The following is a 57671-nucleotide window of genomic DNA, read 5'->3' as shown; positions in this document are numbered from 1 at the left end:
CGGCGAAGTCTTCACCGGGATTGGTTTCGCCATAGTCTGAAACTTCTTCTGGTGCCTGGTTGAAATAGGATTGGGTGGCCGGTGCCATTGTAAATTGATCGGGGCCTTTTTGATCTGCTTTGCCAGAAATGGCGGCCCAATCCCGTTCCAGGTTGATCTGGGGGTGATCCTGTTTGAAGATCTCCATCAGGTTATGCCCCACTTCGTGGGTGACCAGATCCGAAATGACATTGCCTTCGCCTTCTGAATCGACAATCGAGAGCCAGCTATTGACCAAATCTTTGCTGGTCTGCTGGTTGAATTTGCCATCCATGCGCTCAATCAGATTGCCCATCACCTCATGCAGGGTTTTTTGAGGGCTTTCCTGAACAATGCGGTTGGGTATTTCCTGGAGCAAGGCTTTCATCTTGGTTTGGGTTTGCGCCAAACTGGCCTCATCGAGGGTGGGGGCCGTGAGGCTGTTAAAAATATCCTGCACCTTGTGGTTTTGCTGCGGGCTCAAGGGTTGGGGCAAATTCTTTTTCAGGGTATTCAGGGCCAGGATGCCCTCCATGCGTTTGATCGCATTTTGGGTGCGGGGGCCAATATTGCCATCTTTGAGTAGATCTCTCGCCATATCGGGTTTGATCGTGTTGAGAAAATCCTGGAGCCCTTGGGTTTGATTCATTTGCTCCATTTTAAAGACCGCATTGGCGACGGTTTGGTTGCTGGCCTGGCCCAGACAATTTTGAACCGCAGTTTGAATTTTGGCGATTTCGGCTTGATTGCCCTGGGGAAAAAAGACATTCCAGAGTTTGTTCATGTCCAGCCCCGCAGAATTGGGCTTGAGGTAGTCTTTTAAAACGGGGTCATTTTTAAGCAGTTTGGGTTGAAAGACCCCGGCAGAATTGCCCAGGGAATTGAGCAAGCGCCAGGTTTGATCTTTGGAACTGCCTGCTTTGTTCAGATCGCCCAAGAGCTTCAAGCTTTTTTCACGATCCAAGGCGGGGGGATTGCCTGAAACCATGCCCCGATCTTGCATTTCATCGAGTTTATACCATTGGTTGCTGCCGTCGGGGAAACCTTGAATTTTGTTCAGGGTTGCAGGGGTGCCCCGGCTGAAAAGGGTCAGTTTATTCAGGATTTTTTCATTCAGAATTGCGTCAGAAGAGCCTTTGACGGCCCCTTCGCGAATGCTGATGGAATGGTCTTTGCCACAATTGCAGGATGTATGTGCGATTTTCATTGAGTCGGTGATCAGTTTGAGGGGATCTTGGGCTGCAATATTGGTATCTTCACTTGAAAGGGTGGGGTCGGCTTCAAACTTAAAGGTAAAGGGTTTGTCAGTGCTTTGAATGCGGCTAAAATCGGCGGGCGAATTTTCTTTGATATTTTGCAGGCTGTTGTGAATGCCCAAGAGCGCAGCGGGGCTCCAGTTGGAATCCTTGGATTCTAGCGGGGGATCAAAATTGGGTGCCCCCTGGCCTTCAAACAGCCCTTTGATTTCGGATTGCAAGACCTCATTTAAGGGCCCTTTCAAATTTTCTACCAGATTTTCACGGGTGTTTTCAAAGGCCTGCGCAGGATTGAGCGGATTGCTGAGCAGATTTCGGGTAAAATCTGAAGCGACGGATTTCCAGCTTTCAGGGCGGGTCAGGGTTTGCACAAAGGCCTCCTGTTTTTCAGGGGGCAGTTTGGAGATCAGTTGGTACATGGCGTCAAAATCTTTAAAGCCCAAGCCCTGAGAGAGCTTGTTCAAACTGGCTGGGCTATAGGCCTGGGGGGGAATTACGCTTTTGAGGCCATTTTCAAGTGCATTGCGGGTAGAAAGCGCGTCGGCTTTCAGAATCCGCTCAGCACCCGTGGGGGTGGTGCCATTGCCCTTGTCGATGCTGAATTTGATGATGCTGGGGTCATATTGAGAGCTGTCGTATTGTTGAACTTCGTGTTCAGAAACGGGTTTGAGTGTGAAATAGGTTTGGCCGTTTTTATCTGTATTTTGAACGACGGCTTCAGAGCCGGGAAGCGTGGCCGCCATTTTCAAAGCATCATCCACCCGTGAAAAGCGCTGCTGGGTGGGCGCGATTCCGGGCGGCAGATTGAATCCGATTGCTTTGTCCATAAGTCCCTTGACCGATCTGTTCTGGTCTTTATTATACCCTTTGCGCTGCGTTTTTATGCAAAGGCAGGGTTTTTCTTTGAAAGGGTTTTCAAAAGGGCTTGTTCAGCTTTTATGCGTGCGTTCCCGTAAAATCGTCAGGATTCTTTCAAAATCTTGTGGCAAAGGCGCTTCAAACTCCAAAAACTCACCGCTGACAGGGTGAAAAAAGCGTAAAAAGCGGGCATGTAAAAGCGGTCTTGAAACCTTGAAGGCATGTTTGCGGCTGCTGCCGTAAACCGGATCTCCGACCAAGGGGTGGTGAATATGTTTGAGATGTACACGGATCTGGTGGGTGCGGCCGGTATCTAAACTGAGTTCAAGCAGGGTATAGCCTGTAAAATGCTCAAGCACGGTCCAATGGGTACGGGCAAAGCGCCCGTCTTCGACGATCGCCATTTTTTGGCGCTCAACCGGATGCCGATCGATCGGGGCTTCAATTTCACCACTTTGCTCTGCAAAAGCGAGTTCGGCCAGGGCCCAGTAAATGCGTTTCATATCCCGGCGTTGAAGTTGTTCGGATAAATGTCGGTGGGCCTGGTCATGCTTGGCCACAACCAGCAGGCCGCTGGTCTCTTTGTCGAGGCGGTGCACAATGCCAGGGCGCTCGACCCCGCCAATGCCAGAGAGATCGGTGCAATGGTGGAGCAAGGCGTTAACCAGGGTACCTGAAGGGTTCCCGGCGCCAGGGTGTACCACCAGCCCCACGGGTTTGTTGATCACCAGCAGATGCGGGTCTTCATAGACAATATCCAGATCCATGGCTTCGGCCTGAATTTCAAGGGGCTGCAATTCGGGCAACTCCCATTGCAGCAGATCCCCTTCACGTAAAATTTGCCCTGCCTTGCTGACGACTTGTGCATTGAGTTGAATCTGGCCCTGTTGAACCAATTTTTTGCAATAGGCACGTGAGAGCTCGGGCAAGAGCTGAATCAGAACCTGATCGAGACGGGTTTTGTGCCATTCGGCTGGGATTGTGAATTGGGGCATGTTTTTCTTTCAAACGCAAACAAAGGTGGAGCCATTCTAGCACAGCTTGGCTGTCTGGCGTGGCTCCAAACCTTTCAGAGGCAGGCTGCTTACTGCCTATTTTTTTTGCGTGTACTGGTATCTGACCAATAAGCCCAGTACCCCTTGGGCATTGACGAAGAGGGTAAAATGATCTCCCGAGGGATGAATTGGATCTGTTACCAGGGCTTCTTTAAAGGTCTCTACGGGCAGATCCCAATTCATAGAAAGGGGAGTGACCGTAGAGCCTGTGCGCGAATCGGGAATCAGCCAATGGGTGGAGGTTCCGTCGATATTCCAACCCACTGAGATATTTGGGCCAAAATCTCCAGGCAGCCGATCATTGCTCAGTACTTTGATACTGGCACTGAAGGGAATGATCTGATCTTCGCTGATTTCCTGAGGAGGGGTGGTCCAGCGCATCTGCCCTTTTTGTGAGGCGATTCCTGTTTCACGCATTTCATAGGCATTCAAAACAACATCGCCCTCTTGCCAGGTCAGTTCAAAATCAACAGAACCGCCTCCTTTGACGCGATAGACAGGGGTGTTTTCGCTGCTGATGGCGACTTCTCCTACACTGGAACCGCCCCAGAGGACCATCTCTTTTTTGGCTAGGGTATAGACCTTTTTCGGAACGGGAGTGGGCGAGGGTTCAACGGTTTTGATCGGTTCTGGCGTTGAGAATGCTGTGGGCTGAGGTGTGGCGGGTGCCACAGAAGCAATGGGTTTTAAGGAGGGCGAAACCAGCGGTGTGCTGCTTGCTTTTGGGCTTGAGGAGGGCGAGAGAACGCCCTCAGGAACTTGAATAATACAGGCACTCATCATCAGGGCGAGTGAGAGTGAGGCCAGCTGTTTGGCATGCTGAAATTGCATAAGATGCTCCTTTCAAGAGAATCCCTTCTGCTTTCATTTTAGATTTGCAGGGGGGGGCGTAAAATTGATACATATCAAGCACCTGTTTGATATGCGCCAAATAAAATAAGTGTTTCATCAGGATTGTAGGGGCTATTTAGGGGGCTAAACTGGGCCAGTTCGGCGCCTCAGAGCGCTTATCGGGGCTTTGCTCCAACCAGTTCAGCCAGGCTTCAATCTGTTTCAGCAAAGCGGCTTGATTCCCAGACGGCAAAGGCCCTGTGCTGAGGTTTTGGGCTGCTTTTTTAAACAAGCTGCGGGCCCCCCGCTCATTCTGCCTGTGTAAATGCACACAGGCCACGGCGACCTGAATCAAGCCCTGAAGGCTGGTTTTCTGCGGGGGCGGAAGTGAACGCCAAAGTTCTTCAAAAATTTCATGGGCTTCAAAATAAGCGCCTTGGTTAAAACAGTAAAGACCCTGCTGCCAAAGAACCGTCTGGTGTGGCTTAAGTGGCTGCATGTTGATCTTCCAGATAGGTTTTGATCAGGGGCTCGAGCCAGGCAATAAAGACCTTCAGACGTCGCGTCTGGCGACGGCGATAGGGGTATACCAGTTTGAGCGGCAGGGGCTGGGCTTTAAATTCTGGGAGAATTTCAATCAGGCGACCGCTTGCCAAATGCGCCTGAATACCCGCAGAAGGGCATTGGATGATGCCTAAGCCTGCCAGGCAGGCTGTTTCATAGGCTATGGTATTGTTCACCGTCAGCAGCCCTTTCATTTTTATTTCATGGTATTTTTCACCCTCGAAATACTCAAAGCCTTCGGGGGGGCTGCCGAGTTGCATGGCATAAAAAATCAGTTGATGGGTTTTGAGATCTTCAAGGGTCTGCGGCATTCCATTTTTGCGCAGATATTCAGGGCTGGCACAATTGATCAGATGCATTTCGCCCAAGGGCTTGCTCAGCAAGCCGGGTTCCTGGCCTCTGCCGACACGGATCACGCAATCGAGACCTTCTCGGATGAGATCGAGATAGCGATCGGTGCTGCTCAATTCGATTTCAATTTCGGGATGCATTTTACAAAACTCGGGCAAAAGGGGGATAACCAGATTGCGCGCCAAGGCAACTGTCATGTCGATTCGGATTTTGCCTTTAATTTGCCGGGCCTCAGCCTCAAACATCGCTTCGATATCTTCGAGATCTGCCAAAACATCCTGAGCGCGCTCATAAAAAAGCAGACCTTCGGGGGTGAGTTGTACCTGGCGGGTGGTGCGTTCCAGCAGGCGTATTTTCAAGTGTCTTTCGAGTTTTTGAATCGAGGTGGAGACAGTGGCTTTGGGCAAATGCAAGCTTTCGGCCGCCTGGCTGAAACTTTGCAATTCGCTCACGCGCAGAAAGATTTTCATGGCTTCGATGCGATCCATCGGCTTTTTCCTATTGTTCAAAAATAATGAATAGTCTTTTAATAAATTGATTATTTATCAAATTATTAAAATAATATAGGCTTAAACAAGATCACGTCAATCAGTCGGTTTTGAAACCGAAGCGAAAGGATAGAATGAGATGAAAATTGCAGTTATTACAGGTGGCAGCCGGGGTTTGGGCAAAAGTGCAGCCCTGGCACTTGCGAAAAAAGGCGTGGGGGTGGTCTTGACCTATCAGAGCCAGTCTCAGGCCGCTGAGGCAGTGGTCAGCGAAATCGAAGCTTTGGGCGGTCAGGCTGTGGCCCTGCGCCTGGATATTTCTGAGAGTGATTCGTTCAAGGGCTTTGCAGCTGAATTAAAGGGGGCTTTAAAGGCCCAATGGCAACGTGAGCAGTTTGATTATCTTGTCAACAATGCAGGCATTGGGCTGCATGCTTCTTTTCAAGAAACCACAGAAGCACAATTTGATCAGCTTATGAAAATTCATCTGAAAGGTCCGTTTTTTCTGACCCAGACCCTTTTGCCTCTTTTGGCAGATCAAGGGCGGATTCTCAACCTTTCAAGCGGTCTGACGCGTTTCAGTTTTCCGGGCTATGCGGCCTATGCTGCCATGAAAGGGGGGGTGGAGGTCTTGACCCGCTATTGGGCCAAAGAACTGGGCAGCCGTGGTATCGCAGTGAACACGCTTGCACCAGGGGCGATTGAAACAGATTTTGGCGGCGGCGCGGTGCGGGACAATGCAGGTCTGAACCAGATGCTGGCTGCGCAGACCAGTTTGGGTCGGGTGGGGGTGCCTGAAGATATTGGCCCCTTGGTGGCTTCGCTGCTGTCTGAAGAGAGCCGTTGGGTCAATGCCCAGCGGGTTGAAGCCTCTGGGGGAATGATGATCTAGACCTAGACGAAAATCCTGCGGGTTCAAACCCGCAGGATTTTGTCTTTGTTTCAATTCTAAAAAGATTGAAACAAGGGGCTTTTAGTAAAAGTAATTGATTTCAATTTCGTCATCATTGAGCTCAATTTCATTGATGTCATCTTCAATCTCTGGGTATTCGTCAGTCTCTTTCGTGTTGTAGTTCGGGTTCATTTTGTCAGTATATTTTGTATTGTAGTTTGGCTTCGTATCGTTTGTGGTATAGCCTTCTGTCAACCGATATTCTGTTTTGACCACCGGTTTGCGATCCTCGATCAGGTTTTCATAGGCCATGATCAGGAGTGGGTGTTTTTCCGTTGGAATTTTGGGATTGGCTTGCAAATGCTTAAGAATTTGCTTTTCCTGATACTCGCGTTGATTTTCTGAAACCTTGCCTGAGGTGCCCACGCCATGTAAAAACATCAGACGCTCATAAATAATGGCTGCCTTTTCGAATTTATTCTCGCTGAGGTATTTTCCGAGCAATTGATTGAGGTTGTTTTTTTGTTTTTCGTAATTTTCAGATTTTTGTCCGAATTTTGACAATAACTCCTGTTGAACATTCATTTTACGTGCGTGTTGGGCGCGCAACTGAACTTCGCCATTGGGAACTTCTTTGCTTGAAATCACCGTGGAGCTGGGCACCATCAGTTCTCCTTCTAATACTGAGGAACCACCGATTTTATCGCCCAGTTCCACATTTACCCGGCTGATATCGACACCCTTTTCTTGCAATTCTTCAAGGGTCTGAGCGGTCATTTCCAGATTGGGGCGGTAGTGTCCGCTGCGATCTGAGATCACTTCAATTTGACCCGGTTGGTGATTTTTGAGTATTTTGCCCAATTCAAGATCCACCATCTGTGCAATCATCTTTTGCATGACTTCGGGTTTGAGATCCTGTTCATGCTCAAATTGTTTTTGCACGCGCTTCAGGACGACTGTTTGCAGATGGTTGAATTCTTCGGGAGTCAGCCCTGAACTGACCTGAATTTCACCCGCACCTGCGACCTCCTGCCCGTTGAGCAGACTGGAGTGGTGAATACGCACATCCAAAACCGTTGCGCCTTTGTGGCTGATCGGTTTGTTGGGATCAATGGCATGAATCTGACCATTGGGCTCCATCACAAAGAGCATGCGGTTTGCTTTTGAACCCGCCCACAGGCCTGTGGTTGGGGTTTGTGTGGTTAAAAGTTCTTGATCGCTGCCCCGTGTCACTCCTTTTTCACTGAAATGCAGCTTGTTTTCATTTTGGGCCTCGTCTGACTCAAACATTGCTGTGTATTTGCTATTGCCTAAATCAAATTCATATCCTTTGCGAATTCCGTCGACATTGCTTTTGACACGGTACTCTACCTTATGGTGATTGGAGGAGGTTTCAGAGTATTTGGCCTCTGAGGTGTTTTTGACTTCAGGTTGCGTGTAATCTTTAACTTCGATCTCGTCGTACTCATCAAAATCGTCACTGTCATCAAAATCGTCACTGTCATTAGAATCATTGGATAACTGGGTGGTATAGGTTTTGTAATTTTCATTATTTGAAACGGTTTCGTAGAGATGGCCGTCGATCATGACTTGGTTTGGCTTGAGTTGAGGTGTTTCGTAGCCTCTCTTGATCTGTGAAAGATCAGGGATTGAATCGTTGTCTTCTGATTCTTGTTCACGTGAGGAGATTTCATGGAAATTCAGACCGAGTTCATTGAGTTCTTGAGCGGTTTGAGAGAGATTTTCTGAGGGGGCCGTTTGAATTTTGGATTGAATTTGGCTTTCTGTTTCAAGTGCTTTTTCTGTTGTCGGTGCGTGCATTCCTTTTTCGAACAGGGCTTTGCGCTGTTCAAAATCTGTTTTGCTCAGTCCTGTTTCAACCGGCTTTTTTTCAAGCTGAGAAGGGCTTGAAGACTCTTGCAAAGCTTGAATTCGCTTTTGAATGGAATTGCCTGAAGTATTGATGTTCATTTGCTTAACCTTCCGAAATTTGTATTTGAAAACCAGATCACAACGCTTTATGTTTATGATGTTAACATTCTAGCTTTTTGAGAGATCACTGTCAATTTCTAATTTGAACAAAATGTGAAAATTAATAGAAAATAAGCCAGATATGGCTTATTTGGTGAAGCAATGATTTTGCGTCGGGGATTAGCTTGCTGCAGAAGAACTTAAGCCCCAAGTGCTGAAGCTGGGGATCAGGGGTGTGCTTGCATCCAGAGTTTCAACTTTTCACGCACCTGCTGGCGCAGGGCATTTTGCAAAAAGGAAGTATTGCCGAATAAAAAACCGGGCAGGCCCAGGGCCTGGCTGCTCCAGCGGTGCAAGCTGAAATGATCCTGGTGGCGGTAGATCAAGCCCTCACGAATTTCAAATTCAGCGTCGATAGAATTGTGAACGGGCAAACCTGTGGCTGAAAAGGTATAATCGGCATCCCAGTGAGCTTTGCCCATGCCCAGATGGGCGTCGGCGTCACGAAAATGAATTTTTAAGCCCCCTTGGCTGATTTCCAGCAGCATTTTCCACATTGCACCAATTTCGGCTCCGCGCAGGGTGCCAAAGACGGGATCTGTAAATTTGGCGTCTCGGTGATAACAGGCTGCCATGGTGGCTCCATCACCCTTTTGAAAGGCCGTATAAAATTTTTCGATCAGGGCCTTGTCGGCGTAGTCCTGTCGAATTTCCTGCCAACGCGGAGGTAAATCACTGGTTTGGGCGAAAGCGGGGCCGAGCAGCCCAGGCAGAAGCAGAACAGAGAGTAGAACAGCGCGCATGACAGGATCCTTTTCTGTGATTTGGCTGCTTCAGCTTAGCACAGGCTTTTCAAATCCCCAAAAATTGCAAAATCTGCTTGAGACGATTGAGCGCAGAGGGGATTTGAAACTCAAATCTCCAGGAAGACTGTGGGGGGAGCTGAGTACGCTGGAAAGAGGCAGTTGGGGTATGAGACACTTAAATATAATTGAGCAGAGAAAGCCCCGAGAGACGCTGGGTCATATTGTAGGCGGCCTGCAGAGCTGTTTCGTGCAGGGTCATTTGCGAGATGGCTTTTGTCACATCGGTTTCCCGCTGATCGGCGAGCTGTTGGCTGAGCACTTCTTGGGTTTGGGCCACGCGATTGCCCACCAGTTCGGCTCTCTGCCCACGTACGCCCAATTCAACCCGGTTGCCGGTTAAGGCCGTAAAGGCATCATCTACCTCACGCAGGCTCTGCACTGAAATGGTTTGCACGGCATCGCGGTTGAATTTGCTGTTGAGGGCCTGGTTGCGGAAACGTACAAGGGCATCGAAGGCATCAATTTTCTGACGAACCACCGTCCCTGGCTGCAGGCCAATCGTATTGAAGACGGCATTGGCGACGGGATTATTGGTATCCACGCGGATATCCTGGCCGGTGGCCGTGAGCAGAACCCGTGTGCCGCCTGTGCTGGCGGTGATGCGCTCGGCTTTGACGCCGGTGGTGGCGGCCTGGTTATTGATAGCATTGACCAAGGCGTCTGCCAGGTCGATGATATTCTGGGGGGGATTGCCAGGGTTAGCGGGTACCGCCGCAATCGGGCCAATATCCACGCCATTGATCAAAATATCTCCAGCATTGATAGGGTTGAGATAGGTCGTACCCGCTGCTGTCGCCGGGATTTGGGCTTTGCTGCCATTGCCCGTGGTTTGAAGATTAAAGGCTGCACCCGTCAGAGAATTCAGACGAATTCCTGCCACACCTGAAGCGAGGGCCGAAACCCCTGTGGTGCCACTTTGGGCGTTGATTGCCGCGATCAGTGTGGCGGCATCGGCAGCGGCTCCGCCCGTAAAGGGGCCGGCTAAAATATTGGTTCCATTGATCACGAAATTGCCTGCCACCAGGGTATCGCCCGCTGCGAAACTGACATTGGCAGTTGACACTGCACTGCCGAGGCCTGCGGCTAAAATATCGCGGCCACTGAGCAGGCGGGTTTGCGCGCGCTGCCCAGCAAAAGCCTGATCGCCACTCATATTCAGAGGCAATAATTCCTGGCTGCCAATCTGGGCCAAATTTTCACCGCTGTCGCCCTGATAACTTACGCTGGTAATATGCTGATCGCCATTGCTGAAATAGAGACGGCCTGTGGCATCGCTGAAGGCCCGGATGCCCGTGTCTGTGGCGCGGTTGTTAATGGCCGTCACGATCTGTTGGGCCCGTTGTGGGGCTGTCAGGGTGGCATCCAGCGTTAGCGGGGTGTTAAAAATATCGATTCCGTTTAAAACCAGGCTGCCCTTGGAGAGAATCATGGCACTGCCGGCGCCCACGGCTCCACTCACGGCGCTTGCATTGCGACTCTGTTCATAGACCTGATTGGGCAGATTGAGCTGGGCCGGTGCCCCTGCAATTTGAAAGGGGGTTTGTGATTGCAGTTGCACGAAACCATTGCCATCGGTTTTGGCATAGACTTCAGTTTGTGCTGTTAAGCTATTGAGGGCTGTGGCAATGGCTTGGGCGTTTTGCTCTGCGCTATTGCCTGCTGCAAAATTAATCGCGCTATTGAGCGTGACACCATTGATACTGAGGGTCCCGGCCGGGACATTGCCAATCGCGCCCGCACCAATCCGCAGCGAGGTAAAGCGCGTATCGCTGAGCAGCAGCCGTTCATTTCTAAAGACATTCAGGCCTCCCACCCCTGGAATGCCCTGGCCTGAAACTTCGATCGGTTTGTTGGAAGGGCTGCCATTTTTATCCAGATTGACAAGGGCGATGCCCGTCAGCGGGGCAGCACCTGGGGCGGCATAGCTGCCAGTGGGAAAATTGATGGCCTGGGCACTGACGCCGGTTTCGGCGGTTTTGGCATTGATCCGCTCGACCAGGGCCTGGGCATTGTCGGCTGCTGTGCGGGCCGGGTCGACCACATGAAAAGAGCCAATATCCACGCCATTGATCACCAGATCACCGCCATTGAGAGAAAATGAACCGGCTGCTACGGTGGTCAGGGAATGGGTTTCGAGTTGGGTTTTAAACGTCCCTTTATTTAGGCTCAGTTCGGTCATGGCCGTGCCTTCAATCACCAGGTTTTTTTCGGCACGGAAAGGCGGCTTGCTGGATTGGTAGCCGCCAAAGATATAATTGCCTTCGTGGGTGGCATTGCCAATATCGGTGAGCTGGGTCAGCAGGCCTTCCAGCTCAGAGGAAATACCATCGAGCTGTTGCTGGTTGAGGGCCTCATCGGCAGAGCGAATCGCCAGTTCACGGGCGCGCTGAAAGATATCGCCAGCAGTAGACAGTTCATGGTCGGCCTGAAGATTGAAATCCTGGGCGGTACTGGCGTTTTTGCCAATGCGTTCCTGAAACGAGATCGCCTTGCGTAAATCGAGTGAGATGGCGGTTGCCGAAGGATCTTCCGAGGGCTTGTCAAAACGGTAACCACTTGAAATTTGTTTCTGGGCTGTAAACAGATCATTCTGGCGGGCCTGAATCTGATTGAGTGAATTGCGTTGGAGCATTTGTTGGGTAATGCGCAGCATGGCTTATCTCCCTGCCCCCAGACCGTTGACGATTTGGTTCAGCATTTCATCCATGGTATTCATGACACGGGCCGCCGCTGAAAAGGAGCGCTGAAACTGAAGCATATTCGAGAGTTCTTCATCCATATTGACCCCAGCAATCGATTGGCGCTGGTTGTCAATGCCCTCTTTGACTGTTTTGAGGGTCTCGGCGCGTTCCTGAGCCTGGGCAATGGTGGTGCCCATATCCGTGACCAGTGCGTTATAGGCGGTTTCTAAACTTTTGCCCCCCACACTGACCTCAAAGCGGGCCTGGTAGACCGCACGGGCCTGGCTGCCATCTCCGGGGGGAAATGAGGCGTCAGCGGCCAGGGCCAGCAGGGAAGCATCGGCCTGCAAGGTTCCGCTGACCTGAATCGTGGCGGGGTTGGTGCCTGTAAAGAAGGGGCGGTTGTTTTGCCCATTGAGATCATAGGCATTCTGATGAATGGTATTTACCCGCCGGATCAGGGCTGCACTCAATTGGTGCACACGATCGAGGGTTTGGGGCAGAATTTGGGTTTTGGTATTGAGCAGGCTTTCAATTTTACCGCCGGGTTGGTTGAGATAAATGCCACCCGGCAGCATCAGGCTGCTGGAATTGGTCAGGGTATAGTCCCCGCTGGCAATCCCGGTCAGGCTCAGCCCCACGCCTGTTTCCTGGATATTGATAAAACTGCTGGCCTCTGAGGTGCTCCTCATCAGCAAATGTCCAGCGGCATCAAGTGACGCCACCACCCCGGTCTGGCCTGTATGCAGGTTGATTTGGTTCACAAGCAGTCCTGCATCGGCGGCTGTGGCAATATTGAGCGGGGCATCTGAACCGAGAATATCCACGCCATTGATAACCAGATCGCCCCGGTTCAGGGTAAACGGAAACCCGACTGCACTTTGGCCCCTGATCTGATCGGGCTCTGTTCTCAATTGCAGGGCATGCCATTCATTTTTAACGACCAGGGCCTTGCCATTGCTTTGAACCTGAACAGCTCCATTGCTGTCGAGATCGGTGCGAATCTGAATCAGGCCACTGAGTTCATCCAAAAGACGATCCCGTTGGTCGAGCAGATCGGCGGGGGTTTCTCCCAAATTGGTACGCAGGGAAATCTGTTGGTTGAGATGGGCCAAGGATTCTGAGATTTTATTGACCCGTTCAACCGATTGGCTGAGATCGCGATCGGTATCCAGTTGCAGACGGGTAACATCGGCGACAAAACTGCGCAGGCTGTAGCTCAAATCATTGCCTGCGGCCACTACGGTCTGGCGCAGAGAGAGGTCGTCGGGGCGCAGACTGACCTCTTGCCAGCTATTAAAAAATTTGTCGAGGGTCAGCCCCAAACCGCTGCTGCCCATTTCTCCCAGCGAGCTTTCCATTTGGCTGGCATAGTTGAAACGGGTTTGGTAATAGCTTTGTTCCTGGCTTTTGAGCCGGTATTCCTTGTCTAAAAAGGCGTCGCGCAGGCGTTGCAGTTGATCGGCCTGAACCCCTTGACCCACACTGCCAGGATAGGCCTTGCCCAATCCGTAGATATCTGGGGAAGCCTGCAGATGCAAGCGCTGCCGACTATAGCCCTCTACCCCAGAATTGGCGATATTGTGCCCGGTCAGATCGAGTTGCTGTTGGGCCGTAAACAGCGCACTGCGTGCGATATTGAATCCGAGAAAAGCAGGTCTGACCATAATCAGGCGTCAAACTCGCAGAAACTGCGGGCGGGTTCTGCGGGGGCTTCAAGTTGGCCATAGGGCGAATAAACGGCTGGGGAACTGGCACGGGCCAGGCTGCGATAGAGTTCAGTGGTGTGTTGAATATAGGCCTGTCCTTGTTCGAGCAGGGCTTGATTCAAATGACTGAGGTGGCGCAGGCGGGTGATATGCGCGTTGATCTTCTCCTGCAGGCTTTTGAGTTGGGTGCGTTCGCGCAAATCGCTCAGTTTTTCAAGGATACTCTCCAGATTGCTGCCCAAGGGTTGCATCAGCTGCACCCGTTCTTTTTCCTGGGCCTGCATCAGATTCAGGCATTGCTCATGTTGTTGAATGACTTTATCCAATTCAGCCTGGCGGTTTTGCACCAGACAGTTCTGCATGTCTTCCTGCAGTTGTACCAGGCATTGGTAATACTGTTCCTCTTTGTTGAGATGGCTTAAAAGCGCCTGCATTCGCATTTTCCTCCCTGAAAACCTAAAAACCGTGAAAAACTGGCAGTTCTACGCATGGCAGAACTGCCAGACCTGAAAACAAAAAACCTGCATTTGCTCAGCCCTGATCCAGTTCAGCCAGTCGAAACATGGCTTCTGCCAGATCAGGGGTCGGCACTTGCCAGGTTCCGTCCTGGAGGCGTGCCCGCGCGGCCTGAACCTTGTCTTCCCTGACTTCAGGCAATTCACGCACTGCTTGTGTCAGGCGCTGAATTTCCTGGCCCTGGCTTGAAAGACTGGCTTGATCGGTTCCCTGCGCAGGTGAAACACCATAGGCAGCAAACAGGTCAAAGGCCGATCCTGACCGTTGGACAGACTGAGGGCCGGTAACCCGGGCCAATTCAAAGGCATTGTTATCATCGATTTTCACGGTTCGTATACCCGTTCCATCTGTTGGGTCTGCATTGCGTGCAAACCTTTCAGAAGTATTCTGATTTTATTATCGGCCTTCTGGCTTCAGACTTAAACCCATCAAAGATCAAATTGAGAGAAAAACGCAAGAGATTTTGCCTGAGCTGCCACTTTTGGCTTGGACGGTCAGCTTGAACGGTATGCTATGCTTGAAAAAATCTCTGCAGAATTCTGAAGGAGCGCTTTTCATGTCAGAGGAATCATCTGCTCAGCCCCCTGAGGCCTCTTCCCCTTCGCTGGAAGTCACAGAAACAGCGGCTCCGGTTTCGGGAGATTCTGATCCATTGAAAGAACAGATCGAGAAAGACGAACGTCTGTTGAACCGCTCTGTCTCACTTGTTTTTCGCCAGTTTCGTCATTATGTTGTGGATATTGTGCATTTGCGCGAAGAATCTGACGAAACTACCACGGTCAGCGATATCCGTAAAAATATTGAGTTTCGCGGCGCCAATTTTTGGACCCTGATTTGCGCGATTTTTATTGCTTCGATAGGCTTAAATACCAATTCTACGGCTGTGATTATTGGCGCGATGCTGATTTCTCCGCTGATGGGCCCGATCATGGGGGCCGGCCTGGCCCTGGGCACCAACGATATCGACCTGCTCAAACGCTCGCTGCGCAATCTCTCGATTGCGGTTTTGGCGGCAGTGATTACCTCGGCGCTTTATTTTTTAATTACCCCGCTCGATCAGGCCCAGTCCGAGCTTTTGGCGCGTACCCGTCCGACGATCTTTGACGTTTTGATCGCGATTTTTGGCGGAGCAGCGGGGATTGTTGCCAGTTCCCGCCGCGAAAAAAGCAATGCCATTCCAGGGGTGGCGATTGCCACGGCCCTGATGCCCCCTCTGTGTACTGCTGGCTTTGGTCTGGCCACCTGGAATATGGGCTTTTTTCTGGGGGCCTTTTATCTCTTTTTTATCAATTCGGTTTTTATCTGTCTTTCGACCTTTGTGGTGGTGCGCTATCTCAAGTTCAAACGGGTCAGTTTTATCGATGCCGCACGCGAACAACGGGTCAAAATCTGGATTGCAGCCTTTGCCCTGCTGACCGTTCTGCCCAGTCTTTACGCGGCCTGGGGAGTGGTGCAAGAAACCCTTTTTCAGCGGCAGGCCCACCAGTTTATCAGTGAAAATTTTCAGTTCCCCGACAGTGAAGTGATCCGGACTACCTTGAAATATCAGGGCAATAACTCGCTGATCGAACTGACCTTGATTGGCGAGCCCTTGGCGGCTTTGGTGGTGAAAAAACTACAAAGCAAACTGGATAGCCTGGCGGGCCTCAAGGGTACGCGTTTGGTTTTGCACCAACCCCGCAAAGGCTCGCTTGAGCTGGAACAGCAATTCACGCGCCTCAACCAGGAGCTGAAAGTGGGCATTGTGGAAGATCTGTACCGTAAAAATGAAGAGGTGCTCAAGCAAAAGGATTTGCAATTGCAAAAACAGAACCAGCAGATTCAGAGCCTGGAACAGGAGCTTTTACATTATCGCAGCAAAGTGCAGTCTCAGGATCTTTTGCTGGCTGAACTCAAGGTGCAGTACCCCGAATTGAAGCAGTTTGGCTATATCTTGTTGAATCGTACCGATTTGAAGACGATGAAATCGGTGCCCGTACCCACTGTGATTTTACATTGGCAGAAAACACCCGAGCCTGAGGTTTTGACCAAATTACGCAATTGGCTCAAGGTGCGCCTGCAGGTGCGGGACATTCAAGTGATCAACCGCTAGCTCAGCTTGCGATTTTTGCCTTTGGGCATTCAGCACCGTATAATGAAGCGCAAAATACAAGCTCACTGGAAGAGGTTTCTTTATGAACTATGGTCTGCGTCCTTTACTTGCTTTTACCCTGGTTCTGGGGGGACTGGCGGGTGGAATCTTCTCGGCGCCTGCCCCCACCCGTGCGGCTGAACTTGAAGAGTATCAGCGTAAATATATTTCTTTTTACCAACTTCGCCCTGTTCCCTATGATAAATATGTGATTCAGGGGTTTCAGAAAGAACTTCCCCGTTTTGATTATAGGCTCTTGGGCACGGGCGGCCGGGGCAATCTGCTGGAGTTTTTAAACCTTGTTAAGAAATACCAGCTTGAAAATGCCGGACAAATGGCTGCCAATCAAGAAAATGACAATGTCAAAATTGGCGACAAGGTGGTCTCTTGGAGCGATACCAAGCGAATCATGGAATCGGCCTATGTCTTTGCAACCGACTGGAGTTGGGGTGAAGTCGATTTGGGGCATTTGCGCCGCAAAAGCAAGAACAGCAATACCTGGCTGATTGATCTTGAAGCTGATCTGCAGATGAAACTGGATATTTATAAATTGAGTGGTTCTCAGCCTGAACTCTATTCTCAGCAGGCCACCAGCTGGAAGATCAGCAAAACCTATGAACTGAGCAATTTCAATGAAATTCTCAGAATCGTAAAAGAAGCGACGGGCGATGCCGTCGACCCCGATAATGTGCTGGTTCAGCCCTTGATCGTGGAAGTGATTAAAAAAATTCCTTTTTACGCGCAATTGCTGAATATGAATCCTGAAGCCAGCCTGCGTGCTGAAGCCGAGAAGAAACTGGCAGACGATGGCTCTACCGGTTTGACCACGGAGATCAAGCGTCTGAATGATTTCATTCTGAAAAACCAGATTGACAGTGCAGATATGGCCCAGGATCAGGTTACGGTCAAACTTTCAGGCACTGAAACAGTCGATACGCTGGGGATTGGTTTGGATCAGGGCTTTAAGGTGATTGAATACCGCATGCAGAATGGCCAGGAAGTGCCTGTGGATGTGGGCTTTACCAAGGTGCGCGAATTGGCAAATTCTCAATTCCGGCTGCAGCCGATTATCGTGGGTCGGGATTATGAAGCTGGTGATCAGATGATTGAATACCCCAAAACCGGAGCGGGAATTGGCTTCAGTTTGGGAACTGTCCCCTTGGGCTTTGAAGGGCAGGAGCAAAACATGTTTGTGCCCCAGGCCTCTTTGGATATTGAATACAGTCTGGCCCAGGCCAGTGGGGTTTCAGAACTTTACTTTACCTTCTTGGGCGGCATGGCCATGCCCCAACAGGCCAATCTGAGCCAGGCCACGGTGCCGACCGGCCGCTCTGTAGATGCCGGTGCGAGCGTTTTGCCCTTTGACCTGGAAATTGGTCTGATGAAGCGCTGGTATATGCGTCAGCTGATTTTTAGTTTGGGCCTGCGCGGCGGTGCCCTGGCCGGTACGCTGCTGGGCAGTGGTTTGGATCCCACCCCCACCGCCTTGGGTTTGGGGGGAACGCTTTTGGCGGGCCTTCACTACCAGGCCACAGCGGATATGATTCTCGGCCTGAACCTGGGCTGGCGTTATTTCAGCAATGCTGAATTCAGTATTGCTGCTTCCAGCGGTTCTTCTACTTCACCCGTGGCCTATCCTGCCATGAACAGCAATGGCCCTGTGATTCAAGCCTTTTTGAATTACGCCTTTTAATTTGATGCGCTTTCAGTAGCGCGAGACAGCCCCTTCAGGGGGGCTGTTTTTTTTGTTGAATTTTGTAAATTCTGAGCAGAGTGCCTTGGCCTGATTTTTGAACCCAGCGCAGCTTTTTACGCATTCTTTCGACCTGATTCTGAGCCTTTGTGCTGGGTTCCGGGTTGCAAAAAAAACATGGTAGGATACGGTATTACTTTGCGGCAAGGATCACACTCCCGTGCACGAAACACCCCAGCTTGAAATTTGCTATGGCCCCATGAAAAGTGGAAAATCCCGCTATCTGGTTCAAAAAGCCGAAGAACTTTATGCCGCCGGAATTCCTTTTCTGGCTTTTAAACCCCGTCAGGATACGCGGGATGGTTGTTTTATTAAATCGCGGGATGCGGCCTGCCGTGATATCGAGGCCTTGGGCGTTGACAGTGCCCAGGAAATTTTGCAGCTGATCCGTGAGGGCACACAGGCTGCTGCCCCTTGCCCAGAAACACAGGCCCTGACCTTGCAGGCTTGTCTGCCGGAAGGCCGTCAACCCCAAGCCTGCCTGATTGATGAGGTTTTTTTACTCGATTCAGCTTTGCTGGAAGTTTGTCAGATTTTGCGGCAAGCCGGTCTCTCTGTTTTTCTTTCGGGTTTGGACCGTGATTTTCGCCGTGAATTTTTTCCCTTAAAAGACTATGCCAGTTCAGGCAAGACCATGCAGGATCTGATTGAAAGCTGTGATTCGCGGATTGCCCTGCACGCTCTGTGTGAAAGCTGTGGCGCAGAGGCCCCCTTTTCTCAGCGTTTGCTCAATGGGCAGCCCGCCCACTATAACAGCCCCACCGTTTTGATTGGGGATGAAGAGTACCAGCCCCGCTGCAAGGCGCACCATGTGGTGATTGGGCACCCCCAACTCAGCCTGGCCTCTTAAACCCGCAAGACCCGTGAAACGGTCAGGTTCATCAGCAGGGCCAGCATCAAAAGAATCAAAGCAGGCACGCCAAACCAGACCATCTGTTCCAGATACAGGGTGGTGTGCTTGACCTCGTATTCAGCTTTTTCCATTTCGGCGATGCGTTTGTAGATATCCTTGAGTTTCTCGGCATTATCGGCCTGAAAATAGAGCCCCCCGGTGAGCTGTGCGATTTCAGTCAGCTCTTTGGCGTTGATACGGCTGAGGTACAGGTTGCCACTGCGGTCGCGAACATAGTAGCGCTGACCGGTGCGGGGATCGGTGACCGGAATGGGAACCCCTTCGGCCTTGCCCATGCCAATCGTGTAAATGCGGACATTTTTCTGGCGGGCGACCTGGGCCGCCACCAAAGGTTTAATATTCCCCGCCGTGTTTTCACCATCGGTGAGCAGAATCAAGACCCGGCTTTTGAGATTGTCTTCGCGAAAGCGGTAAATCGCATTGGAAATGCCGTCGCCAATCGCTGTGCCGTCGATTTTGACGATATGGGGGTGAATATCTTTGATGGCTTCAATAATCAGGCTGTAGTCGGTGGTCATGGGCAAAAGCGTAAACGAACGCCCGGCAAAAACCACCATGCCGACCCGGTTGCTTTTTTGGTTGCGCACGAATTCAGCAATGACTTTTTTGGCGGCTTCCAGGCGGTTGGGCAGAAAGTCTTCTGCCAGCATGCTGCCGGAAGTATCCAGTGCCAGGATAATATCCACGCCTTTTTCTTTGGTGCTGGTCACTTCCCGTCCGGCCTGGGGGCGGGCCATCGCGCTGATCAGGCAAATCAGACCGAGCAGGGTCAGCAGGCGGGGAAGCCAGAGTTTCCAGGGCCAGGGCTGACGGATATCCTTTAAAAATTGGTAGGCAGGCAGGGGCATGGCCTGGCTGGGTTCCTGGCGGTTTCTGCGCAGAAACCAGAACAGGGGCAGCACAAGCAGCAGTAAAAAAGCTTCAGGATTGGCGAAGCGCATGACTGTATTTTGACTGAAGATTCATGTTTTTCAGTATAGGTCATTCCCCTCAGGCTGGGGCAGGACTTTGCTGAAAAGCGAGGCTTTAGCTTGCTTTCTTTGGGGGCTCCTGGCTAAAATTCAAAACATGAGTATACGAATCTGTAAGCCTTTTCCACGTCTGGCCCTGCTCTGTCTCTTGGGTTTTTTTGCGGCCTGTGCTGCGCTTCAGAAGCCTGAACAGGCCGATTCCTTTACCGAAAGCACACATCCACTGCGGATTCTGCCCTTGCCAGGAAGCCTGGATAGCATGCCGGTTTTGCACAGCAACAGTCCAGAACGGATCGAACAATCCGGGATTCTGGTTTCTACGCTGCCAGCCGGTGATTTGAACCAGGGCCGCAAGCTGGGCATTCCTCTGCAGGGGCGCTTCGAGCTGTTTATGCACCATGTGGCGCGGACGGCTGTTTTATCAAGTGCCCGTGTCTATCTGGCGGTGGTTGCAAGCAATCCTTCGCAGGAGAGCTTGCGCCTGACCCTGAAAAAAGGCGCATTTTTCAGAACCTGGCCTGAGGCCCCCTTTAAGCCTGTGGCGGGGATTCATAACAATCCACGGGGCGAGCTGTTTTCGGGCCCTGGAGATCGCCTGGCTTTGGCGGTGCTGCGCGACGAAAGCACCTTGAATCCGCAGCAGATTTTGCTGGCTCCGGGCGAGCAAGCGGTGATCTTTCTGGAGGCGATTCCCACCAATCCTCTTTGGGTTTTACAGCAGGACAATGCCCTCTCTGCGCTGTTAAGCTTTGAAAGTTTGGAGCCTGTGCATCTCTCTGTTTTGTCGTGGGTTTCAGACAGTGGTTCTCCGCCCCGGCCTCAGGATTTATTGACTTTGCTGGCTTCCGGTCAGGTGGCGGGCCCACCTGAAATTCCTGTCACGGAATATGACCCCGCGAAGCCGCCTCCGGCAGGGGGATTCCGCTATGGACGCGTCGCAGGCATGGTCAGTGGGGCCAGTTGGCGAGGCAAATTGGAAGACTTGCCCCAAGCACCCGGTGAGCGTGTGGGCTTTCCACTTTCCAGCGTCTATCTCAAGCGCATGGGCACGGGCCAGAATCAGAGTGCCCCTTTGCGGGTGCGGGTGCCGGGGACGGCGGTTCAATCACACGGCAATTATGGGGTGCATTATCTGCTGGAGGCGGATTTGCAGAATCCTGATCCCCAGGCCCGCAGCTATGCGGTTTATTTACACCAACCCCTGAAAGTAATCGAGCGCTCACCGGGCGAAGCGCTGGCTGTTTTTCGTTCGCCGCCTGCGGAAGCTGTTTTTTTTCGGGGCTCTTTGCGCTTGAGTTGGGGGCCAGAACAAAAGCCCGAGGATTTCTGGCTGCATCAGGTTTTACGCGCAGGAGAAGAGGCCCCGGCCCTGAAGGTTTTGGTTCTGCCTGCGGGTGAAACACGGCGCTTGAAATTGGAGCTGGTCTATCCCCCCGATGCGACCCCGCCGCAATTGCTTGAAATTCACCGTTTGTCTTAAACTCTTGGCCTAAAAGGGCGGGTTGAAGCGATTGTCGCTGTGCGGATCCGCAAATTCGATGGTGCCAGGCCCTTGATGTTCCGCGATGAGGACTGAATTTTTCTTGAGCCTTACGTCAGCAGCTGCTCTTTTTCTGCTATAATATAGCCATATAGATAGCCATCTGGAGGCCTGAAATGAGCAGTTCCTATTCGATTGCCGAAGCGAAAAATGCTTTGCCCAGCCTCGTGCATGCGGCGGAGACAGGCACCTGCGTTCAAATTACCCGGCGCGGGAAACCCGTCGCGGTCTTGCTCTCGATGGATGATTATTCACGCCTGACCCACCCGCAACCCTCTTTCGGCACCGCCCTTCAAGCCTTTCTCTCACACCCCCCTGAACCCCTTCCCCCTGATGATACCTTCGACAATCTCCGCGATTCCTCCCCTGGCCGCTCCTTTCACTGGTAAACCCTGTGACCCTTACCTATCTGCTCGATACCAATATTCTCTCTGAACCCCTGCGCCCCCAGCCGAACCCCCGCATTCTTTCGCAATTGCAAACGCAGGCAGATCGCTGCGCGACTGCCAGTATCGTGATTCATGAACTCTTTTATGGCTGTTACCGTTTGCCCAAAGGGCGAAAGCGCAGCACGATTGAAAATTATCTGCACGAGGTGGTGCTGGCCACCCTGCCCATTTTGACCTATTCACCCCCTGCTGCTGAATGGCATGCCCGTGAACGCGCCCGTCTGGAGGGGCAAGGCCTGACGCCCCCCTTTGCCGATGGACAGATTGCTGCCGTGGCACGGGTACATGGCCTGACCCTGGTGACACGCAACCTGGCAGATTATGCCCATTTTGAACTTGAAAGCATCGATTGGTCACTTTAGAGGGTATAATCAGAGCATGTACAAACCTATTCTTGGTTTCTTGCTTTTACCCCTGCTGCTTTTCAGCTGTGGCAAACGAGTGCCCCAGGATGATACCACGGCCACTGTTCAGGCCTTGATTCTCTCTCCGACCCAAAACCGGGTGCTGGTCTTTAATACCTTGGTGCACCGTGTGGAGCGCTGGATTGATACCGGTCAGGTTCCTCGCGATCTGGTGATGGGGCCCGATGGCCTGTTTTTTATTGCCAATCAGATGGAAAGTTCGATTTCCGTTTTTCAGCGCAATGACGCGCGCACCTATTACCGGATTGGCAAAGTGGGCACTGTGGATCACCCCCATCGACTGGCGTATAACCCGGTGCACCGTGAGCTTTGGGCCGCTTCTGAAAGCTCGCCCCGTCTGGCGGTTTACCGCTTGAATGGCCTGCGTCAGCCTCCGCTCAAGCAATATGTGAATTTACCGATCGGGGCCCAGACATCGGCTTTTGCGCTGAACAGCGAGGGCACAAAACTGTGGGTGGCTGATCAAGCCCAACCCCGTCTGCTGGAGGTTTTGCGCGACAGTGACAGTTACCGGGTGAGTGAAATACTGAGCTTGCCTGAAGGCAGCCGGATTTCAGATCTGAAAGTGGTGGGTGGCACGCTCTTTGCCCTGGATGAATTTCAAGACAAACTCTATCTGATCAATCCCGCCAGTTCCAAGCTTGAAACGACGATTGAGCTGCAAAGCTCCCCCACAGAAAAACGCCCGCTTTTGGCGGAGCGAATCGCGGTTAACCATGCGGGCAGCCGCCTGTATCTCAGTGCCAGCGGAACGGCCTCGGTGCTGGTGATCGACGTTCAAACTAAAAAACTGATTCAAACCCTTGCCCTCGATGGCAGCGAGGTGAAGTTTCCGGCCTATGCTCCCCTGGGGCTGGCGGTCAGCCAGGACGATACCCGTTTGTATGTCACGGCTCAGCAGGGTCGCAATCTGGCACTTCTGCAGATTTCGGCCACAGAAACAGGAAAAGATAAGGTCCTGAGCACGATGGGTACGGCGGTTTCTGAGGCGCTTCTGCCCCCGCTGGGTGTGATTCAAATGCTCGAATCGATTCCATGATTTAGATTGCCACTGCTGGCGAAGATCCGTATCATGGAACAGGTATCCTGCTCTTTTAGAAAGGACGATTATGGGCATTAAATCAGATACCTGGATCCGCAAAATGGCATTGGAAGAAGGCATGATCCAGCCTTTCGTGGAACGTCAGGTCTCTCAGGGGATTATCTCCTACGGCCTTTCCTCCTATGGCTATGACCTGCGGGTGAGTAACCATTTTAAAATTTTTACGAATATCAACAACACGGTGGTCGACCCCAAGGCCTTTGATGAAAATTCCTTCATCGATTTCATTGGCGATGTCTGCACCATTCCCCCCAATTCGTTTGCTTTGGCCAGTTCGATTGAATACTTTAAAATTCCCGATGATGTGCTGACCATCTGCTTGGGCAAGAGCACCTATGCCCGCTGTGGCATTATCGTGAACGTCACCCCTTTTGAGCCCGGTTGGGAAGGCTTCGTGACGCTTGAAATTTCCAATACCACGCCGCTGCCCTGTCGGATTTATGCCAATGAGGGCCTGTGTCAGGTGCTCTTTTTTCAGGGCGATGAGGTGTGTGAAACCAATTACCGCAGCCGTGAGGGCAAATACCAGTCTCAGACAGGGATTGTCTTGCCCAAGATTCGTTAATGCATCCGGCGATTCGAGAGGCTCTGCAAGAGCAACGCTTTTTTAAGCTGATCTGTGGCGCAAGTTACCGCAATACCGAGTTTATTGCGACGCTGGCCCGGATTTTTGCGGAAGCAGGGGCACACGTGATTGATGTGGGGGCACGGCCTGAACTGGTGCATGCGGCCCGAGCCGGGATTGCGGCGGCAAAGGTGCCTGTACCCGGTTTGCCCTTGATCATGGTCAGTGTGGGGATTAACCAGGATTTGCATTTTCTGCGGGTGGAAAAAGATTTTCAGCGCTGTGACAGCCGGGGACTTTGCGTCAATGCCTGCCCGCATGAGGTTTTTGTGGAGTCTGAAATTCGGCTCGAAAACTGCCTGGGCTGTGACCATTGCGTGATTGCCTGCCCCAGCGATGCGCTGAGTCTGGTGCCCCGAGAGCCGCTGGCGGAGGTAGGGGCTTTGCTGGCTCAATGCCTGGAAGCAGGGGCCACGGCCCTGGAAGTGCATACCGGAGATGGGGGCCGTGCTGAACTGCAAACCCTCTTAGACAGTCTGGCTCCCTTTCGCGCGGCCTTTGAACTGCTGGCTTTCAGCATGGGGGCGCATGGGCAAAGCGCTGCTGAAATTGCCCAATTGGCCCAGGATATTGAAAAGGCAGTGGGTTCAGAGATGCTTATTCAAGCCGATGGCAAACCGATCAGTGGCCGCAAGGGCGAGAAATCGACCCTGCCCTGTCTGGAACTGGCTGAATATCTCCGTGCTGCGGGCCTGAAGAGTTTTATTCAGGTTTCGGGGGGAACCAACGATTTGACCGGACGCATGGCCCGTGAGCGTCAAAGCGCGATTCAGGGCATTGGTATGGGCAGCTTTGCGCGCAAATACCTCGATCTGAGCCCCTCTGAGCCCCTTTCTGAAGCGCTCTATCACGAGAAACTGGAACGTGCCAAAGCGCTTGTGCGTTCTGTGGTAGCAAGCTGAGCCCGCAAAAGAGTATACTAAAGATCGTGCGCTTCAACGCGGAGGATAACCAGACGGAATGCATGTATTGAAAAAGAGAACCACCCCTGGAACACCAGAGGGAACTCTTTCGTCATTGTCTACAATGACCTGTGCTGAGCCTTCAGCCTCCTGTTTTTTTTCCTGGCCCCTGACCATATTTCCCCAAAATTCGTCCCACGGAAAGGAATCCCATGGAACTATTTGAAAAACTGATAACCGACAACCTGGATGAACTCCTGGTGCATCTCCCCCCCTGGGTTACCGAGACTCTGCGAAAAGAAGCCAACCTTTCAGAGCTGATTGAGGTGGTGCTGGATTTGGGGCGTGAGCCCGAGGCCCGCTACCCCGGTTCGATTAAATATCTCAGCGAGCGCCTGATTTCTCAGGAAGACCTGGATCATGTCACCCAGCATATTGGCGATTTTGGCGATGATAACCGTGCCGGGATTGAACGTACCCTGCACCGGATTTCCTGTATTCGCAACCGCAAGGGCAAGATTGTCGGCCTGACCTGCCGTGTGGGCCGTGCCATTCAAGGCACCATCGATATTGTGCGCGATTTGGTTGAATCGGGCCGCAGTATTCTGTTTATGGGCCGTCCTGGGGTGGGTAAAACCACCAAACTGCGTGAAATGGCCCGTATTTTGTCGGATGATTTGCACAAGCGCGTGGTCGTGATCGATACCTCCAACGAAATTGCCGGTGATGGCGATATTCCCCATCCTGCGATTGGAAAATCGCGCCGCATGCAGGTGCGCACCCCAGCCGAACAGCATGCCGTGATGATTGAGGCGGTTGAAAACCATATGCCTGAAGTGATCATCATTGATGAAATCAGTACCGAGGCCGAAGCCGATGCCGCCCGTACCATTGCGGAGCGGGGGGTGCAGTTGATTGGCACCGCCCACGGCAACAGCATTGAAAACCTGATTCTCAATCCCTCACTGAATGATTTAGTGGGCGGCATTGACAGCGTGACCCTGGGGGATGAAGAGGCCAAACGGCGCGGCACCCAAAAAACGGTGCTGGAGCGCAAATCGCCCCCCACCTTTGATATCGCGATTGAAATTCAGGATCGCTACCAATTGGCGATTCATATCGACGTGGCCGATGTGGTCGATCAGTATCTGCGTGGCAAGATGCCTGCGCCTGAAATCCGTATGGTGGATGAACACGGCAAGGTCAAGAAGATCAAGCAGCAGAGCGTGGACATGAAGCAGCAGATGGTCAATGTGACCGGCGAACGCGAGAGCGAGCTGCATGTCTATCCCTATGCGGTCAGCCGCAGCCAGGTGGAGCGCGTGATCAAGACCATGCGTCTGCCCGTGCGCATTACCAAAAACCTGGACGAAGCCGATGTGTTGATGCTGCTGTCTTCGTATAAGAAGCACCGCAAAATCATCGACGCAGCAGAAGCTCGCCAGATTCCTGTGCATATGGTGCGTTCGAATACGATTTACCAGATTCAGAAATCGCTGCGTCAGATCATGCAGCTCGATGCGCCCAGTGAAGAAGAAGAAGAAATGTTCCGCGAAATGGATGATCCGGATTATTCTTTGAAAATGATGCATCCGGATTTTTAAGGCGTGACCCCAGGTCTCTTCTTTAGCTTTGAAGGCGGCGAAGGTGCAGGCAAATCCACCCAGATTGAACGTCTGGCCGCGTGGTTGCGTGGCCAGGGGCGTACGGTGCTGATGACCCGTCAGCCCGGTGGCAGTGATTATGGCCGCCGGATTCGCAGCCTGATTCTTGAACACCACCCCCACGAAGTGCTGGCACCGCGTGCTGAGCTTTTTCTCTATCTGGCGGATCGGGCCCACCACGTGGACTCGGTGATTCGTCCTGCGCTGGAACGGGGCGAGGTGGTGCTCTGTGACCGCTATGCCGATTCAACTCTGGCCTACCAGGGCTATGCCCGTGGGCTGGATTTGGCTGAACTCACAACCCTGAACCGGATTGCCACTGGGGGGCTGCAACCTGTGCAGACCTTCTGGTTGGATCTGGATCCTGTGCTGGGCCATGAGCGGATTGGGGTGCGCGCAAGCAAGGATCGGCTTGAAAGCGAAGCGCTGGAGTTTCATCAACGGGTCAGGGCTGGTTATGCCGCCCTGGCAGAGGCAGAACCCCAGCGCTGGTGCCGGATTGATGCCAGCGGGACGCTGGATACGGTTTATGACAGCCTGCAGAGCCAGCTCGAAAACTGGCTCAAGGCTGTGGTTTAAACGCTGAAACGCGCTTTGTTGGCGGCCTGCAGAATGGGGTCCCAAACTGGGGCAAAGGGCGGCGCGTAGCTCAAATCCAAATCTGAAAGTTCAATCACGCTCATGCCTGCGCTCAAGGCTGTGGCCACGATGTCTGAACGTTTGCCCAGGCTTTCATCTGTGCCTGCCATTAAAGCCCCCAAAAGCCGCAGGGTTTCGGCATGGTAGATCAACTGCACCCAAACTTCGCCGTGGCCTTTATAATAATGGGCTTTGGCAGGTGCTTTGGCTTCAGCGGTTTTATAGGGAATGCCTTCGCGTTCGGCCGTGGCGGTATCAATCCCGGTACGGGCAATCACATAGTCAAAGACCTTGGTGACGGCACTGCCCAGCACGCCGGGGAAGCTGTCCTGGTCGCCGCAGATATTGGCTCCAGCTACCCGGCCCTGGCGGTTGGCGGTCAGCGCCAGGGGAATAAAGACAGGCTTTTCGATAATGCGGTGAAAGGATTCCGCACAGTCGCCGGCTGCGTAGATATCTGCTTTGCCTGTTTCCTGTTGGGCATTGACAGCCAGGGCACCGGTTGCGCCGAGGGGAATGCCAGAGTCTTTGAGAAAATCAAGGTTGGGACGCACGCCGAGGCTGATCACGACCAGATCGGCATCAAAGGCTCCTTGATCGGTCAGTACCTGGGTGACGGAGCCATTCTGGCCTTCAAAGCCCTGTACCGTGACATTGAGGTGAAGATTGACTTCATGGGCGGCGAGTTCGGCCGCTACCTTTTCGGTAATGCCGGGGTGAAGATTGCCCATTACACCGGGCAGTTTTTCTAAAACCGTGACCTCAAGCCCCCGTTTTTTGAGACCTTCTGCCATTTCAAGGCCGATATAACCGGCCCCGACAATCACGGCTTTCTTGCGGCCTGTTTGCAGCAGGGCCTCTAATTTGCGTGAGTCGGCCAGGGTTTTGACTGTGAGTACGCCTTCGAGCTCCAGGCCGGGCCAGACACTGGGCACAATCGCTTTGGCCCCGGTGGCGATTAAGAGTTTGTCATAGCTTTGCGTGATGTCTGTGCCTTCAGGTGTGCGCACGCTGACTTGTTTTTGGTCTGGGTCGATGGCGATGACTTCGTGGCCGGTCTGCACATCGACGCCTTTTTTGCGGAAGCCTTCGGGGGAAATGACCACCAGTTTATCGAGGCTTTCTACATCGCCACTGAAATAATAGGGAATGCCGCAGGCTCCATAGGAAGTGTTCTCGCCCTTTTCAAAGACCGTAATTTTCCATTCGGGCTGACGACGGCGAATTTGCATGGCGGCGCTCATGCCGGCTGCGTCGCCTCCGATAATGACAATCTGCATGGTTTGGCTCCTTTGTCTGGATGATACAACAGTATACCATAGGGGATATATTATTCAAAAGTAAAATAAGCTCTGTTGATGGGGGCTTTGAGCGGGGTTTAGGCGCTCTCTGCGTGAGCGTGAAGGGTGTGTTTGAATTGCCCATCGGCTCAGCGACCAGAGGGTCTTTTAGCAAAACATACAGAAGAGATCGAATATGACATATTGGAATGATTTTGTTTTGAATTTTAATAAATGACATAATATTGTCTTTTTTATCGCGTAGTTGATTGAAAATACAATTGCAGATATTATAAAAGATAGAAAATATAATGGTGTTATTCGAGAACTGAATAAGTCTCCAAAAAGTGGAGTTTTATCGCAAGGCTGAAAAGCTGTTGAGAAGGGATGCCGGGGGGGGGGATGGAGTTATCCAGGGGCTGGATAATCTGTAGTTGCAAGAACAAGCAGGGGTAAAACCAAATTATGATGCGCATTTTAGGCTGGAAAAACAATACGGGAGAGGAGAAACATCTAGATTTAAAACCCTACACCACGCAACTCATTCACTCACTTGACTGCACGAGTGGTATCTATATGAGTAAAAATTTAATTGTATTTAATTATGCAAAAATTATTTAAATATTTTATTGTAACAGCTATATTTGCAAATATTTGTATTTTACCTTCATTCTCAATGAGTTGTTCTCTAAATTCAGAATTAGAAACCAAACAATATTTAGAAACTGTTTTAAATCCTACCTGGCCAAAATCTTTAAATTCAGTGAAAGTTAAAACGATTGCTGGATTACAAGTATATATTTATACACCCTGTGCTTCTTATTCTATTAAAGAATATAGCTTTGATCCTATTTATACATATATTATTTTTAAAAATGTAAGTACACATAGATATTTTGATATCCCTAATAGATTATTTCTTAACAATGATGAAAATGATGATATTTATTTGTTATTTTCCACAAAAAAAAATAATCAAGGGTTTAAAAAAATGCTATCAAGATTTTATATAAAAAAACCACATGCGGAAAAACAACAGAAAAATCATATGGTTCAAAGTAAAAGAATCAATGAAAAAGATCCCAGAATAGATAATCCAAAAATCGGAGATTGGTTTCGAACTCTATTACGACCAGGTGAATCCAAAATTTTTGTTATCGATCTTCGTCATTGGTATACGTTATTTCAAGATAGATTCCCAGCGACATATACAATTAAAGCAAAATTTCATGTTTCAGACATTTCTCCCAATAGTTATGGTACAGAATTTTTTAATGGTGAATTAGAGTCAAATGAAATAAAATTTAACACAATCTTAATAAAGAATAGAAAGAATCCAGAAAATCTAAAAATTGTTAAAGCATTAAAATATAAATTATTAGACTTTACCTTATTACTGCAACCTTTATATTAAAATTTATTGAATGAACAAAAGAAATAAGACTGACAAATTACTAGTAAGATCAAGTATTTATGTGATACTTAGTATCCTGCTTGTTTCTTGTAATTCTAATCAAGATAATCAAGTCGCTCATACCGATTCTAATGTCGCGGGGATAGAACAAGACAATATTCCTACACAATCTACAAGTTATAGTTCCCCGCGCCCTCCTATCCCATTCAAAAACACAAAGCAAAAGTCCAGGGATTTTTCAATTAAATCTAATATTAGACCGAAGGTTATAAAAAAGGGAGTTGTTTATAGATCTAGTGATATAGATTCTTCACCCTATCAAAAACAAATTCAAGATATTCACTCGGGTTGCATTGTCAAAAATGACTCTTCGATTAAAGACAGCATGCGCAAGACAATTCTAAAAGCGATGGAATCTGATTTTTACGATGATTCTCTTGCTTTTAACTGGACTAAGTATCAATCAGAGATACAGTTTAAAGAGGAGCAAAAAAGTCAATCTTTGAACGGTTTGAAGTTTACAATTCTTCCACTTTGTAACACTTACTGTTTGTCTTCACCTAAAAATGCATCAACAGACAATTGTTCCTTAAATATTTTATTGATGTTTAAAAATACAAGTCACAAAAAAATTTATTTTAAACCCCCAAATACATTTGATCATTTAAAGGATTCAGTCTTTGATAACTATTTAATTATGTGGGGTTCAAACGGTTCGGACTCTCTGAAAAAGCTTCAAATTATGATGGGTTGTATCAAATGCATGAGAGGTTATCAATCCAAAAATTCTAATACACAAGAATTTTTTGAGTTAAATCACAATGAAGGGATTTTTAAAGTTATTGATTTAAGAGAAATACAATTCTGTTCATTTTCTTACTTCTTTTCTTATAGAACTCCTCAAAAACACCAAATTCAAATGGAATATTTTTTTAAGGGAAATATATCCGAAGATAAAATTAGAAAGGATGTGTGGAGAGGAAAATTAAAATCAAATCAAACAACATTCAATTCAAAATAAAAAAAACTTATTGCTGGCCTGATAAAATGAAAATGCGTACTAAAAAGAGTAAAAGATATAAGAATTTAGGGTCTTCTTTTGATCGCGCAACAATGCCCTTCAACCTGTCTTGCTCCGCTGCGCAGGTTAAGGGCGGGCCGTTTCCTTGTCGTATGCGGCGCAATCACTGACTGTAAGCAAATTAGACCGTATTCGGAGTAGATAGGACGGACCCGGCAGGCGCAGAGGTAACAGCTTCACGATCTTGACGGAGCAAGATGTGTTGATAGAATTAATATCCAGAGGTAAAGCAAGTGAAACCAATACGAACCAGGATAGCAGTTTTACTCTGTTTCTCTGTTTATTCTTTTGGTCTGAACTGCTTTGCTAATGAAAAACATTATCCACCAAGACTTGGTAGTCCTGAGAGAGTTGAGTCTGTTTTTCTAACTCATATTGCAAGTACAAACCAGAGGACAACTAAAGACATGATGATTGAAAAAAACAATCTTTTTAAGCTCATCAAGTCAGAGGATGCGGATAAGCTTTTAAGAGCTGTAAAGATTGAGGAACGTTATCCCGGTATTATTAGGTCAATAATTGAGGATGCTGACCAATTTGAACTTGAGTACAGGGATTATCGAAAGCTTGTATTTGCTTTAAGTAAAGCAGCAAACTCAGAAGAAGAACTATTTTTAATCGCATCAAATAAAAAGCTTAATTGGTACACAAGGCAATCAGCAATACATGCAATAAATATAGCCCATGATTTGAAGCATATTTACGGGCTAATTGGCGTTTTGAAAGACAATGAAGATGTGGGTGAAGTTCGAAAAGCTGTTTTAGACGCAATTACAGATAATGATTTAAAGGATCTTTTACCAGTAGTGCAGGAACTCTTTAACAGCATGAAACAAGGCGAGTGGGTTCTCGGACACTGGAATTTTGCTGATAGAGAATTGCTGGATGCAAGAGGCCTGTTAGGTGATAGAACTGCGGTAAAAGAAATAATTGAGAGATACTACATAACTTTTTCTGATGTAGTAGATTACGAGTTCAAACCACTTACTGCTGATGACTCAAATTACGAGTTTAAACCGCTAATATTGTTAATGAAAAGTCTGGGTGGATTAAAGGGCATGCTGGATGAAATAGATAACTTTCAAACAGGAAGCTTGGAAGATCGATTGAAGTCAGTTGCAATATCTGAATCAAATGAGTACGTCCGTAGATGGGCACTTGAAAGAATGTCTGAAATAAATCCTGAATTTTCCAGCCCAGTATTAGTTCAGTTACTGGGTGATAAAAGTTGGACTGTACCCTACGGTGCCTACAAAAAATTGTTAAAACTCAAGCCAATAGGGCTTCTTGAAGCAGCTGTGACTAATTCTCACTTAAAACCAGAACAAAGATTGTTTGCCGCCTATACTCTCCTAAATCTTGATGAAAAACTACCTATACCTATTAACTCAATTCCAACTTATCCTAAGGAGATTGTTCCTCCAATACCTGAGCATATCAGAAGTGCGATTATTCGATACTGGGTCCCAAAATCTCTAAGGGGAACTGATATACGTTGGCTAATTGAAGAAAAACTATTAGAGCCTAAATCAGAGTACAAACCAATTTTGATAAAAAAATTCTTGAATGAAATTGAAAAGCAAGGTTTAGGCTCCTTTAGCTGTAAGGATTCTGGAGAGGTGATGGGGTCCTCTGGAGCAAGTACATACTGCATCGTGAAAATTGATGAAGCAGATGTATGTTTAAGTTATATTGGCCCTTACTTCTCATTCGGGAATACTGTTTACCAGGAGGATAAATCTATTCTGGAAAAGATAGAGAAAATTGCAAATCGAATTGGACTTTATACTCTTGGAGATGAAGGCAGAATAATTTTTCCTGGTATGAATATTTACTTTTTTGGAGACAGGGAACCCTTGCCAATTGCTGATTTAATTTTCTATTGGCAGGATTAAGACTTGAAATGTATTCTTCACCCGTAAACTCACCAGGTCACTGTATCATACCTAAAATAGAGTGACCCAAGGATGACGCAAAAATTTGAAGTGCTTATTTAAAACAAAGGCAGGCAATCATGTTAATTACAGAATTAGAAGCAAAAATAGCAAAAGAAAATTGGATAGATTTCAAACTTCAATTTCAAAAAATATTTGAACATGTTCCAAGTGAAATCATCCAAACTCTGCTTTTACAGAACCCGAATAATTCAGAGTCATGGAAGATTGTGACCATTTGGAAAAGTAAAGAAGATTTTCTGAAAAAAAGAAAAGAGATGGAGAATCAAATTCCGCCGGGGTATCTTTTGGTCAGGGAATTTGGCGTGGAGGGGATGGCGACGATGTATGATGTTGTGGAAAGATCGAACAAAAATGATTAAAAATGGGTGAAGTATCTTGAGCTTGTTATTTTCTCATTATTTTGTTGTTGATTACGTCCAGGAGGATTATTTTTTAGAAAATAACTTTGATGCTTCTGAAGTATCATTATCAGACTTTGGTGATTATGTTCGAATAATTCCTCATAACAAACTCATTTTTGAGATAGTAGTAGTTAAGAATGAGCAAATAAAATTAAAATATCTTCAGAATTTTAAGCTGGATCCTAGATTTTCTCAGCACATTCTTATTGAAGATGAGCTTCAAGATCGTCTCGAAAAAGAAGTTTTTAAAATAATAAATCTTTACGATAATATAAATTTTGGAGAGTTTAAAGATTTTGAAATAAATACAAAATCTGAATTTGCAACGAAATATGCCTTACCGGGCAATTGGTTAAAAAGAGGAATATTAAATTCCAATTATGAAATAGACTTTGACTATTTTAGTTGTTTATTTTACAGAAGAGAAAATATTCCAGGTGTGTATTTTATTTCTCACCCTTATGTTGATGGCTTTCAACGAAATGGTGTGAATATGGATTTTTTTGATTACTTTAAAGAGCACAATTATGAAATTTTTTTAAATAAATACAGTTCGATTGAAAATTTACGCCAGTATATATTGGATGATTATAAGGCGTCATTTTATATTGATTTTATAGAATCTTTTGTAGTGGGACGGAGCTTGATTTATATTTGCTAGGGCTGTCGTCAAAAAAGACACATAGATGTATTCGGACTGTAGTTTCGGAGAATAAAGTAGCTGAACATCGCATGAAATCTTCCAATGAAGTATTTTTGTTGAGGAGACCGTTTTGAAGTACCCCCTGAAAAATTCGTTGAGCTTGAAAATCTTGGGATAGAATCTGTTGAACTCTGGCAGGAGAAGCCAAGCCCTTGGGGGTGTACCAATCTGTCGTTTGAGGGAGAATCTCGCATTGAATCACCAGGTATTTGAACAGCGCATAAGCCAGAAAGGCAATCTGTAAATACTTGCTGAAGCCAAGTTGGACGTTCTCCAAAGGTTTGAGCACTTTACAGAGTACGCCCTCTTCTTTGGAATTTCAAAATCTCTGAAACTACAGGATATTGAGCAGGGATGTTGCTTTACCTGTTCTATTGGGTGGCCAGTCCTGACTGAATTGAACAACCCTTAATCCAATATACACATAACCTGGTTGGCTTGTTCTCCAAGAATAGCACACGGTATTGGTTTTCTTCTAAATGTTCAGAAATGAAGGCAAAGAAATATTGAGAAGAAAGGATCGTCAGACGGGTATGATTCTAACGGTTTAAATTGATTCATTGTGGGAATAATAAAAACCAGAAGATAACGAAGCTGTGTATAGGTGATTTTTATGAGAAAAATTCTCCTTTATGGAGCCTTATTTATTGTTTTGATTCTCTTTGCATTCTCTATTCTTACACCTAATTTTATTGGTGCTCAAGATCGTGCTTCGACAAGATATTCGCATAGATCAAGAGAACATTTTGAAATGCTTTCGAATCCAGATTCTGTTCAAAATGGTTTAAATCACTTACATAAGGATGCAATAGAAACCCGTTATATCGACTTGAATACAGAAAATTATGCCTATATCCATGAAAACGAGTTTCAAGATCCTCTAAAATCTCCATTAAGTACCTTTTCCATTGATGTTGACACGGCCTCTTATAGCAATACCCGTCGTTTTATTGATGAAAATCAGCTTCCTCCTAAAGATGCTGTTCGAATTGAAGAATTGATCAATTATTTTCCCTATCACTATTCTGAACCTCAATCTGGGCAACCTTTTTCAATTACAACAAACCTGACATATTCTCCATGGAATCCAAATAACTACTTGCTACGGATTGGAATAAAAGGGAAGTCTCTGAACTTGTCTCAAACCCCACCAGCAAATTTGGTTTTTCTAATTGATGTCTCAGGTTCAATGGATATGCCGAACAAGCTTCCTCTTCTCAAACGCTCCCTTAAACTTTTGGTCGATCATTTAAAAGCATCAGATCATGTGTCCATTGTGGTTTATGCCGGATCTGCCGGGCTAGTTTTGCCGCCAACACCAGGGGATCAAAAATCTGTGATTCTCAATGCATTGGAACAACTTCATGCGGGGGGAAGCACAGCAGGCGGCGCAGGGTTAGAACTGGCTTATAAGGTGGCTAAAGCGTATTTTATTAAGGGGGGCAATAACCGCATTATTTTGGCCACAGATGGTGATTTTAATGTAGGGGTTTCTTCTGATGCTGAAATGGAACGAATGATTGAAGAGAAGCGCAAAGAAGGTGTTTTTTTAACTGTGGTGGGATTTGGAACAGGCAATCTCAAAGACAGCAAAATGGAAAAAATTGCTGATAGAGGAAATGGTCAATATGCTTATATTGACAGTATCCTTGAAGCGCATAAGATTTTTGTTGAGGAAATGGGTGGCACCTTGGTTACTATCGCAAAAGACGTTAAACTCCAACTTGAGTTTAATCCGGTGAAAGTAAAATCTTACCGTTTAATTGGCTACGAAAACCGTCGTTTAGCTTCGGAAGATTTTGAGGATGATCAAAAGGATGCCGGTGAATTAGGAGCAGGTTCTACTGTCACTGCTCTCTATGAGCTTGAACCTGCAGGTGGCGGTAAAATGGGGCAAAACTTGAGATACCAGGATACCCAGGTGAAAGCTTTCGCCAAAACGACCGATGAACTTGTCAGTTTGAAACTGCGTTACAAAAGCCCCCAGTCAGAAAAGAGCAACCTTGTATCTGTGACCATTAAGGAGCAGATCCAGCCCTGGGAGCAGACCTCTCAAGATTTGAAGTTTACAATCTCGGTGGCGGCTTTTGGGATGCTCTTAAGACAATCAAAATATATTGGCACATGGGGGTTTGGAGAAGTGCTAAAATTAGCTGAGAAGAACAAGGGGTTGGATAAAAATGGCTACAGAGAGGATTTTATTCTTTTGGTAAAAAAAGCAGCACTTATTCAGCAATAGTTTTTGAATTTGAAGGCACGGCAGATTTGTATTTAGTAAGAGTCTAAGGAGTACCTGTTCATGTCTGAGCGCAACTATTGGATTGGGGTTGTTTCACGTGCTCATGTCCAGATTGGTGTTCAAGGGGGATTTATTCAACTCAATCACGGCAAAAAATATCCTTTGCAAAAGTTTCGTGCGGGTGATGCATTGCTCATTTATTCTCCACGTACCGCATATCCAGACGGAGAACCCCTTCAAGCTTTTACTGCTCTTGGTGAAATTGTCTCAGGTGAGATTTATCAAGTGGAGATGAACCCTGATTTCAAGCCTTACCGAGTAGATGTGCAGTATGTTTCCTGTGAGGAGGCGGCGATCAAACCCTTGATTGAAAATCTCTCCTTTATTCAGAACAAGACGCATTGGGGGGCCGGTTTTAGGTTCGGTCAACTCAAAATTCCTGCCCATGATTTTGCCTTTATTGCTGAAGCAATGGGCTGTAAGAAGTTTGCATGAGCTATGAATGGATGCATGAATGAAAATACTGTAGAAATTGGGGCTGCGCACTATTGACCCGCCGTTTTGGAGATTGTAAGGAGAGATGATGAAACAATTTGGAACGCTGACCTTCTTCTGTGGAAAGATGGGAGCCGGAAAATCTACCCTGGCGAAGGTTCTTGCAGCGGATAAAAATGCTGTACTTATATCTGAAGACGAGTGGCTTTCAGCACATTATTCTGGACAAATTCACACCTTTGATGACTATCTGAAGTTTTCAGCGGGTATCAAGCCTTTTATCAAATCACATGTTCAGAACATCCTACAAACGGGTACCTCTGTTGTGATGGATTTTCCTGCCAATACGGTAGGTCAACGAAAGTGGTTTAAGCAGTTGTGTGCTGAAATTGGCTGCGAACATGAATTGATTTTTCTCGACTTAAGCGATCGGCAATGTTTATCGCAGATCGCGAAACGTCGGCTCGAACAGCCCGAACGGGCATCGTTTGATACCGAAGCCATCTTCACTCACGTGACACGTTTTTTTGAAGAACCCTCTGAAAATGAAGGGCTTCGGATGAATCGGATGGCCGGAAATGCTTAACCACCATGACCTGGATCTGAAATTGTGAACAATTTGGTCGCTCTGAATACAAGGCTTGGAAGAGGACAATATTTAAAAAATTATTAAACTGTGAATTGTTTTGCGATGTATTTGGAAAGTGTAAACTTGAGGCTTTGCGCTATGCAAATGACTCATTCCCTTGACTATGTAAGAGGTAAAAAATGAAATTTTCTTTCAAGATATTATTATTTGCCTATTTTATATCCTCATTTCATAGTATAGCTTCATATGCTTATTCGCCAGGAGATCCATACACATATGTGAAATCCTCTTTTGATGGTAGATTTTTTGCTCGAGTAGTTGGAACTAGAAAAGAAAGATATCTAGACTTATTTCTAGTTGAATCAGATAAAACAGATAGACATCTTTGGCGAATCGAAAAATTTTATATTTTTCCAGAAGAGTTAATAGTGAGTAACTCACCTACTATAATTACCTTTTCTAAATTGTTGAGTTGTAGTTATGAATTTAGAGATGGTTGTCATCCAGACGATAATGAAGTCGCGTTGGTTTTTTATGGTTGGGATTCTCAAGATGCTAAAGTCAAGATTCTCTTTCAATATCAAATCAAAGATTTGTTAGGGGAGAAACAATCAATTATTGAAAATAATATTTTAAGAGGCACTTACATTTGGTTCAAACATATAGATAGACAATACGGATATTTACATATTAAATTATTGAGTAATCAAGATTTATATTTTGATTTTTATTCCGGAAAAAAAATAGATAAATTACCAAAGGACTTAATTATAACTGACAATGATGATTAAAATTGAAGACCAAAACCAATTTATAATTTTATCATTGGCTGATTTAGAAAGAATTATTCCACTTGAGAGATCTGGTAAAGCTCTCAATTATGGCCAAGGTGAAGGTCAGATTCAAATTGAAAATACCATATGGGGATTTTATATCACTGACCATAAGAATTATAGAATTCAGTTTGAAGAGGGCAAATTAAGTTGGGAGCAATTTAATTTATATTATGAAGAAATATTCAATAAAATTCGTTTGGAGTTTGGCAATGACATCGAATTTGTTTCAGAAGGAATTCTGCAGAACTGTAAGCCTCATGAAAAGTTTCTTCCATGAAAATTTTTATTGCAACCGTATCCTTCAAGCTGTACCCCAAGGGCATAAATTCTTATTTGTCAGCGCAGATCACCTGCGTCGAACAAGCCAAACAGCTGAAAGTACTTACAGACCCGTCGTTACTCTCCTTGTTCTACTGGCGCAGTAGCCGATAGAGAAATAATAAAAGCATGATTTTCTTTTTATGATAAGAAAAGGTTGGAACCCTACTCGTAGAAACCGAAATATAGGCACAGCTAAAAGTGGGCATTCACAAAATAATCAGATGGTAATCCCAGAACGCTGGTTGCAAAGATATTGGGAAAAATTAAGCGATCCTGTTCTGGTTCCTTTAAATATCAAAGGGTATACCCTCAATTTGTTTGTTGAGCCAACACATACTGGATTTAAACATGTATGCACCCCTCAAGATCTTGTAAAAGTATTGGCGTTGATAGAACCGTTTCATTTAGAGCAAATTGAAAATCTCGTTTTCCGTCAGCCGAGTAAAAATGAGCACTCTTTATGTCCTGTATGGGGGCGCTTTATCTATTTTGCTTCTCTTGGTCGCTATGCTGGCCCTGGAATATATTTAGAAGCCACGAAATTAAATGGGAGATTAAAGTGGTCAAAGAATGTGAGCCCCTATGGACAAAAAGAAATTGAAGCCTTAGCCAGTGAGGGCCATATCATATATCAAAATAAACGTGGCTATGAAATTCAAACGACTCCTGAAAGCGTTCGGAATACACAGTTGTTTCGAACGCTTCCCCATGAATTTGGCCATGCTGTAGATTATCTTGTTCATGCAATAGAACCCGCCCAAAAAGCTGTGAATGAATTGGAGTCAGAATTTATCTATGAACAGTTTCTTTCGAAGCCAAAACAAGATAAAGAAGAATTTGCCAACCGATATGCCAAGGCATTTTATGAAGAATATTTAAAAAGAGGTTTATTCCCTTTTAAGCAGATATGGGATGAAGATGCAATGATTGAACAAAATTTAAACCCTGAGTGGTTTTGCAAAATAGAATAAATATATTGGCTCTGGATGTAAAATTAATAGGATTCAGTGAGGAGCGATACCATGACTTGAACTTAGACAAGCTTTATAGATGATTTTTAAGCTTGAGTAGATTGTGTACTCCCTGAAGGAAACAAGTGAACAAATGGAAAATCTGAATCTCTCTCCTGCGAATGATTCAATACCGGTTATATTTTCTCGTCTCAGCATACGCAAGGTTTTTATTGTTTTTATCTTGATTTGGATCGCTCTCAAACTGAGTACATCTGTTTTTCTAAAATTGAATCCCAACGATTCAAAAAATTTTTTAAACTATTTCCAATACGGGTTTTATTTTATTGATAAAACCCTGTATTTTGCTTTTGCCATTTATTTAATTCGTTCTCTGAAGCAAGATCATATTAGTTTTAAAACTGCATTGGGTGAGCCGGTTTCTTTGCCGGTACTGAAAGAATCGATTCGCGTTTTTATGGTGAGCGCAGTTGCCGTATTTTTAGTGGCGTTTTTATTACTGAAAACCATACTGATATGTTCTGTAAACTTTCCAGGTTCAAAACAATATATGTCATTTTTTCTTTTAATAACTTTTTTTAGCTCGCTGATTCAAAAGTTAACATCGGGAAATATCCTTGTTTCAACAGCTGGGGATACGTCTTGGTTTCTATTGGGCTTTAATTACCTGGATTTGTTTGTCCTGCGCCCATTTTGTATCGCAATTATTTTTCGCTTGTGGATATTTAACCGTCTTCGCTATAAATTTGGATCTTTAAAAAAAGCATATATAATTACTTTATTTCTGCTGTCTATTACGCAGAGTGGGGCGTTTCTTGAGATTTTGGGGCTTGGCTTTGTCTTGATACTTATATATGTTTATACAAAAAGTTTAAAACTAACCATTATCTTTCATTCTGGTTACACTTTGTTTTCTTATTTTATTTATAAATTTATTAGTAAATATTTTACAAAATATGTCTATTTAAAATCATCTTTTGGTGATTATGGTTGGATTCTTATTTTTTCAATTCCAGTAATAGTCATTCTTATTTTTTCTGTTTATCAGTCGTATCAGATCTTAAAAAAATCAGAGCCAAAACTATTCGGTTTTTGAACTCTGTGTTTAAACTTCTTGGCGTTTTGTTTGGCGCGCAGAAAATTTGATTCTGAATCAAATTTCAGAACCTGTTCCTTTTCAAATTTAAGAAGGGCAGGCCCTTGTTACGCAATCTGGCTGCGTGCGACAAGTTTTTACGTAGTGGGTTTGCAAAAGCGTAGCGAGAGAAGCCCTTTTCTTGAGGCGGTGAGTGTCAACTGCGTTTTTCTACTTCAAAAATAAAATCGACGATCTGCTGGCTCAGCATCGGCCAGAGACCTGCCGGAAGATTGTGTCCCATGCCTTCGATGGTGACGAGTTTTGCGCCTGGAATGGCAGCGGCTGTGGCGATGCCCCCACTTGGGTCGCACAGGCTATCCGCCAGACCATGAATCACCAGCGTTGGAATATTCAAATCTTTGAGTTTTTCTGTGCGATCACCTGAGGCCAAAGAGGCGACGGCTTGGCGGGTAACAGACAGTTCATCGTGATCGCGATCCCAGGCCAGACCTGCGGTTTTGGCGATATCTGCTTCTGATGAGGGGTAAAGGGGCGAACCCACCACGGTGTAGGTTCTTAAAGCGCGTTCAATGACCTGTTCACGGGTTTTGGCAGGTGGCCCCCCAAAGACAGACTTCATGGTTTCGGGGTGAACCTGTCCCACCGCCGGATGGCCCGTGGTGGACATCATGGAGGTTAACGAAAGCACGCGTTCAGGATATTCAAGGGCAAGGGTCTGTGCGATGGCTCCCCCCATTGAAGCCCCCAGCAGGTGTGCTTTTTGAAGGCCCAGTCGATCCATGAGGCCAATGGTATCGGCTGCCATATGTGAGAGCGTATAGCTTACCGTGCTGAAATCTCCTTGCAGGGCCGCCGCAAAGTTGGGGACTGTGGCGTGATGCAGATGCGTTGAATGCCCCGAATCGCGGTTGTCAAAGCAGAGCAGAGAGAGGTTGTGGGCAATAAGTGCGTCAAGAAAGCCCTGTGGCCAGTGAATCATTTGGGCCGCAATGCCCATAATGAGTACAAGGGCCGGTGCTTCGGGGTTCCCTGCTTGTAAATAAGCCAGGTCGATTTTATCTGGGCCCACTGCTTTTGCTATTTTTTCATTGAACATGTTTTAAGAGCCTTTCGTATAGGTTTTAAGTGCTGAGTTGAGAAACTGAAACAAAGGCGGGTCCCAGCCCGCCAGGTTTTGGGGGGGAGCGAATTGGCGCAGGGTAGCAAGTGCCTCAAGAACATTTTCATTGCCCCCACTAAACTGCTGAAGTGCGATCACGATTTGTGCTGTTACAATTTGGGTTTGTTTGATCTCCTCTAAGGACAGTCCCAGATCTTTTAAGGCCAGAATTTTGAAGATTTTCTGAAGATCAGGGGTCTGATAAACTCGATGGCCTGAGTTTGTTCTGCCAGGAGCAAGCAGGCCCATCTGCTCATAATGATGCAAGGCCCTGATGGTCAGACCTGTTGCTTGGGCGAATTGACCTATGCGCCACATCGGTTTCTCCTTGGGTAGCTATTTTGTAAGCTGTGTTCCCACTACTTTATAACCTAACGTTACGTCAGGTTCAATTGGCGCAGTGCAAAGGATTTTGGGGGGTAAAAAGGCTTTGTGTTAGAATAGCCTGTATTAAGCGCTAGGTTGTGATCTGCCGGTTTACCCTTTCTTAGTTTTAGTAAATGAAAACACCCCAAACGATCGAAACGGGAGTAGATGAACAATGTATGATTGGTTGCGTCAAGATTACGAGACATTGACTCAAGCCGCTGAATTGGCTCCGCCAGCAACAGAAAACGAGATTGAGGCCCTTGAGAAGGCTTTAAACTTGAAGCTGCCCCCTGCATTGTCTCAGTTTTTGCGGATTGCCAATGGGGCACGTTCCTGGGGAGTGTACGGGGAGATTTATAGCACCCAGCGTATTCGTGAGCAATTTGATGAATGGGGATTTTTGCCTTGGTCAGGGGCTTTGCAATTGCTGGATCCCGATTTTGAGGAGAGCCACTATTACAGCCAACGTCCGGGGCATTTTCTGATGATTGCCCAGTCGCCTCAGGGGGCGGATTGTTATTGCTTGGATACTTACGCGCTTCAAGCTGAAGAGTGGCGGGTTTGCTATTATGATGCCGAATTTGAAGTCTCAGATCATTTGCGTCCCCGTTTTCAAGATTTTGAGGCTTTTTTATTGGCTGGTTTGGATGGGGTGCTAGAGCAGATCGAGGACGAATCACTGTTGGAGGATGCGAACTTTTGGGCAGCATATGAGGGCTATGTTCAACAGTCCCAAGAGGAGAATCAAGCGTTTCTTGAACACTATCAGCCGCCGATCGGCTACCCGCAGGAACTCAAAGACTGAGCGTTTGTGTCTGAATCTGAGCGAAGAGGATGGGGCTTGTTCCCCTTGAGATCAGTTTTTTTTCAAATTCTATTCAATTGTGCAAAAATGAATGCATAAAAACGGTCCTGCCGTATGTGGAACCTTCTAAGAGACAAGGTAAGAATAAATGACGCATCTTCCGCTTTTAATTGCAATTCTAATATTTTTGGCTGTGATCATGGGCATTGCGCTGTTTTCGAATGGCAAAATGGAGACCGAAGAAGACTTTCTGGTGGGGGGTCGCAGCTTTAATATCTGGCTGACCACGTTTTGCCTTTTTTCGACCTGGTTTGGGGCCGGAACTTTAATTACTGCCACCGATGAAATTGCCCATAAGGGTTTGGTTTCGACTGCTTTAGAACCCTATGGTGCTGGCATGTGCCTGATTCTCGCTGGCCTGTTTTTTGCCAAACCCCTTTGGGATTTACAATTGCTCACTTTTTCGGATTTTTATCGTCTCAAGTTTGGCCCCAAAGCAGAAATGGTAACCGTTTTGCTGACGGTTCCCACCTATGTGGGCTGGATCGCCGTTCAACTGATCGCCCTCTCTCAGATTCTGAGTACCTTTTTTCCCTTGCCGTCGGGTCTGTTTATTGTGCTTGTCGCCCTGATTTCGCTCTTTTTAACCATCACTGGCGGCATCTGGTCGGTGAGCCTGACCGATAGTTTTCAGATGTTTATTATCGTTCTGGGCTTGGTTTATCTCTTCTGCCGGATTGCCTTTTGGGGCAACCAGAGCTTTGATGCACTGCTGGCGGGTATTCCCAAGGAGTATTGGGTGGTCATGCCCCTGGATAAATTCAGCCATACGGTACAGTGGTTCGGGGTCTTTTGCGTGGCTGCTCTGGGCAACCTGACCGGACAGGATCTCGGGCAACGTATTTTCAGCGCTAAATCTGCCCAGGTCGCCAAAACCGGTACCTTACTGGCCGGTGTGGCGTATATGCTCGTGGGCAGTCTGCCTGTTTTCTTTGGCTTGACGGCCTTCAAGACGCTTGGCCCCAATTTTCAGGGGTCGGTTATTCCCCTGCTGATCAAAAATTACCTCGACCCGATCAGCACGATTATTTTAATGCTCACCATTCTTTCGGTGGTTTTGTCAACGATTACCAGTGCCCTGTTGGCCCCAGCCAGTGTGCTGGCCCATAACCTGCTCAAAAAGTATTTTCAGAAGGTTTCGACCCTCGTGCTCTGCCGCTATGCGGTGTTGATTGTGACTGGCCTGAGTGTTGCGATTGCTTTTATGGGCAGCAATGTTTATGGTCTCTTGGAAAGCTCCTATGCTGTGGGATTGGTGGGTTTCTTTGCCCCGCTCTATATTGGCCTTAAGAGCCAGAAACTCGATGAGTCGTCCTGTCTTTTTTCAATGCTGATCGGCATGCTCTTTTGGCTGCCAGATTTGTTTATCGAAACCGAATGGCCGATGGCTTTGCTGGGAACGTTGATGTCTTTTGTGGCTTATTATCTGCACTACCATTTTTTACGCAAAAAGCCAGAGCTGAGTGCTTCGTAAGGTTTAAATACAAGTTTATTTTCTGCCCTGATTGACACTTGCAGGCAACTGCTTCAGGTCTGTTCGGACGCAAGCCTGAGGATTGCTTCAGCTTTGCGTTTTTGCGTTCTCTTCGCCGTCTCTCGTTTTTCCATGCAGTGCAGCCCAAACCCCAGGTTGGGTGAGTTCTTGAAAAATCTCTTCCATCCTCTGCGGGCTATAGGGCATGCCTTCTTCCAGCCACCACATCATCAACTGCAGCAGGCTTCCGGCTAAAAAATGAGCCACGATCTTGATGGGTTTTGGCAATATACAAACAGAACGAATTTCCCGCCAATTTTCATCGATAAGTTGTCAAAAATGAAGCAATTTGGTTTGACTCTTCTCGATTGGCTGCACAGCGTTTTGTGACCGATTGTCTGCTGCGGGTGTGTCTTGGCAACAATGCGCCCTGCGGGTGCAGGGGGGCCGTTTCTACGGAGGCTGGCCAGGGGCCTGCTACTTGAGGAGAACAGGCCTGAACCAGCCATTCAGGTGCTGGATTTGCAATTCAGTCACTGTTAAACTGTTTGAGAAGCAAGCTTGGCTGAGACTTCGCAGTTGCAAAAGCAATTGAAACGTATGAAGGAGAACCCAACATGGCAGAGATTGATTTTTTTCAGGCAATTGCGGGGGAATGGCAAGGCGAAAAAATTCTGCACGATCCCTTTTCAAATACAGAAATGAAATCTGAGACGGCTTTTCACAATGCCTTGATTCTGAATGATCGTTTTCTTGAACTGAGTTATAGCTGGGAATACGAAGCTCGCAAACAGTCAGGAAAATTAACCCTGGGCTACCATCAGGACAAAGGCACCTTTTTTGCCGATTGGATTGATACCTGGCATATGCCTTCGGATTTTATGCAGCTCAAGGGCAAACCGATTGAGAATGGGATTGAACTCTATGGCGAGTTTGAAGTGGAAGGATCGCCCAACTGGGGCTGGAAGATCTTGATGCACTTTGCCTCGCAAAATTTGAAAATCACCATGGTGAATATCTCTCCTGAAAAAGAAGCATTCCCAGCCGTGGATATTGCTCTGGTCAGAAGCTGAGCCTGAAGCCTCACCAAGGGCGATAGTGATTGGGGCTTATGCCTCTGTGGATGCTTGTGGTTCAATCCCATGCCACAAAAGCTCAATAAAATCTTCTACTTGTGCGCCATCGACAGCCGGTGAGCTGACATGGCAGACATTTTGAGTAAAGGCCCAATTGTGTAAAGCCCCGAGAATCGTAGAAGCCAAAGTTTCAACATTGCAGGGGGCCAAACGTCCTTGATCCTGGGCTCTTTGCAGCCAGGCTGTAAAGGCTCTGAAGGCCTGGGCAGGGGGAGAATCCTGGTTGCTTTTGTCACAGCTGTTTCCAGGTTTGAGGCCCGCAGCCTGCAAGACGGCCATGCTTTCCTGTAAGGCTTGAAAATAGTTAGCAATGACTTTGCTATGTTCAAGCAATTGTTCGCGAATGGGGCGAAGATCGGGGCCCGCTTCAAGCGCCTTGACCCAGGAGAGTTTTTCACTGCTGCCCAGTGCTGCCAGCATCAAGGCTTCTTTGGAGCCAAAGCGGTTAAAGAGGGTGGTGTGACTGACACCCAGTTCGCTTGCAATTTCAATCGCGGAGACACCTGCTCCCCGTTCAAGAAAACAGCGCCGTGCTGTGGCGATAATCTGTTCATTGCTGATTTGCTTGGGTCTTCCCATTCTGACTCCTTACGAACTTGACACAATCTGATGTGTTTATTATATACTCATAATTAGTTTCTTTCCGGAAAGAAACTAATTAAAGCAGAACTGAATTTGTTCTGTTATCAATTTTGTAGATAAGGAAACATAAGCAATGACCTCAACACTTCAACTTTTATTGCCCCTCAAAACAGCTGAGCTGAATTTTAAAAACCGTGTTTTTATGGCCCCCATGACCCGTTCACGGGCTCCAGAACATCTGGCCACTGATTTGATGGCTCACTACTACCGTCAACGCGCTTCTGCGGGCTTGATTTTTACCGAGGGGACGCAAATCAGCCCCCAGGGTATTGGCTATATTTCTACCCCTGGTTTGCATCGCACTGAACAAGCCCAGGCCTGGAAAAAAGTGACCGAGGCCGTTCATGAAAAACAGGGCTTGATTTTTGCCCAGTTATGGCATGTGGGGCGCGTTTCTCACCCTGAGTTTCACCAGGGGGAGCTTCCTGTGGCTCCTTCTGCCTTGGCCTTTGAGGGCATGGCTTTTACATCCAGTGGCCCCCAAGCTGTTGTCACGCCACGCGAGCTCAGGGTTGATGAAATTCAAAAGATAGTCGAAGCTTATAAAGCCGCGGCCCAATTTGCCAAAGCAGCGGGCTTTGATGGCGTTGAAATTCATGGTGCCAATGGCTATTTGCCCGCCCAATTCTTAGAAGATGGCTCCAATCAACGTCAGGATCACTATGGGGGAAGCCTTGAAAACCGTGCCCGTTTTATGTTGGAAATTTTTGAGGCTGTGAGTGAGGTTTGGAGCAAAGGGCGTATCAGCCTGCGACTTTCACCGCGAAATCCTTACAATGGCATGCATGATTCAGATCCTGAAAATACCTATCTCTACTTGGTCAATGAATTGGAAAAAAGAAATCTGGGAATTTTGCATTTTATGGAACCCCCGCAGTTGTCTGAAGGCATTGAGCCGCTACTGCCCAGAGTGCGCGAAATTTTTTCAGGAACCCTGATTGTGAACGCGGGGTATACCCGAGACACCGCAGAGCAGGTGATTCAAAAGCAATGGGCAGATGCGGTTTCGTTTGGCTCTGCTTTTCTTGCCAATCCTGATTTGCCGCAAAGATTTGAGCGGCAGGCAGAACTCAATACTCCCGATCAAGCGACCTTTTATGGGGGCGATGCCAAGGGGTATACCGATTACCCTTTTCTGGCTGGAGACTAACGACACGGTTGCTGAATTCTCAAGCTTTGAGTTTTACGAATCAGGTATCGCTGGGTATCTGATTCGTTTCTCCCTCTGCTTGAGGCGCGTCAAAAAAAATTAACCAAACAGCTGTTGATAGCGTTCGCAAAAAACCTGGTGGTGCGTATGGGCCATTTGTCCCAGGGTATGATAATCAGCTTTCAGCAGACGCACTTCGGGGAAATAGGCTTCAGGCAAATAGGGGGCAGCGGTCATGATGTTTTTGTGAAAAGAGCTGCGGGCAAAGAGGTAATTGAAATAACCCTCCGGGCTATCCCATGCGGCTTGAGCTAAAAAGTACTTGAGGTCTTCGCTAAAGCTGCTTAAGCGCTTTCCCCATGTTTGAAGAGCATAGATCGGTTCCAACTGATTTTCAAGTTGCGCGGGCAATTGCTTGCTGGTTTCAAAGGTGTAAATGAAGGCCTGCAGGCTTTTGTCTTTCAATACGGCTTCTAAGGCCAAAGGCTCAGCGCCATAGCGCAAATACGCATTGGCTAAAATTTTGACATATCCCAGGCGTGTGAGTAAATCATTGATTTGATAACGTTCTGTGGCCTGTTGCGCCGATAATTGGGTTAAGACCAACGAAAAGCTATCACTTGTGAAGGCTTCTTTTAAAAAATAACTGACGAAACCCTGTAACTCTGGCCCCAAGGCCACGTGCTTAGAATCCTTCACGATCAGCATTTTGTTTTTATTGGCCCGTGAGAGCCCGGTTCGGATTGCGCTTTCAGAATGGCCAAAGTACTGAGCATAGGCCTTTACCCCTTTTAAAGAAGGCCAGGAAACTTTGCAGCCAAGCGATTGTAAAACCATGGCTTCAATCCCCGGAGAAGCCAGGAGATCTTTCAAAGCCATGGGATATTTTTGAACGAAGGAACTCATTTTTGCAGATTACCTCAAAAGGGTTTCGGGTCACAAGTCAGTATATGTTACAATATTTTTAAATAAAATAAAAATATGTAACAAGTGAGGCGTCTATGAAACGCAATCAGACCCTTGTAGGATTTGCTATTTTGGCCATGTTGAGCAGTTGTGGTCTGGGTTTCTTTTTGGCTCCGACCGTCGATTTTTCTGATTCGCCGCGAGTCTCTGCCCCCGACTACCACACGCCTTCTGCTTGGGCGGCGCATCCCCTTGCACCTGCCAATACGCGTTTAATCCCTCCGGGTTTGCAACGGGCATCCACACCCCAAGCAGATGTGTTTTTTGTGCATCCTACGGCCTGGATGAGTCGTATCCAGTGGAATGCCGATTTTAATCCCGGTCCAGCCCGGGAAATTGTGGATCAAATTTCGATGGGGTCTCAGGCCAGTGTCTTTAATGGCTGTTGTCGGATATTTGCACCCCGTTATCGTCAGGCGACGCTTGGGGCCTTTTATGCGCCACAGGCCCCAGCCCAGGCGGCCTTTGAATTGGCTTACCAGGATATTGCACGGGCCTTTGAAGGCTTTCTCAAAGACAATCCCAAGCGACCTTTTATTTTGGCGGGTCACAGCCAGGGAAGTCTGCATCTGATGCGTTTGATTCAGGAAAAGATTGCGGCAACTCCCTTGCAGAAACGTTTTGTGGTGGGTTACTTACCGGGAATGGGTTTGCCCCGAGACTGGTATCAAGAACCCACGATTCGCAAGGCTGGAATTCTCCCCTGCGATAGCCCTGAGCAAACAGGCTGTGTGGCTGCTTGGGATACCTACCGTGAGGGAGCTGAAGTCAAAGGGCAAGAACCTGTTTATTATTGGCACAATGCCAGCTTGCGGCATTTGCCTCTCAACCAGGCCCGCCAGTGTACCCATCCGATCACCTGGCAGGCACATACCCAGCCCAGTCCCCTTTCAGCCCATGCCGGGGCTGTTGAAATGATCAATACGGGTTCTGCTTTTGCCTTCCAAGATATTATTTTTTCTCAAAAGCCCTTGGGCATTCAAATTACAGCTCTCAAAGCTCCCAGAAAAGCTTTACTCAGTGCCCGCTGTGAAGGTTCTGCGCTCAGAGTTCCTGATCTCGGCGTCTTGAATTATCCTGCTATGGAGACTCAGCCGGGCAATTACCATCTGCTGGATTACGAACTCTTTTGGCAAAATATCCGCGACAATGCGCAGTTGCGGATTCAAGCCTGGCAAAGTCAGCAAACAGATCCCGCCTGAGGAGTCACTTCCAATTGGGCTGTTCACATAGCTTATAAAGCTTTATTTCATGCGTTTTTGCGATGGTTTTGGATTTGTTTTTTGTGAGGTTTTAGACTTCTGTCTCTGTGTGGATTTAAAGCCGGATTTGGGGGCAGCCTTTTCACTTGGTTTGGCTGGGGATTTGAAGCCTGCCCTGGGTTCTGATTTTGTACCTGGCTTTTGCCCAGACTTCAAGCCAGATTTTGCTGGGGCTTTTGCTCCCGGCTTGGGTGTCGCTTTGTAATCTGAGTTTGAAGCCTTTTTTGAATTGGGTTTTTGTGCAGCTTTGGCTTTGGCATTGTTTTTTTGTGCTGTTTTCAAAGCCTGTTTTTTGGCTGCTGTTGCAACAATTTGAAGATCTCCGCGCCCTTGATTGCTCAGGGCTTTGTTGATGCGGGCCATGCGTTCGGCATCTTTTGAAGTGACAAAATTATAGACATTGCCGGCGCGGCCAGAGCGCCCCACACGCCCACTGCGGTGGAGATAATAATAGGGTTCAGAGGGCAGATCAAAATTGAGGACCCACTCTAAATGGGGGATATCGATGCCACGGGCAAAGACATCTGTAGAAATTAAAATTCCACCGTTAATTCTAAAACTGTCCATGACGCTGACACGTTCTTTGATCTCTAAATCTTTGTGCAGCAGGTAAAGGTCCTTTTGACCTGCGGTCTGAAGCTCTTCAAACAAGCGTTTGGCGCGTGCTTTATTGCCCATGAAGATCACGCCATTCCGGTCTTTTTGTTGTTTGATAAACACCTTGACATAGCTGAATTTACTGGCTTCTTCCAAGGCAATATTAAAAATATCGACGGTATTATTGAGCAGGTTTGCTTCGCCTTCCCCAAGGGTTTGCAGTTCAAAAGCGGGAAAAAAATCACGGATGGTTTCAGTAAAATTTGCAGGGCGGGAAGCGCTGACTAAAAAGAGTTGAAGATTTTGCGCGCTTAATTCAAAGGCAATGTCCTTGATTGTTTTTTTAAACGAGGGCTCCAGAAGCTGATCGGCTTCATCCAAAACCAGAAATTTCAAATTCTCTTTGGCAAGCTCTTTGTTCTTTAATGAGCGGATGCAGCGTTCGGGCGTTGCAACCAGGATATCTATCGAGGTGGTGAACATACTTTTTAAAGATTTTCCCTTGTCGCCGCCCACCAGTTTGCGAATGCGCAGTTTTGAAAAATGGGAGATTTCTTTGGCCACATCGAAGATTTGCAGGGCCAATTCGCGGGTGGGGGCCACAATCAAAACCTGGGGGCCGCCACTGGGTGCCGATTGTGCTTGGGCTTCCATGGCTTTCAGCCGTTGAATCAGGGGCAAAAGATAGGCCAGGGTTTTGCCGGTGCCGGTACGGCTTTGTATCGTGAAATGGCCTTCCCCGATCAGTTTGGGAATGCAGTCGCTTTGAATTTTGGTGGGGATGGTAAGGGAAGCGGATTCAAGATAATTCAGCAAATCTGGATTGCTGATCAGTTCTGCGAATTCATTTTTTTTCGTTGAATTCATGGGGCCCTCTTTTATAAATCGATAGTCTGATGTTTTTTATCATCCAGATTTTTTCTGGACAGCCTAAAACAATTGGTTGCTTGGCACGGAGTCTTCTGCGTTATAAGTATAGCTGAGATTGGTCTTGGGCAGCTGATTTGCACTTTGACGGGGTGTTTCAGACAACGTCCCTTTTTCCTTTGGTATACAATGGGGCAGGCTGTGCCTGCGCTGAGCAGCAAAACAAAGCCCGGCCCGAGGAAGTAAACCATGCTGAAAGCTATTTTATGTCTGCTCTTTATTTTGCTGTGGGGCCCCAAGGCCAGGGCCCTGCCCAGTGCCACGCCAGCATCTGAAAGTGCCTGCCGTTGGACTCAGAATGCGCAGATCATTTTCAAAGCTTCTCATGAGCTCCATCAAATCTGGCAATTTTCAGAAAATCCTGTGTTCTGGTCTACTCTTTTGCCAGCTTCAGCGAGTTTAGCTGCTTTTCGTCAGGCGGTTCAGACCCAGATACCCGAACTTGAACCCCATGCCTATGCTTTGATGCACCCCCCTGCAGAGGATGGGGAAGCCTATAATAAGCGACTTGCGCTCTCGAGTCGGGTGGCTCATCTCGAACCAATGAACTGCCTGGAAGCACTTTTATTGAGCGAACAGACTGCGCGCTTGCCGATGTTACAGGCTCCCTCGGAGTTTGGTGCTTTTATTTTGCGGCGGCGAAATGAATCAGGAGATATGCGCTACAAAGTCTATTTTTCTACTTTGGATCAACCGGGTTTGAAAATGAATGCCCTGGTTATGGCGCAGATTGAATCTGATCGTCAGCAGGGCTGGACAGTGTGGGCCCATTTGCACAACCATAATTTTTTTCCAGAGAAGGCAGACCCCTATGCCTCACCCAGTCCGAGCAAAACAGATATTGAATTTGCTCGCATGATGAAGCAGTCGCTGGCGCTTGAAAATTTATGGGTGACCAATGGCTTTCATACCCTTCATCTTCCCCAGCAGGCCTTTGCGCTTTTCCATGGACACAGCGATGAAGCCCAACAAACAGAGCAATAAGCAGGAGCACAAACCTTCTCCGATTCCTTGAGGCCTTCCCTCGATAATACAGCACTGCGGGTGGCCCAGAATCTGAGTGGCAAGGCCTTTTGTTTGCTGTATTTATTCTAATTAAGTGATTGAATTAGAATATTTTGTTGCGTGTGTTTTCTCTGCAAAGCGCCTTTTGCTGAGCGGTGAACCGTTAAGGATCTGCTTTGCGATTTCCACGCTTTGAAATTGAAGCATAGGCATGTGAAAATGAAATCTGATCTGTAATGAAAGAGGAGAACCCCTGGATGATCTCTCGATTGAAACTTTTCAGCTTGATGCTCTTGCTCGGACTGATGCTGGCTCCCGCTGTCTTTGCAGATTCTGCTCAAGAGGCATTTTTGCAGGCAGCTGAAAAGGGTGATCTCAAGGCGCTGCAAAAATTGATGAATGCCCAGATAGATCTAGATGGAAATCTTTATAATATCAATGAAAGTTATGAATTTCACTCGCCTGCGATTGTGAAAGCCGCTGAAAAAGGGCATTACCCGATTGTTGAGTATTTACTTAAAAAGGGGGCCAAACCTGATGCTTCAGTTTTTCACTGGACCGCCTTGCAGGCTGCAATTGCGCGCAATGACCTTAAGATGGTCAATTTATTGTTGAAATTCAAAGCGGATCCCAATTTGGGTTTGGAATATGATTCAATGGGCAAATCCTTTGCCGGTGAAGACGGTGTGACGCCTGTCATGAAGGCCGCACAAAGGGGTTCGGTGCCTCTGTTGAGGGTTTTGCTGGCTCATGGCGGCAAGCTGATGCAAAAAGATGATACAGGTTGGGACGCCCTTCACCATGCTTTGCGTGTCGAGAAGTTGAATTTAAACTGTTTGGAATTTCTGCTCAAACAGTCCTTTCCGATTCGAACGGAAGGGTCTTATCTTGCAGAGGCTTTGAGATATTCTAATTTCACGGCAGTGCGGGTTTTATTGAAACGGGGAGTGCCCGTGAATCTCTACGACCTTCAGAACAAAGAGCCGATGCTTATGGCGCTCAATAGCCCCTCTCAAAACCTGAATGGGAGTATTGAAAAGCTTTTGTTGGATGCGGGAGCCAATCCCTGGCAGAAAAATATGCATGGTTTGAATTATTTTATGAACTTTTATGACCCTTCTTCTAAACAAGCCCAAGTATTCAAGGATTATGCCAAAAAAACAGCTCAGAAACAGCTTCAGGCACTTAAGAAAAAAAATCAAAACCCCAATCAGGCCAATGAAGCTGGTTGGACCCCCTTGCACTGGGCTGCCGCAGCAGGAGATCAGGTCTTCCTTGAGTCTTTGCTGAAGAAGGGGGCCGATCCCCACAAGCAGGATCGACTCGGCTATTCGCCCTTGATTTTAGCGGCCCAGGAAAACCCGCAGCTTTTACCAAGTTTCGCAAAATATGCTGTCGACTGGAAAGCCCGGACGCCTTTTGGCGATGTGATGAGCAATCTTTTAAGCTGTGGCGATCTCAGGCAGGTTGATTTTCTACTGGCTCAGGGCTTATCTCCCAATGCGCTGATCGCACTTCCTGAGCTTGAAAAACGATACGAAATCAACTGTCCGAAAATAAGAAATCGCTTTGGAAGTTTTTATCAAACAGAGATGACTCCCTTGGGCTTGGCCACGCTTCAACTGGATCTTGAGCTGGCAAGATTTTTAATTGAAAAAGGGGCTGACCTCAATCTGCCCATCAGTGGGCATCTCAGGCCTTTGTTTGTCTTGCTGGAAATGAAGTTTTACAATCCTCAGGAGCATCAGGCTCAAATCCAGGCTCAGCAAGCCCTGTTTGAACTCTTTGCGGAGTCAGGAGCTGATTTAGAGGCCTTTGGGCCTTTTGGCAGTACGCCGTTTCTGGTGGCTCTCAGCCAAGGCCACGATGCGATTATTGCCAGTCTTTTAGCACGTGGGGTTGAGATTGACAGGGTTCAACCCGGCGGTCTGACCCCTCTATTTTGGGCGGTTTCCAAAAATAAACAGGAATGGGTGCGCTTTCTGCTTGAAAAAGGAGCCAATCCCAACCGCAGGTTTCAACGGGATGCACTCAGTAAATCCTTTATGCCTGAAGATCAAGATGATTCAAATTATTTCCCGATTTTTCCGATAGAATCTCTTGAAATTATGGATGGAACCACTTTATTGGAGCTTGCCAGAAAGAAAAACAACCCGGAAATTCTTCAAATGCTTGAGGCAAAGATTGGAAGCTAAGTTTGATGCCCGCCGTCTTGTCGCCAACTTTTGGGAGGCTTGAGTTTCAGCTCAAAATGGACAAAGATTTTGAGGAAAACTAATCATTTTCAAAAATTTAATGAATAATCTAAAATCATCTAAAACAAAAATGATTTGCTGTATTTTCGTCACATTTTTATAACAATTGCGTTCAGGGGCACCCTCACGAAAATTTTTTCCAGAAGCCTGAACGCTTGTTCTGATCAGGTTTTGGGCGCAGCGCATAAAACAGGGCGTTTTTGCTAACTACTTGCCGTATTTTAGGCCCAAGGGTCATAATGCCCAACGGCTGAAATTTGCCTTTTCTTTAACTTTTGTTAGGGAATCCCCTGATGGAGGCAGGGAACAGAAAAAGCAAAACAGAGGTTTTTAAATGAATAACATCGTAGTCACTATCTTAGGTTTGGCGCAATTTTTTTTACTGCAGAGCGCATTTGCCACACCTACTTCCAACTTAGAGCACAGCTCTCTTCCTACCCACGCCACGCATTCTGAAGCGGAACCCCCCACAGAAAAACTGCAACTCGCATATAGAGATATCCGTCAAAACAGGTCAGATGATCTTGCTTTGATTGATCAACAGCGCTTGGCCGATGCGCTGCGTTCCCCCAGTCTGACTGAAATTCAGCAGGGTGCGCTTTTACGTGTAGGACAGCAAGGGCCGGCTGTGAAAGAAGTCAAAACGCTTTTGAAACGTTTGGGTTATCCGGTGCTTCTGAATGAGCATTTTGACCGTGAAACCCTGAATTTTATTGGTCAATTTCAAGAAAAACACCAATTGGTTCAAGCCCAAAGCCATTACTGGGGAATCGTGGGGCCTGAAACCCTTGATAAACTTAAAAAAACAGCCAGCCTGGGTCTTTACAATGCCCGTATGGGCGTGGCCCTGGTGAATTATTCCCGCTCGCATGTGATTGGCACGGAAAGATATTGCTACCGTTTTGTCGCCGATGCGATCCATTCCGTGACTGAGCCTTTTTTAGAGGGGTACCATGCGTATATGGCTGCCGATTATTTGGCCAAGAACCGTCATTTTCAAGAGATCTTCCCTTCCCTCGATCATTTGGAAAAATTGCCAGCAGGCGCGATCGTGGTGTGGGGCAAGGGGCATTCTCGTTCTGGCCATATTTCAATCGCGGATGGTCAGGGCAATGAAATTTCTGATCATATCCGTCCTCAAATGCTCTCTCACTATGGCGGAGCCAGTTACCGGGTCTTTCTGCCCGTCGAGACCCAGAACACACTCTAAGCAAAACACCCTTTAAGCAGAGTCTGCCAGGGCGAATAGGTATTTTTCCCTGGCAGATTGTGCCCCAAGCGCTTGCTGGGTTTCTGCAATCGCCTGACCGGGAAGGGGCTGCACGCGTCTTAAAGGCGATGCTGGGCATGAAAAAAATTGTGATTTCTGAATTGGAAGCTGCGTTTCTGGGAAAATAGTTTTTGGTGATAGTTGAAGAAAGTCGCTTGAAAGGTGGACTGGCCGGTGACGCTTACGATTCGATTGGAAGAAAAAAAAGACTATTCAGAGATTGAACGTTTAACCCGTTCTGCTTTTTGGAATCTGAATGAGCCCGGCTGCAATGAACACTATCTCCTGCATCTTCTGCGTGAGGCTACCTGCTTTGTTCCTGAACTCGATTTTGTGGCCTGTCTGGAGCAACGCCTGGTTGGCAATATTGTTTATACCCAAGCCAAAATTCAAAAAGACGATCAAAGGGAGCTTGACGTATTGTGTTTTGGGCCGGTGTCTGTGCATCCCGACTTTCAGCGCCAGGGTATTGGCCGGGCCTTGATTGCGCACAGTCAAAAAGTAGCTCGGGAATTGGGCTTTCAGGCGATTTTGATTTATGGCGATCCGGCCTATTATGTCCGCTTGGGCTTTGTTCCCGCTGAACAGTATGGCATTGCCACGGCAGATCATCACTATGCAGATGCCTTGCAGGCTTTTGAATTGCAGGCAGGGGCCCTTCAAAATGCGCAAGGTCGGTTTATTGAAGATTCCATTTATGATATCGATTCAAAGCAGGCAGAGCTATTTGATCTGGCCTTTGAAGCGAAAGCCAAGCAAACAGGCTTGCCCTCCCAAATGCGCTTTTTGGAAATTGTGAAACGGCGAAAACCGCGAGCCGTTTAAACAAATAGAGTATGCTGATACCAGCGTGTGAAGGCTTTGTCTGCCCTTGTTTGGGGTGACCTGCGGGAAGCGAATAGGCGTGAGGTGAGGTGTGTATGTCAGAAAAAATAGCGGTGAAGGGCGATTGGTTGGTTCATGCCGATCGGGCGGCTGTTTACGCCATCATTTCAGATTTTGAACGCATGCCTGAACATTTTCCCAGAATTGCCCATGCCATGAAGCTGCTGAAACGTGAGGGTCAGTTGCTGACACTTGAAGCGCAGGCTGCTTCTTTTGGGAAGTATTTTCCCAAGGTGAAAATTAAGCTGGAGGTTGAATTGTTGCCAGACAGGGGCTATCGCTGCCAGACGCATAATCTCAGCTTCAATACCCGCGGAGACGAAGAACTGCTTTTGAGTGATGCCCCTGAGGGCACGCGCATTGAGTATACCTACTATGTAGCCCTTCAATACCCGCTCTTTCTTCCACTCTATGCTTGGCTGACGCGCAAACTGGCTCTGCCCTTTTGGAAGCACAGTTTTATTGACCGGCTGGAAGAAATTTTAAATCCTCAGCCCCGCTGATTCAGCGCTCTTTGCGTTTGGATTCGGCTTCAAGCAGCTGGGCTTGCCAAAGGGCCTCGCGGCTTGCGTTCTGGGGCCCCAAAAAATAGCCCAAACGCAGCCAGAAGCGCCACGCTCCCCAGAGCGCGATCAGCAAAGAGGCCAAGCCCAGCAGAATCATGAAAATAGGCATGATGTGTTACCATTCCTTATCATGACGAAGTTTTTTGAAACTGTCAAAGAGGAAACACCATGAATTTTTCACGCACCTTTTCGCGTTTTGCTTTGGGAGGTTTCTTGCTGGTTTGGGGCATCGGCACTGCACCTGCTCAAGCCGGGGTCTTTGACCTGATGCAAGCGGAGAAAATCGGGCCCCTGAAACTCGGTTTGGCAGTGTCAAAACTTCCGGATTTTAAACACTGTAAGTTGCAAAAAGGCGAGCGTCAGTTTTGGGGGGCGGATGGGGCCTACCATCAGCATTGGTTTTCAAAAGTCTGTGGTTTTGATCTGGTGTTGCTGTCTGAACGCCAGGATTCGGCCCAAACCCTTGAATCGGTCCGAATTTTTGCGCCCAATGCCTGGAAAACCCTGGCGGGAATTGGTTTGGGCAACTCACTCGCCCAGGTTCAGAAAGCCTATGGCAAACACTACAATGCCGCAGAAAGTCTGG

54 protein-coding genes (1 of these 54 running past the window's edge) are annotated in these 57671 nt (G+C 47.5%); 34 read left to right on the top strand and 20 right to left on the bottom strand.

From position 1 onward, the window contains the following. The 5 genes from COW20_18370 to COW20_18350 form a co-directional block, all read right to left on the bottom strand. A protein-coding gene (locus COW20_18370; GenBank protein PIW46206.1) for a hypothetical protein crosses the window boundary here: on the bottom strand, positions 1 to 2101 show its 5' portion. The gene continues 947 nt to the left of window position 1, outside the view; only the first 2101 of its 3048 coding nucleotides appear in the window; its start codon is at positions 2099 to 2101; the stop codon falls past the left edge of the window. A gap of 102 nt (positions 2102 to 2203) precedes the next feature. After that, on the bottom strand, positions 2204 to 3127 hold the full coding sequence (locus COW20_18365; protein PIW46205.1) for an RluA family pseudouridine synthase: 924 nt from the start codon (positions 3125 to 3127) through the stop codon (positions 2204 to 2206). 96 nt (positions 3128 to 3223) lie between these two features. Beyond that, on the bottom strand, positions 3224 to 4018 hold the full coding sequence (locus tag COW20_18360; protein PIW46204.1) for a hypothetical protein: 795 nt from the start codon (positions 4016 to 4018) through the stop codon (positions 3224 to 3226). Positions 4019 to 4154: 136 nt separating this feature from the next. Beyond that, complete coding sequence (locus COW20_18355; GenBank protein PIW46203.1) at positions 4155 to 4517, bottom strand: DUF309 domain-containing protein; 363 nt, start codon at positions 4515 to 4517, stop codon at positions 4155 to 4157. Further along, the gene (locus COW20_18350) at positions 4504 to 5421 is read right to left on the bottom strand and encodes a LysR family transcriptional regulator (GenBank protein PIW46202.1); all 918 of its coding nucleotides are present in this window, start codon (positions 5419 to 5421) and stop codon (positions 4504 to 4506) included. The genes COW20_18355 and COW20_18350 overlap by 14 nt, the downstream gene beginning before the upstream one ends. A gap of 139 nt (positions 5422 to 5560) precedes the next feature. Between COW20_18350 and COW20_18345 the strand changes: the two genes are divergently transcribed. Further along, positions 5561 to 6313, top strand: coding sequence for a short-chain dehydrogenase (locus COW20_18345; protein PIW46201.1), 753 nt, complete (start codon positions 5561 to 5563; stop codon positions 6311 to 6313). An 81-nt stretch (positions 6314 to 6394) separates the two neighbouring features. Here the strand turns inward: COW20_18345 and COW20_18340 are convergent, their stop codons facing one another. From COW20_18340 to flgM, 6 genes are all read right to left on the bottom strand, one after another. After that, positions 6395 to 8284 carry a hypothetical protein gene (locus COW20_18340; GenBank protein PIW46200.1) on the bottom strand — a complete coding sequence of 630 codons (1890 nt, stop codon included), beginning with the start codon at positions 8282 to 8284 and terminating at the stop codon, positions 6395 to 6397. A gap of 227 nt (positions 8285 to 8511) precedes the next feature. Beyond that, positions 8512 to 9087 (bottom strand): hypothetical protein, encoded by a 576-nt coding sequence (locus COW20_18335; protein PIW46199.1) that lies wholly within the window; start codon positions 9085 to 9087, stop codon positions 8512 to 8514. A gap of 178 nt (positions 9088 to 9265) precedes the next feature. Next, positions 9266 to 11803, bottom strand: coding sequence for a flagellar hook-associated protein 3 (gene flgL, locus COW20_18330; GenBank protein PIW46198.1), 2538 nt, complete (start codon positions 11801 to 11803; stop codon positions 9266 to 9268). 3 nt (positions 11804 to 11806) lie between these two features. Next, positions 11807 to 13498: a flagellar hook-associated protein FlgK gene (gene flgK, locus COW20_18325; GenBank protein ID PIW46197.1), complete on the bottom strand. Its 1692-nt coding sequence runs from the start codon at positions 13496 to 13498 to the stop codon at positions 11807 to 11809. Positions 13499 to 13500: 2 nt separating this feature from the next. Continuing rightward, a complete protein-coding gene (locus tag COW20_18320; protein ID PIW46196.1) occupies positions 13501 to 13980 on the bottom strand; it encodes a hypothetical protein in 480 nt (159 codons plus the stop codon). 91 nt (positions 13981 to 14071) lie between these two features. Further along, positions 14072 to 14392 (bottom strand): flagellar biosynthesis anti-sigma factor FlgM, encoded by a 321-nt coding sequence (gene flgM / locus COW20_18315; GenBank protein PIW46195.1) that lies wholly within the window; start codon positions 14390 to 14392, stop codon positions 14072 to 14074. Positions 14393 to 14519: 127 nt separating this feature from the next. Here flgM and COW20_18310 point away from each other — a divergent pair, with 127 nt between their 5' ends. The 3 genes from COW20_18310 (at position 14520) to COW20_18300 (ending at position 18790) form a co-directional block, all read left to right on the top strand. Beyond that, a complete protein-coding gene (locus COW20_18310) occupies positions 14520 to 16148 on the top strand; it encodes a TIGR00341 family protein (GenBank protein PIW46194.1) in 1629 nt (542 codons plus the stop codon). 82 nt (positions 16149 to 16230) lie between these two features. After that, the gene (locus COW20_18305) at positions 16231 to 17880 is read left to right on the top strand and encodes a hypothetical protein (protein ID PIW46193.1); all 1650 of its coding nucleotides are present in this window, start codon (positions 16231 to 16233) and stop codon (positions 17878 to 17880) included. A gap of 220 nt (positions 17881 to 18100) precedes the next feature. Then, a complete protein-coding gene (locus COW20_18300) occupies positions 18101 to 18790 on the top strand; it encodes a hypothetical protein (protein PIW46192.1) in 690 nt (229 codons plus the stop codon). On the opposite strand, the gene COW20_18295 is transcribed toward COW20_18300, so the two are convergent. Further along, on the bottom strand, positions 18787 to 19794 hold the full coding sequence (locus COW20_18295; GenBank protein PIW46191.1) for an aerotolerance regulator BatA: 1008 nt from the start codon (positions 19792 to 19794) through the stop codon (positions 18787 to 18789). The two genes, COW20_18300 and COW20_18295, sit on opposite strands and share 4 nt — an antisense overlap. Before the next feature lie 67 nt (positions 19795 to 19861). Here COW20_18295 and COW20_18290 point away from each other — a divergent pair, with 67 nt between their 5' ends. From COW20_18290 to COW20_18255, 8 genes are all read left to right on the top strand, one after another. Further along, positions 19862 to 21304, top strand: a complete 1443-nt coding sequence (locus COW20_18290; GenBank protein PIW46190.1) for a hypothetical protein — start codon at positions 19862 to 19864, stop codon at positions 21302 to 21304. A gap of 176 nt (positions 21305 to 21480) precedes the next feature. Beyond that, a complete protein-coding gene (locus tag COW20_18285) occupies positions 21481 to 21753 on the top strand; it encodes a prevent-host-death family protein (protein PIW46189.1) in 273 nt (90 codons plus the stop codon). A 5-nt stretch (positions 21754 to 21758) separates the two neighbouring features. Continuing rightward, positions 21759 to 22175, top strand: coding sequence for a VapC toxin family PIN domain ribonuclease (locus COW20_18280; protein ID PIW46188.1), 417 nt, complete (start codon positions 21759 to 21761; stop codon positions 22173 to 22175). 16 nt (positions 22176 to 22191) lie between these two features. Next, positions 22192 to 23277, top strand: coding sequence for a hypothetical protein (locus tag COW20_18275; protein ID PIW46187.1), 1086 nt, complete (start codon positions 22192 to 22194; stop codon positions 23275 to 23277). Between the two features lie 70 nt (positions 23278 to 23347). Next, on the top strand, positions 23348 to 23905 hold the full coding sequence (locus tag COW20_18270; protein ID PIW46186.1) for a dCTP deaminase: 558 nt from the start codon (positions 23348 to 23350) through the stop codon (positions 23903 to 23905). Next, the gene (locus COW20_18265) at positions 23905 to 24867 is read left to right on the top strand and encodes a hypothetical protein (GenBank protein ID PIW46185.1); all 963 of its coding nucleotides are present in this window, start codon (positions 23905 to 23907) and stop codon (positions 24865 to 24867) included. Before COW20_18270 ends, COW20_18265 begins: the two co-directional genes overlap by 1 nt. Positions 24868 to 25079: 212 nt before the next feature. After that, positions 25080 to 26471 (top strand): single-stranded DNA-binding protein, encoded by a 1392-nt coding sequence (locus COW20_18260; protein PIW46184.1) that lies wholly within the window; start codon positions 25080 to 25082, stop codon positions 26469 to 26471. Between the two features lie 3 nt (positions 26472 to 26474). Beyond that, positions 26475 to 27110: a dTMP kinase gene (locus COW20_18255; protein ID PIW46183.1), complete on the top strand. Its 636-nt coding sequence runs from the start codon at positions 26475 to 26477 to the stop codon at positions 27108 to 27110. Here COW20_18255 and COW20_18250 read toward each other — a convergent pair. Beyond that, a complete protein-coding gene (locus COW20_18250; protein PIW46182.1) occupies positions 27107 to 28450 on the bottom strand; it encodes a hypothetical protein in 1344 nt (447 codons plus the stop codon). The two genes, COW20_18255 and COW20_18250, sit on opposite strands and share 4 nt — an antisense overlap. 763 nt (positions 28451 to 29213) lie before the next feature. Between COW20_18250 and COW20_18245 the strand changes: the two genes are divergently transcribed. From COW20_18245 to COW20_18190, 12 genes are all read left to right on the top strand, one after another. Further along, positions 29214 to 29864, top strand: a complete 651-nt coding sequence (locus COW20_18245; protein PIW46181.1) for a hypothetical protein — start codon at positions 29214 to 29216, stop codon at positions 29862 to 29864. 10 nt (positions 29865 to 29874) lie between these two features. Continuing rightward, a complete protein-coding gene (locus tag COW20_18240) occupies positions 29875 to 30885 on the top strand; it encodes a hypothetical protein (GenBank protein ID PIW46180.1) in 1011 nt (336 codons plus the stop codon). A gap of 467 nt (positions 30886 to 31352) precedes the next feature. Further along, positions 31353 to 32840 (top strand): hypothetical protein, encoded by a 1488-nt coding sequence (locus tag COW20_18235; GenBank protein ID PIW46179.1) that lies wholly within the window; start codon positions 31353 to 31355, stop codon positions 32838 to 32840. Positions 32841 to 32959: 119 nt separating this feature from the next. Continuing rightward, positions 32960 to 33262: a hypothetical protein gene (locus tag COW20_18230; GenBank protein PIW46178.1), complete on the top strand. Its 303-nt coding sequence runs from the start codon at positions 32960 to 32962 to the stop codon at positions 33260 to 33262. Between the two features lie 22 nt (positions 33263 to 33284). Continuing rightward, complete coding sequence (locus COW20_18225; GenBank protein PIW46177.1) at positions 33285 to 33965, top strand: hypothetical protein; 681 nt, start codon at positions 33285 to 33287, stop codon at positions 33963 to 33965. A 655-nt stretch (positions 33966 to 34620) separates the two neighbouring features. Further along, on the top strand, positions 34621 to 36246 hold the full coding sequence (locus COW20_18220) for a hypothetical protein (GenBank protein ID PIW46176.1): 1626 nt from the start codon (positions 34621 to 34623) through the stop codon (positions 36244 to 36246). A 60-nt stretch (positions 36247 to 36306) separates the two neighbouring features. Beyond that, on the top strand, positions 36307 to 36741 hold the full coding sequence (locus tag COW20_18215; GenBank protein ID PIW46175.1) for an EVE domain-containing protein: 435 nt from the start codon (positions 36307 to 36309) through the stop codon (positions 36739 to 36741). Positions 36742 to 36829: 88 nt separating this feature from the next. Next, on the top strand, positions 36830 to 37327 hold the full coding sequence (locus COW20_18210) for a 1-deoxy-D-xylulose-5-phosphate synthase (GenBank protein ID PIW46174.1): 498 nt from the start codon (positions 36830 to 36832) through the stop codon (positions 37325 to 37327). A gap of 281 nt (positions 37328 to 37608) precedes the next feature. After that, the gene (locus COW20_18205; GenBank protein PIW46173.1) at positions 37609 to 38121 is read left to right on the top strand and encodes a hypothetical protein; all 513 of its coding nucleotides are present in this window, start codon (positions 37609 to 37611) and stop codon (positions 38119 to 38121) included. Next, positions 38111 to 38443 (top strand): hypothetical protein, encoded by a 333-nt coding sequence (locus COW20_18200; protein PIW46172.1) that lies wholly within the window; start codon positions 38111 to 38113, stop codon positions 38441 to 38443. The genes COW20_18205 and COW20_18200 overlap by 11 nt, the downstream gene beginning before the upstream one ends. Before the next feature lie 265 nt (positions 38444 to 38708). After that, positions 38709 to 39458 carry a hypothetical protein gene (locus COW20_18195; protein ID PIW46171.1) on the top strand — a complete coding sequence of 250 codons (750 nt, stop codon included), beginning with the start codon at positions 38709 to 38711 and terminating at the stop codon, positions 39456 to 39458. Positions 39459 to 39591: 133 nt separating this feature from the next. After that, the gene (locus COW20_18190) at positions 39592 to 40554 is read left to right on the top strand and encodes a hypothetical protein (GenBank protein ID PIW46170.1); all 963 of its coding nucleotides are present in this window, start codon (positions 39592 to 39594) and stop codon (positions 40552 to 40554) included. Between the two features lie 196 nt (positions 40555 to 40750). Here the strand turns inward: COW20_18190 and COW20_18185 are convergent, their stop codons facing one another. Together COW20_18185 and COW20_18180 are read right to left on the bottom strand one after the other, a co-directional pair. Then, positions 40751 to 41653 (bottom strand): alpha/beta hydrolase, encoded by a 903-nt coding sequence (locus tag COW20_18185; GenBank protein PIW46169.1) that lies wholly within the window; start codon positions 41651 to 41653, stop codon positions 40751 to 40753. A gap of 3 nt (positions 41654 to 41656) precedes the next feature. Beyond that, the gene (locus COW20_18180; GenBank protein PIW46168.1) at positions 41657 to 42034 is read right to left on the bottom strand and encodes a MerR family transcriptional regulator; all 378 of its coding nucleotides are present in this window, start codon (positions 42032 to 42034) and stop codon (positions 41657 to 41659) included. A 223-nt stretch (positions 42035 to 42257) separates the two neighbouring features. Between COW20_18180 and COW20_18175 the strand changes: the two genes are divergently transcribed. Both COW20_18175 and COW20_18170 read left to right on the top strand, forming a co-directional pair. After that, the gene (locus COW20_18175) at positions 42258 to 42890 is read left to right on the top strand and encodes a hypothetical protein (GenBank protein PIW46167.1); all 633 of its coding nucleotides are present in this window, start codon (positions 42258 to 42260) and stop codon (positions 42888 to 42890) included. 148 nt (positions 42891 to 43038) lie between these two features. Then, positions 43039 to 44424: a sodium:solute symporter gene (locus COW20_18170; GenBank protein ID PIW46166.1), complete on the top strand. Its 1386-nt coding sequence runs from the start codon at positions 43039 to 43041 to the stop codon at positions 44422 to 44424. Between the two features lie 87 nt (positions 44425 to 44511). On the opposite strand, the gene COW20_18165 is transcribed toward COW20_18170, so the two are convergent. After that, positions 44512 to 44712 carry a hypothetical protein gene (locus COW20_18165; GenBank protein PIW46165.1) on the bottom strand — a complete coding sequence of 67 codons (201 nt, stop codon included), beginning with the start codon at positions 44710 to 44712 and terminating at the stop codon, positions 44512 to 44514. 329 nt (positions 44713 to 45041) lie between these two features. Here COW20_18165 and COW20_18160 point away from each other — a divergent pair, with 329 nt between their 5' ends. Beyond that, positions 45042 to 45497 (top strand): hypothetical protein, encoded by a 456-nt coding sequence (locus COW20_18160; GenBank protein PIW46164.1) that lies wholly within the window; start codon positions 45042 to 45044, stop codon positions 45495 to 45497. Positions 45498 to 45533: 36 nt separating this feature from the next. On the opposite strand, the gene COW20_18155 is transcribed toward COW20_18160, so the two are convergent. Next, entirely contained in the window at positions 45534 to 46139 is a 606-nt protein-coding gene (locus COW20_18155) for a TetR/AcrR family transcriptional regulator (protein PIW46163.1), read from the bottom strand. A 136-nt stretch (positions 46140 to 46275) separates the two neighbouring features. Between COW20_18155 and COW20_18150 the strand changes: the two genes are divergently transcribed. Beyond that, positions 46276 to 47352: an alkene reductase gene (locus COW20_18150; protein PIW46162.1), complete on the top strand. Its 1077-nt coding sequence runs from the start codon at positions 46276 to 46278 to the stop codon at positions 47350 to 47352. A 99-nt stretch (positions 47353 to 47451) separates the two neighbouring features. On the opposite strand, the gene COW20_18145 is transcribed toward COW20_18150, so the two are convergent. Beyond that, positions 47452 to 48258 (bottom strand): hypothetical protein, encoded by an 807-nt coding sequence (locus COW20_18145; protein ID PIW46161.1) that lies wholly within the window; start codon positions 48256 to 48258, stop codon positions 47452 to 47454. Between the two features lie 95 nt (positions 48259 to 48353). On the opposite strand from COW20_18145, the gene COW20_18140 reads away from it, so the two are divergent. After that, a complete protein-coding gene (locus tag COW20_18140) occupies positions 48354 to 49520 on the top strand; it encodes a hypothetical protein (GenBank protein PIW46160.1) in 1167 nt (388 codons plus the stop codon). A gap of 42 nt (positions 49521 to 49562) precedes the next feature. Here the strand turns inward: COW20_18140 and COW20_18135 are convergent, their stop codons facing one another. Continuing rightward, entirely contained in the window at positions 49563 to 51044 is a 1482-nt protein-coding gene (locus tag COW20_18135; GenBank protein ID PIW46159.1) for a hypothetical protein, read from the bottom strand. Positions 51045 to 51293: 249 nt separating this feature from the next. On the opposite strand from COW20_18135, the gene COW20_18130 reads away from it, so the two are divergent. Together COW20_18130 and COW20_18125 are read left to right on the top strand one after the other, a co-directional pair. After that, positions 51294 to 52088, top strand: coding sequence for a hypothetical protein (locus tag COW20_18130; protein PIW46158.1), 795 nt, complete (start codon positions 51294 to 51296; stop codon positions 52086 to 52088). Between the two features lie 257 nt (positions 52089 to 52345). Next, positions 52346 to 54304 (top strand): hypothetical protein, encoded by a 1959-nt coding sequence (locus tag COW20_18125; GenBank protein ID PIW46157.1) that lies wholly within the window; start codon positions 52346 to 52348, stop codon positions 54302 to 54304. 51 nt (positions 54305 to 54355) lie between these two features. On the opposite strand, the gene COW20_18120 is transcribed toward COW20_18125, so the two are convergent. Continuing rightward, positions 54356 to 54550, bottom strand: coding sequence for a hypothetical protein (locus COW20_18120; GenBank protein ID PIW46156.1), 195 nt, complete (start codon positions 54548 to 54550; stop codon positions 54356 to 54358). Positions 54551 to 54698: 148 nt separating this feature from the next. On the opposite strand from COW20_18120, the gene COW20_18115 reads away from it, so the two are divergent. The 3 genes from COW20_18115 (at position 54699) to COW20_18105 (ending at position 57022) form a co-directional block, all read left to right on the top strand. Continuing rightward, on the top strand, positions 54699 to 55574 hold the full coding sequence (locus COW20_18115; protein ID PIW46155.1) for a hypothetical protein: 876 nt from the start codon (positions 54699 to 54701) through the stop codon (positions 55572 to 55574). 234 nt (positions 55575 to 55808) lie between these two features. After that, on the top strand, positions 55809 to 56459 hold the full coding sequence (locus tag COW20_18110; GenBank protein PIW46235.1) for a GNAT family N-acetyltransferase: 651 nt from the start codon (positions 55809 to 55811) through the stop codon (positions 56457 to 56459). 95 nt (positions 56460 to 56554) lie between these two features. Next, positions 56555 to 57022, top strand: coding sequence for a hypothetical protein (locus COW20_18105; GenBank protein ID PIW46154.1), 468 nt, complete (start codon positions 56555 to 56557; stop codon positions 57020 to 57022). Positions 57023 to 57671: the final 649 nt, after the last annotated feature.

The organism is bacterium (Candidatus Blackallbacteria) CG13_big_fil_rev_8_21_14_2_50_49_14 (assembly GCA_002783405.1).
In the GTDB taxonomy this organism is placed as follows: Bacteria; Cyanobacteriota; Sericytochromatia; order UBA7694; family UBA7694.
The sequence above is the reverse complement of the archived record's forward strand: the minus strand, read 5'-3'. Positions and strand labels throughout refer to the sequence as shown.

Excerpts from the sequence above, each read along its gene's own strand:
- COW20_18365 (PIW46205.1), bottom strand. The coding sequence starts at position 3,127 with ATGCCCCAATTCACAATCCCAGCCGAATGGCACAAAACCCGTCTCGAT.
- COW20_18360 (PIW46204.1), bottom strand. The coding sequence starts at position 4,018 with ATGCAATTTCAGCATGCCAAACAGCTGGCCTCACTCTCACTCGCCCTG.
- COW20_18355 (PIW46203.1), bottom strand. The coding sequence starts at position 4,517 with ATGCAGCCACTTAAGCCACACCAGACGGTTCTTTGGCAGCAGGGTCTT.
- COW20_18350 (PIW46202.1), bottom strand. The coding sequence starts at position 5,421 with ATGGATCGCATCGAAGCCATGAAAATCTTTCTGCGCGTGAGCGAATTG.
- COW20_18345 (PIW46201.1), top strand. The coding sequence starts at position 5,561 with ATGAAAATTGCAGTTATTACAGGTGGCAGCCGGGGTTTGGGCAAAAGT.
- COW20_18340 (PIW46200.1), bottom strand. The coding sequence starts at position 8,284 with ATGAACATCAATACTTCAGGCAATTCCATTCAAAAGCGAATTCAAGCT.
- COW20_18335 (PIW46199.1), bottom strand. The coding sequence starts at position 9,087 with ATGCGCGCTGTTCTACTCTCTGTTCTGCTTCTGCCTGGGCTGCTCGGC.
- flgL (PIW46198.1), bottom strand. The coding sequence starts at position 11,803 with ATGCTGCGCATTACCCAACAAATGCTCCAACGCAATTCACTCAATCAG.
- flgK (PIW46197.1), bottom strand. The coding sequence starts at position 13,498 with ATGGTCAGACCTGCTTTTCTCGGATTCAATATCGCACGCAGTGCGCTG.
- COW20_18320 (PIW46196.1), bottom strand. The coding sequence starts at position 13,980 with ATGCGAATGCAGGCGCTTTTAAGCCATCTCAACAAAGAGGAACAGTAT.
- COW20_18305 (PIW46193.1), top strand. The coding sequence starts at position 16,231 with ATGAACTATGGTCTGCGTCCTTTACTTGCTTTTACCCTGGTTCTGGGG.
- COW20_18295 (PIW46191.1), bottom strand. The coding sequence starts at position 19,794 with ATGCGCTTCGCCAATCCTGAAGCTTTTTTACTGCTGCTTGTGCTGCCC.
- COW20_18285 (PIW46189.1), top strand. The coding sequence starts at position 21,481 with ATGAGCAGTTCCTATTCGATTGCCGAAGCGAAAAATGCTTTGCCCAGC.
- COW20_18275 (PIW46187.1), top strand. The coding sequence starts at position 22,192 with ATGTACAAACCTATTCTTGGTTTCTTGCTTTTACCCCTGCTGCTTTTC.
- COW20_18270 (PIW46186.1), top strand. The coding sequence starts at position 23,348 with ATGGGCATTAAATCAGATACCTGGATCCGCAAAATGGCATTGGAAGAA.
- COW20_18265 (PIW46185.1), top strand. The coding sequence starts at position 23,905 with ATGCATCCGGCGATTCGAGAGGCTCTGCAAGAGCAACGCTTTTTTAAG.
- COW20_18260 (PIW46184.1), top strand. The coding sequence starts at position 25,080 with ATGGAACTATTTGAAAAACTGATAACCGACAACCTGGATGAACTCCTG.
- COW20_18250 (PIW46182.1), bottom strand. The coding sequence starts at position 28,450 with ATGCAGATTGTCATTATCGGAGGCGACGCAGCCGGCATGAGCGCCGCC.
- COW20_18240 (PIW46180.1), top strand. The coding sequence starts at position 29,875 with ATGAACAAAAGAAATAAGACTGACAAATTACTAGTAAGATCAAGTATT.
- COW20_18235 (PIW46179.1), top strand. The coding sequence starts at position 31,353 with ATGATGATTGAAAAAAACAATCTTTTTAAGCTCATCAAGTCAGAGGAT.
- COW20_18230 (PIW46178.1), top strand. The coding sequence starts at position 32,960 with ATGTTAATTACAGAATTAGAAGCAAAAATAGCAAAAGAAAATTGGATA.
- COW20_18220 (PIW46176.1), top strand. The coding sequence starts at position 34,621 with ATGAGAAAAATTCTCCTTTATGGAGCCTTATTTATTGTTTTGATTCTC.
- COW20_18215 (PIW46175.1), top strand. The coding sequence starts at position 36,307 with ATGTCTGAGCGCAACTATTGGATTGGGGTTGTTTCACGTGCTCATGTC.
- COW20_18210 (PIW46174.1), top strand. The coding sequence starts at position 36,830 with ATGAAACAATTTGGAACGCTGACCTTCTTCTGTGGAAAGATGGGAGCC.
- COW20_18200 (PIW46172.1), top strand. The coding sequence starts at position 38,111 with ATGATGATTAAAATTGAAGACCAAAACCAATTTATAATTTTATCATTG.
- COW20_18195 (PIW46171.1), top strand. The coding sequence starts at position 38,709 with ATGGTAATCCCAGAACGCTGGTTGCAAAGATATTGGGAAAAATTAAGC.
- COW20_18190 (PIW46170.1), top strand. The coding sequence starts at position 39,592 with ATGGAAAATCTGAATCTCTCTCCTGCGAATGATTCAATACCGGTTATA.
- COW20_18185 (PIW46169.1), bottom strand. The coding sequence starts at position 41,653 with ATGTTCAATGAAAAAATAGCAAAAGCAGTGGGCCCAGATAAAATCGAC.
- COW20_18180 (PIW46168.1), bottom strand. The coding sequence starts at position 42,034 with ATGTGGCGCATAGGTCAATTCGCCCAAGCAACAGGTCTGACCATCAGG.
- COW20_18175 (PIW46167.1), top strand. The coding sequence starts at position 42,258 with ATGTATGATTGGTTGCGTCAAGATTACGAGACATTGACTCAAGCCGCT.
- COW20_18170 (PIW46166.1), top strand. The coding sequence starts at position 43,039 with ATGACGCATCTTCCGCTTTTAATTGCAATTCTAATATTTTTGGCTGTG.
- COW20_18160 (PIW46164.1), top strand. The coding sequence starts at position 45,042 with ATGGCAGAGATTGATTTTTTTCAGGCAATTGCGGGGGAATGGCAAGGC.
- COW20_18155 (PIW46163.1), bottom strand. The coding sequence starts at position 46,139 with ATGGGAAGACCCAAGCAAATCAGCAATGAACAGATTATCGCCACAGCA.
- COW20_18150 (PIW46162.1), top strand. The coding sequence starts at position 46,276 with ATGACCTCAACACTTCAACTTTTATTGCCCCTCAAAACAGCTGAGCTG.
- COW20_18145 (PIW46161.1), bottom strand. The coding sequence starts at position 48,258 with ATGAGTTCCTTCGTTCAAAAATATCCCATGGCTTTGAAAGATCTCCTG.
- COW20_18140 (PIW46160.1), top strand. The coding sequence starts at position 48,354 with ATGAAACGCAATCAGACCCTTGTAGGATTTGCTATTTTGGCCATGTTG.
- COW20_18135 (PIW46159.1), bottom strand. The coding sequence starts at position 51,044 with ATGAATTCAACGAAAAAAAATGAATTCGCAGAACTGATCAGCAATCCA.
- COW20_18130 (PIW46158.1), top strand. The coding sequence starts at position 51,294 with ATGCTGAAAGCTATTTTATGTCTGCTCTTTATTTTGCTGTGGGGCCCC.
- COW20_18125 (PIW46157.1), top strand. The coding sequence starts at position 52,346 with ATGAAAGAGGAGAACCCCTGGATGATCTCTCGATTGAAACTTTTCAGC.
- COW20_18120 (PIW46156.1), bottom strand. The coding sequence starts at position 54,550 with ATGCGCTGCGCCCAAAACCTGATCAGAACAAGCGTTCAGGCTTCTGGA.
- COW20_18115 (PIW46155.1), top strand. The coding sequence starts at position 54,699 with ATGAATAACATCGTAGTCACTATCTTAGGTTTGGCGCAATTTTTTTTA.
- COW20_18105 (PIW46154.1), top strand. The coding sequence starts at position 56,555 with ATGTCAGAAAAAATAGCGGTGAAGGGCGATTGGTTGGTTCATGCCGAT.